We start from the raw sequence: 57,671 nt of genomic DNA, 5'->3' as shown, positions 1-57,671 counted from the left end.
CGAATGTGTGTCGGCAATTTCAAGAACAGAATATTGGAAATTACTAGCGTAATCAATACTTTTTTCTTGAATCAATTCTCTGAGTTCGCTGTTGCCACCATGTCCTGTTTTGGCGTAACTTTCCCATCTTTGCCAAAGTCCATCATTACCAGTTGCACTTCCAATATACAATTTCCCCGAAAGGATGTCAGAGATTAAGTATATTCCTTTGACACTAGATAAAGCAGATTTCCAAGATGGCTCTTGTTGCCCGACAATTACTTTTAATTGTCGATGCGAAAGAATAACTTTGTTGTATCCAGGAAAATCCCCGATTGAGATTGGTGTTGGTTTGATTTCAACAAGCTCTAAATGCTTTCCGTATTTATGCCCCCAAACATATGAAGCTCTTCCCTCGCGTTTATAGTGAATAATTGCTCTGCCAATTAAATCATCTTGATTGGGCAGAAGTTGTGTGTTGTAGCGAAAAGAAGCTCTTGTTCCTTTTCCAACGCTAAGTATTTTGTAAATGCCAGCAAATAACCATGTGTCCCTTTCAATATTAATTAAACTGAGAACGTAATCACATTCAAAGTTCTTGTTAGACTGCTCTTCCTGCCATTCTTTGAATTTTCCCTCTAGAAATGCGTCAATCGGAGGGTATTCTTTTCCTGTAGCGAGGTGAATTTTGTAATTATCAAGTGGAAGATTCTTTGTCTTAAGTATTTCAATCAAACTAAGCATAATTCATCCAGTAATTTTATATTTATTTCACATACCAAAACTTTGACGTCAAGCCTGCGGGGTTGACCTCATCCCTGCCCCTCTCGCTTCGACACGCTCAGCGCGGCGCCTAAAGGAGAGGGGGAAGGCGTTTGAACAAATCAATCTTCTTCATCCTGTGCTTCCATCCAATTGGCGATTTTTTTCAACACGATTTTCAAATCGCGTTTGACATTGCCAGTCAATGGCGATTCGTAGACTTTACCATTTTCATCATGGAAGTGGTGGGGAGCAGTGGTGAGATGTTCGTAATGAGGTGAATTGTCCCAACGTAGGAGAGGGACAGTAGTAAACAATTGATAGGCGTAATCCAGCGATTCGGGTTCGATATGAATCCAGATTTGCAGAGTGTGGTCTTTGGATAGTTGACTGCGGAGCTTGGCTTCCAATCTGCCCGAAGGAGTCTCATCGTAGTTGACGACGCGCGTACTTTGAATCAGATCGTTTCCTTGCAATATCTCCAAAACATCGTCAACGATTTTGCTCATGGCGCAATTCCTGATAGGTCTTTTGCCAGTCCGTCAACATGGAGCGGGCGGACTTCCACGCCAACCAGTCATCTTCCTGCTGAGGTGTGGCTTTCCCTTTCAGGCGCGCGCTGAATTTGCCGAAGTCTACCCCATATTTGTTTTCCATTTTTCGGATTCGGCGGCGATAGTAACTCATCTTGCTTTGCACAGTGACAATTGCCATATCCCAAAGCGCATCTTCCACGGTGGAAAAGCGTTTTGAAGCAACCAGCGAATTCGCAACTTTGTTTAATACCGAATATGGAGATTGATGTAATGTCATTCTTGCTCCTTTTGACGAATTATACTCTTTTAGAAATTGCACGTACCAAAACTTTGACGTCAAACTGAAAGACCTGACAGGCCTACTCTAAAGAGTACTTCGTCCGCGAGAGGGTGGTGGGTTGCGACCTGAGTCCGCGTGAGGGTTGTGGTTGGTATTGGCGCGGATGAGACACTTCGACAAGCTCAGTGCGCCGCCTATCAGGTCTGGAACGAGATATACCAAAACTCCGAAGTCAAACCTGCCTGCCTGAAAACATCCGCAACCTGCTGAATGCTTCGCCCATGATACTCCAGCAACAGGCGGTTGTGATACCAAAGTTTGGACAGTTTCCACACTTGGTTGATCGTGAGAACTTCTCCGCGAGCGAGATTGGTTCGTATGCACCACTTGTCAATCCATTCTTCCGACTGGAAGAGAAGCATCGTTGTTCAGGTGAAGACGAGGTCGTCGTACCAGTGAGAAAAAGAAAGTGGAAAGTGGACGAGTAGCATGTCACTCTGAGGGAGCGTTCGCCGCGACCGAAGAGTCTCGGTTTGTTGTGGTAGAGACCCTTCGCTATCGCTCAGGGTGACATAACCATTTTTGACTTCCATTTTCACCTCCTTACCACTCTCCGTGCAAACGGCTTCGATGACCGCGTCCGTGTGTAGCGCGGCGGGGATGCCGAGCATGTCCCAGGCGCAGTTGGCGTAATACGTCTTGCCGTTGGCGTGGACTTTGAAATCCGTGGGAATGCCTGAAAACGGATTCGCCATGCGGACGCTCATGGAGTCCAAGTCAAGGAAGAAAGAGTGGCGGTTGTGGAGTTCCTTGTAGTAGTCGGTCGCTTCTTTGGGGGAGATGTTGAAGTGACGCGCGGCTTCGTCCACGCTTGGCGGCTTGGTCGTATCCGCGAAATGTTGGTAGACGAAGTGGCGGATTTGCCAGAGAGCAGAGTCGTTCATATCAGATTCCTGCAAATGCCAGCAATGCTCCAAACGCGTAAATGAAGACGACATAACCCGCGAGAAAAATAAATCCCTTCATCCTCGTTGATGAGTTGAGTGAGACGATCTGCCAGCCCGCAATCCCTGCGGGGATGGAAGAGACGACAATGCTGACAAGATTGATCGCGCTCGCTGGCAGATTGATTCTCGACGCCGTTCCCAGCATGAGAATGGTCAACCTGCCGAACAACTCGAGGTTCAACGCCAACTTGTAAAGGAGAGTCGAGTTGTAATCCAAAAACTTGAGCGGTAAAAGGATAACCAGAAAAAGAAAAATGCCGATCAGCGCGCCCACAAAAGGACGCTGGATGCGCCAGAACGCGCTTTCATCTTCCTTCCCTTCGCCATACTCAGGGCGGCGCTTTCCTCTTTCTACCATTTACTTTCCACTTTCCATCGTCTTCAATATCTCTTTCGCGCGCTCAATTCTCACAATTCTTTCCTCCGCCATTTGACTCGCAACTCGCTCGATCAATTCTCCGTTCGCGCCCGCCGCGATGGCAACCTGCCTCGCGTGAAGCGACATGTGTCCGCGCTGGATGCCTTCGGTGGCGAGGGCGCGCAATGCCGCCATATTTTGAGCGAGACCGACAGAAACGATGATCTCAGCCAGTTCGCCAGCGGATTTCACGTTCATCAACTTGATTGCGGCTTGCGCGGCAGGGTGGACCTTGGTCGCCCCGCCGACGATTCCCACCGCCAGCGGCATTTCGAGTTCGCCAACTAAATTTCCATCTTTATCTTTCGACCAAGTAGATAATGAAGTGTACTTGCCTGAACGAGCCGCGTAAGCGTGCGCGCCCGCTTCGATGGCGCGCCAGTCGTTGCCCGTTGCGATCACGACGGGGTCAACCCCGTTCATGATTCCTTTGTTGTGAGTCGCGGCGCGGTACGAGTCTGCGGCGGCGAAGGCGTACGCGGCGATGATGCCATCTCGAACTTCTTCACCGCTGAAGCGCAAGATATCATCTTGCGCTACGATCTCTAACTCATTGACGGGAATCACACACGTCGCTTTTGCCATGCGTTTATCGGTGAGGTTCGAGAGAATCTTCAAATGCGCGCGCCCGCCTGTGATCTCTTCGATTTTTGGCGCGAGTCGCTCGCACGCCGTATTGACCGCGTTCGCGCCCATCGCATCGCGCACGTCGTAGATTAAATGGATGACGAGAAATTTCCCGATGGGGGATTCTTCGATGATGCGGACTTCCAAATCCCTCGCGCCTCCGCCTCTGGACTTTAGGCTTGACTCGGCGGCGTCAACGTACGTCAACAGTTCGGCTTTTTTCGCCAATACCCGCTCAGCGGCTTGGCTCAACTCTTCGACATCCAACACCTGCAACTGACCGATCATGAGAGGTTCGGTTGCTTCGGCGGTGAATCCGCCGTTTGCGCGGGCGAGTTTCGCCATGAACGACGCGCCCGCAATCACCGATGGCTCTTCTATTACCATAGGCACAAGCACATCGCGTCCATTGACCATGAAGTTGAGCGCGATGCCGAGGGGCAGGGAGAAGGTCCCAAGCGCGTTTTCGACCATGTGCGAGGCAATGTCGGGGGCGAGGGGGCTGGTAAGCCGAATCAGTTCGCCCGGCGAAAGAGGCGAAGCATCCGCTAGTTTGGCGCGGCGCTCTTCGAGAGTCAAGTTGTAAAAGCCGGGGATGCGTGAAGTCGTCATGGGCGAGTTTGCATATTGTAGTCTGGTTGGCTCGCAAAATCTATCATGTTTTATGAGATAATCCGAACATGTTACTTACCCGCGAACAATTACAGGAAAGGCTGATCGCCCTGCATCAAGCCAGCCTTGAGTTGGTGAAGGATAATTCTCTTGAGCATTTGTTGGAACGGATCGCGGCAGTTGCTTGCGAGCAGGCAGGCGCGCGTTATGCCGCGTTGGGCGTGCTGAATGACGATGGCGAACTTGTCCAGTTTGTTTCTGTGGGGATGACCGAAGAGCAGGTTGCGCTGATTCCGCATCAGCCGCGTGGGAAGGGGTTGGTGGGTGAATTGATGAATCGGGAAGAGCCGTTGCGCGTTCCGGTCATTCAAGAGCATCCGCGCTCGGTGGGTTTCCCTGTGAATCATCCGCACATGGTCTCGTTTTTGGGCGTTCCGATACGCGCCGGCGACGTTCAGTTGGGTCAACTTTATCTGACAGAGAAGGTGAATGCTTCGGAGTTCACCTCAGATGATGAGAAAATCATCCAAATGCTGGCTACCTATGCGGCGGCGGCGATCCAAAACGTCCGCATAATGGAGCAGATGCGGGAGCGCGACCTGGCGTTGACCCGCCGCAATGTGGATATGTCTCTGCTGAACGGTATCGCCTCAACCCTGACCTCGAGTTTGGAACTGGATGAGATTTTGAATCAGACCCTCGCGCTTGTGATGAACTATATGAAGGTGGAAGCGGGCGAGATTTTTCTTTTGACGGAGGATCAGGTTACTCTGCGCATGGTTTTGCATCGTGGGCAAGCCGCGGAGGCGTTTTGGATGCGGAATCAATTCCGAATGGGGGAGGGGTATATCGGCATGGTTGCCCAAACCCGTAAGCCAATGATTAGCGCGCGCCTTGAAGATGATGTTCTTTTTGTGCGTGAAGCCGTCGTGCGGGCAGGATTCCATCAGATGATCTGTATTCCCCTGCTTGCCGGTGAGAATTTGATGGGCGTGATGAGCGTTGCCACTCAAGCCAAAGACGCTATCGACAATCGGATCGTTGAGATGATGGCGGCGGTTGGTGCGTGGGCTGGCTTGGCGATTGAAAATGCGCGCCTGCATACCGATGCGCGGCGCCTGGCGGTGCTGGAAGAGCGCGATCGCATCGGCATGGACCTGCATGATGGGGTCATTCAATCCATTTATGGGCTGGGATTATCGCTAGAAAACGTGCTACTCTCATTAAATGAAGACTCAACAGACGCAAAAGCGCGCGTTCAAGGCGCGATAGACGGCTTGAATCAAGTGATCCGCGATTTGAGAGCGTATATTTTGGATCTTAAACCGAGGCAAATGGGCGACGATGGGTTGATAGGCGGTATTCAACGGCTGATTGCCGAGTTCAAAGCTCATACATTCACCGAGGTTCAACTTACTTATACTGAAAAAGGTTTGAAAAACCTGTCCGAATCGCATTCTCTTGCCTTATTTCACCTCTGTCAGGAGGCTTTAGCGAATGCGGCGAAGCATGCAAAAGCGAAAAACGTTCATATCTCGCTCTGGAGAACGAAAGACCGCGTGCTGATGGAGTTGCGCGACGATGGAATTGGCTTCGATATGGAGCATGTCAACATCAGTATCGGTCATGGGCTTGCCAACATGCAGACGCGCGTGCAATCGGTGGGCGGTGATGTTGAAATATCATCGCATTTGAATGATGGAACAACGATATTAGCATGGGTGCCGCGCCATCCGCGCGGTTGAATCGGGCAAATCGCTGAATCTTTAACGTTGAATCTCAAAATCTTGCGTCTCGTTCGGCGCATGTGAAAATGTATTCAACATGCGTTCTTTAACAACCACCAGCATATCAGCAACATCATGGGTAAAACAGCCAACCCGACCCCATATATGGGGGTGTGGATAACTCTGTAGTGCGCGCATGGCTGAAACGTTCGTTCTATAAAAGATCGACCCTTTGTTGATTTACGCTGGAACTCTTTAACATTGAGCGACCTTAAAAAAACGAATGTTTTAAATAAACCGTAGGCTTTTCGTGTTGTACTTTTGAATAGTTATGCTAGAATGTGACCACGCTGAGATTTTGATGTGACGAACGAAGCGCATCTTGTAATCCCTTTCGATCTCTGAAACACAACAAAATATCTTCAATAATAGCCGCTGATGAAGCGGATAGATTTCACATTGGCAATCACCGCGCTGAGGAGCAATCAATGAACGCAGAACAAGCATGGCAGTCCGTGCTCGGACAACTACAGATGGAAATGCCCCGCGCATCGTTCGACACATGGGTGCGCGATACCAAGCCTGTTTCCTACCATAACGGAAGGCTTACCATCGGTGTCCGAAATGCATACGCCCGCGATTGGCTCGAGAATCGTCTCGCCAGCACGGTGAATCGCCTGCTTGTCAGTATCTTGAATGGCAGTGTGTCGGTTAGTTTTATCGTAAATGGCAATGACAAAGAGACCGAAGCGGAGGAATCGCGCGTTTCCCAGCCGGAGGCGCTCCCTGTCATCGAACAAAATCTCCGCAACACAACGCTCAATCCTCGCTATGTCTTCGAAAATTTCGTGGTTGGCTCCGGCAACCGCCTCGCCCATGCGGCTTGCCTGGCAGTGGCAGAGAAACCAGCCCGCGCCTACAACCCCTTGTTCCTTTACGGCGGCGTGGGGCTTGGCAAGACACACCTGCTTCACGCCATTGGCAACGCTTGTCACTCGCGCGGGTTGAGCGTGCTGTATGTTTCTTCTGAAGAGTTCACGAACGACATGATTACCGCCATCCGCACGCACACCACGCAGGCGTTCCGGGAGAAATATCGCTCAATTGATGTGCTGTTGATCGACGATATTCAGTTTATTGCCGGTAAAGAATCGACACAGGAAGAATTTTTCCACACGTTCAACACCCTGCATGGGCAGGATAAGCAGATCATCGTTTCGTCGGATCGCCCGCCGAAGTCGCTCGTTACGCTGGAGGAACGCCTCCGTTCCCGATTTGAGTGGGGACTCACGGCGGATATCCAGCCTCCCGATCTGGAGACCCGTCTCGCGATCCTGCGTTCGAAGGCAGAGCGGACTGGGCGACAGGTGTCTGATGATATTCTGGAAAGTATTGCGCGGCGGGTGCAATCGAACATCCGCGAGTTGGAAGGCGCGTTGAACCGGATTATTGCGTATGCCGATCTGAGCGGCGCCGCATTGACTCCAAGCCTTGTCGAAATGGCATTGGCTGATTTGATGCCTCAAAAGAAAAACATCCCTCCGAGCAAAATTCTTGAGGTCGTGGCTGAGATGGAAGGCGTGAACGTGGACGATTTGCTTGGGCAGAAACGTTCGGCAAAAATAGCGATCCCGCGTCAATTGGCAATGTATATTTTGCGGCAGTACATCGAAATCTCTTTGCCTCAAGTCGGTGAAATTCTCGGCGGGCGGGATCATACTACGGTTATGTATGCGACCAAGAAAGTGGACGAGAACGAAAAACTTAGAAATCGCGCTAGAAAAATATGGGATGCCTTAAATCAAGACCTGGTTAATTGACGGCATAATCGAACATTGTGGAAATGCGCATTCGGAGGCTGGGGAACTCCGAATGCGCATTTAAAAGGGTGGGGTGGCAGAGGGTGAGAAGCAGAATCCCCGTCGGAAACGAAGCGATGGGCTGTCCGAATCCTGTGTTATAATCCCGCCGCTCCCGAAAGATTTGGGAGCACCATCTTGCCTGGGACGGGCATTAAGCGTCCCTGAGCGGGTCATCATTCCCGCTAAACTCATCCACGGCACGCTGGCGAAAGGCGCCGCGCGTTGGGCTGTGGAATGTAAGGAGAAAAATGGCAGTTATCCCTATGAAGTCTCTGCTTGAGAGCGGCGTCCACTTTGGGCATCGCACGAACAAGTGGGACCCGCGCATGAAACCGTATATTTTTACGGAGCGCAACGGCATTCATATTATCGACCTGCAACAGACTTCCAAGTTGTTGAGCCAGGCGTTCAATGTGATCCGTGATACGGTCGCCAATGGCGGCACGGTGTTGTTTGTCGGCACGAAGCGGCAGGCGCAGGAAACCGTGGCGGTTGAAGCCGCGCGGTGCGGTATGCCCTATGTGACCGAACGCTGGATGGGCGGCGTTCTGACGAACTGGTCGACGATGCACGACCGCATTCAGGAATTTGAACGGCTCGAAAAAATGCGCGATAGCGGAGAAATTAACCGCCTGACTAAAAAAGAAGGATTGCTGATCGAACGCGAGATCGTCCGTTTGACCACCCGCTTCTCTGGTATTCGCAACATGAAGCGCCGCCCCGATCTGCTCTTTATCGTCGATGTGGGGCGCGAGGATTCGGCGGTGCGCGAAGCGAATTTGCTGGGGATTCCCATCGTTGCGATGGTGGATACGAACTGCAACCCGCAGAACGTGGATTATGTGATCCCCTCGAACGATGACGCGATCCGCGCCATTAAATTGCTTGTGGCAAAAGTGGCTGATGCGGTGTTGGAAGGCAAAGGTATGCGCAAGGACGATTCGGCGGAGGATATGCCGGCCGAGGACACCAAGGCGAAATCGGATAAGCCTGCCCGCCGCGCGCCCAAGGTTGTGGAGACCGATGTGGAGTTGGAAGATAACGCCCTCCTCGGAGAGGCAACTCTCGCCAAGATGAGCGCTTCGCGCAAGCCTGCCACAGAAGAAGTCCCTGCGGCTGAAATAACGGCGGAAGCAAAAGCCGAAGAAAAAGCAGAAAGCGCTGAATAAGCGGACCCTGCCATACAAGGAATTAACGGATGGAAATTACAATTGAAATGATCAAAGAATTGCGCGCCGCTACCAGCGCCGGCATGATGGATTGCCGCAAGGCGCTTGAAGAAGCGGGCGGAGACTTTCAAAAAGCGGTGGACTGGCTGCGTGAAAAAGGCATGGCAACCGCCGCCAAACGCGCCGATCGCGAGGCTTCGCAAGGTGTGGTCGAGTTATACTCGCACGGCGGCGGGCGCGTGGGCGTGATGGTGGAAGTGAACTGCGAATCCGATTTTGTGGCGCGTTCGGATAAATTCCGCGAACTGGCGCATGAACTCGCGTTGCAGATCGCCGCATCTGCGCCGCGTTACCTGAAAGTGGAAGATATTCCTGCTGAAGTGTTCGATCACGAGGCGGAGATCGCCCGCGCGCGCGCGAAGGAAGAGGGCAAGCCGGAGAACATCCATGAAAAGATCGTGCAGGGACGGCTCGAGAAATTCAAGGATGAGGTTGTCCTTTCACGACAGGCGTACATCCGCGATGAATCGATCACTGTGGAAAAGTTGATCCTTCAAACGGTTGCCGCCATCGGCGAAAATGTGGTTGTGCGACGCTTTCAGCGCTGGGAGTTGGGCGAGAGTTTGAACAATTAAAGTAAAATGACCAACCAGACGGTTGGTCATTTTTTTGAGCCTCTACCTCGCCCCCAAGTTTGAGGGCGAAGAGGCTTCAATATTTACCGCCAAGAGCGCGAAAACCGCGAAGAAAGAATTAAATTGTAGCGTTCTTAGAGAGTGCTTCTTAAGTCTGAACTTATTCTTTTTGAACACGGACTACGCGGAAAAAAAGACGGTTTTCTAAAGATTTTTTCCGTGGAAATCAGTGAAATCCGTGGCGTCCGTGTCAAAAAGAAGTTAAGAAACACTATCTTAGCAGTTCCACAAGGAGAAACATGAGCGATATCAAATATAAACGGGTCCTGCTCAAATTGAGCGGGGAGGCGCTTGGCGGCAAGTCTGGCTTTGGGATCGATGTGGATGAGGCGGAAGCCATTGCCGTGCGTATCAAGGAAGTGCATGAGATGGGCGTGGAAGTGGCGATCGTCATCGGCGCAGGCAACCTGTGGCGCGGCAAGCAGGGGCTGGAACGAGGCATGGATCGCGCCACCGCCGATTACATGGGCATGCTCGCCACAGTGATGAACGCCATGGCGTTGATGGACGCCCTGGAGCGCGGAGGCGTGTATACGCGCGTCATGTCCGCGATTGAGATGCGCGCAATCGCCGAACCCTATATCCGCCGCCGAGCCATCCGCCACTTGGAGAAGAGGCGGGTGGTCATCTTCGGCGCGGGAACGGGGAATCCGTTCTTTTCCACAGACACTGCCGCGGCGTTGCGCGCCAACGAGATCGATGCGAATGTCGTGATCAAGGCTACCAAGGTGGACGGCGTCTACGATTCGGACCCGAAGAAAAATCCCGATGCGAAGAAATTCGATAAACTTGGTTATATCGAGGTCATCAACCGTAGGCTGGAGGTGATGGACAGCACCGCCATCACCTTGTGTATGGAAAATAAGTTACCGATCCTGGTTGTCAATTTGTGGGACAACCATGCCCTGATCGGCGCGCTCAAAGGCGAGTCGGTGGGCACGGTCGTTGGCGACTGAGGATTTGGTTTGACGGCGTTCCTCGCAGTTTCGATTTCACTCTCGCGTTGTTTCAAAATAGCTCAAGGATCACGCTTCATATAGCGGTTTTTATTGTTTTGGTGTATCCTTGTCATTGAATAAATTTCACAATTCAGGAGACTGAAGTGATCAAAGATATCCTAGCCGATGCCGAACATCGAATGAAGAGCGCTCTTCAGGTCCTGCACGATGACCTGGCTGGAGTGCGCACGGGGCGCGCCAGCCCAGCCTTGGTGGAAAAACTCCCCATCGATTATTACGGCAACCCAACCCCGCTTATGCAACTGGCTTCGATCAGCGTTCCCGAAGCGCGGACGATCACCATCAAACCGTTCGACGCGTCTACGTTGAAAGCCATCGAAAAAGCGATTCAAACTTCGGACTTGGCGCTAAACCCCAACAATGACGGCAAGGTCATCCATCTCAACCTTCCGCCGCTCAACGAGGAACGCCGCCGCGATCTCGTTAAACATGTGCATCACCGTCTGGAAGAGTCGCGGATTGCCGTCCGCAACATTCGCCGCGACGCGCACAACGATATGCGCGATTTTGAAAAGGAAAAGTTGATCTCGGAAGACGATCTGGAACGCGGCGAAGAAGACCTGCAAAAACTCACCGACAAATATGTGGAAGAGATCGGCGTTCAAGGCAAGAATAAAGAAGCCGAGATCATGGAAGTCTAGCCGGTTCCATGGCAGACACCCCCTTTACCATCCCTCCCGATAGAATTCCCCGGCACGTCGCCATGATCATGGACGGCAACGGACGCTGGGCGCTTTCACGCGGGTTGCCCCGCCTCGCGGGCCATAAAGCCGGCACCGAGAACCTGCGGCGCGTTATCCGTTCTTCGGTGGAATTTGGCGTGAAGTATCTGACCATTTATGCCTTCTCCACCGAGAATTGGGGACGTCCGCCGGAAGAAGTCAAAGGTTTGATGTTCATTCTTGAGGATGTGATCGACCGTGAACTCGCCGAACTCAGCAAAGAGGGGGTGCAGTTGCGTCATATCGGGCGGCTCGAACGCCTTTCCCCGAACCTCCAGGAAAAAGTGTTAGAGGCGATCGACGCGACAAAAAATAACGACCGCCTGGTTCTGAGCGTGGCATTCAATTACGGCGGACGCGATGAAATCATCAACGCGATCCAACACATCATGAAAGACGGAGTGCCTCCCGAAGAGGTGACCGACGAATTGGTGAGTCGGTATTTGTACACAGCCGGCACACCCGACCCCGACCTCATCATCCGCACCTCCGGTGAATTGCGCGTGAGCAACTTCCTTATCTGGCAGGGCGCCTATTCCGAATGGTTCGTTACGCCGAAATATTGGCCCGACTTCGACCGCGAGGAATACCTGCGCGCGCTTGAAACTTTTGCCTCGCGCGACCGCCGCTACGGAAAGGTTTCCTCCAGCGAATACGAGGCGTCCAATGCCTAGTCGGATTTTGACAGCGATCCTATTGGCGGTCGTTGGCTTGCCAGCCATCATCTATGGGGGCGTTTTTTATTTTGTCGTCATGGCAATCGTTCTCGGCGGTTGCGCATGGGAATTCGTCCGCATGTATCGGGCTGTCGAGTTCGAACCCAATGAAAAGGTCACGGTCGGAGGCGTGCTGTTGATAGCCACAGTGCGCTTCTTTTTTGCGGATTATTCGATCCCCATCCTCGTTCTCACGATCATGTTTGCGATGATCGCGCATTTGATCTCGTTCGAGCGCGGGCGCGATAAAGCCGCGCTGGATTTCACTGTGACGGTTGCCGGCATTGTCTACATCGGGTGGCTGGGTTCATACCTGTTGGATATCCGTCTCTTACCGGGGGGAGGTTGGTGGCTCATGGTTGTGTTACCCATCATCTGGGCGGGGGATACGGGAGCGTATTCCATCGGCGCGGCATACGGCAAACATAAGATGACCCCGCGCCTCAGCCCCAAGAAAAGTTGGGAGGGCTACGCCGCGGGAGTTTTCACCGCCGTGCTCGAGGGCGCATTCTTTGCGTACGCGTTTTCGTCGTTGGGACCACAACCCCTCGGCGGTTCGATCACCCCTCTGCAAGGCGCGTGGATGGGATTGGTGATCGGCGCGCTCACCCCGCTTGGCGATCTCGGCGAAAGCATGTTCAAGCGTCAAAGCGGCATGAAAGATTCGAGTCACATCCTGCCGGGGCATGGCGGCTTCCTCGACCGCATCGATTCATGGATCTGGGGCGCGCCGCTCGGCTACTTTCTCATCCTATATTTCATTTTCTAACGGAGGACGAATGGCAAACATAAACGAACCCACCAGAAATCTTGCGCTCGAACTTGCGCGCGTCACCGAAGCCGCCGCCATGGCGGCGGGACGCTTCATGGGACGCGGAGATAAAGAAGCGGCAGACCAAGCCGCCGTCAACGCGATGCGGACCGTCCTCCAAACAGTGGATATGAACGGGATCATCGTCATCGGAGAAGGGGAGAAGGATAACGCGCCGATGTTGTTCAACGGCGAGACGGTGGGAAGCGGTTCTCCTCCCGACGTGGATGTTGCTGTCGACCCCATCGACGGGACTCGCCCTTTGGCATTTGGCAGATCGAATTCGCTGGCGACGGTTGCCATCGCCCCGCGCGGCACGATGTTTGACCCCGGTCCGTTTGTGTACATGAACAAGATCGCGGTGGGACCCGAAGCGAAGGGCAAGATCAATATCGAAAAGTCCATCACCGAAAATTTGAAAGCGATCGCGAAGGCGAAGAATAAAGAAGTGGAGGATTTGACCACGATCATCTTGGACCGCGACCGCCACAAGGAAATGATCGCCGAGATTCGCAAAGCGGGCGCGCGCATCCGCCAAATCCCCGATGGCGACGTGGGCGCGGCGTTGATGACGGCGTGGCCCAACTCCGGCGTGGACGTGTTGTTCGGCGTGGGCGGCACACCCGAAGGCGTGCTTGCCGCGTGCGCATTGCGCGCCATGGGCGGCGAGATCCAAGGCAAACTCTACGCGCGCGATGAAGACGAACTCCGCCGCGGACGCGAAGCGGGCTACGACTTTGAAAAAATTCTGACGATGGACGACCTCGTCTCCTCGGAGGATGTGTTCTTCGCCGCCACAGGCATCACCGACGGCGAATTCCTCAAGGGCGTGCGTTACTTCGGCGATAAAGCCAGCACCGATTCGCTCGTGGTGCGCGGGTTGACCGGCACCGTTCGCCAGATCACCGCCACGCATCGCATTGATAAACTCGATCAACTGGGCGCGGTGAAGTATTGATGTTTCTCACCGCGAAGGACGCGAAAGCCGCTAAGCTTGCACTGAGCAAAGCCGAAGTGGAAAAGAATTAACCTTTGCGTTTTTAGCGAACTTAGCGGTTGAATGTTTTCGTGTGTCTACAAAGGCATTGGCTTGACACTCCCTATCCTTGCACGTATAATCCCGCACGCCTTCCTCGATAGCTCAATCGGCAGAGCGAGCGGCTGTTAACCGCTAGGTTCCAGGTTCGAGACCTGGTCGAGGAGCTAACGACCAAATGATTTTGCCTCCAGCCATTGGGCTGGAGGCAAATTTTGTTGAAGAGTGATAACAACCAATAAGACAGGACTTACGCAGAAAGAGTATTTTGCCCGCTACTCTACGCCAATCCCCGCGAATTTTCAAAGGATTAGCGAAAATTCTCGAAGAGTAGTGGATCAATCTTGGGTTTTGCGTAAGTCCTATAAGATAAATTGTAGTTGACGCGAAAGGCGAAACAGCAGTATAGTAGTTATAGAAATTTCCAGAAGGAATTCGGATGGGAGTACTCCATGAATGCAACTACTCGAATCTTTGGCATGATAGTGTGGTTAGGCGGGCTGATCGTCACGGGGGCGCTCATCCTTTCGCTCACTGCCGCCCGCGTCGGGGAACACAAATCCAGCACGTACGGCAACGCTTACGTGCAGTTCCAAAATTCATGGGGCGGCGAGATCGGCATCATCCCGCCGTTATTCACCCTTCGCCGCTCGTATACAGAATCGGCATTCAACAAGGATGCGAAACAATACGAAGAGGTTGTCCGTACCGCGACCTATCCTCTTGTGCCAAAATCCATCGATATCGATTCGTCGGTGGAGTACGGCGAACAAGAACTCGACCTGCTGGTCTTCAACGCCTTCGAAACGCACAACACCGAAACCTATCTCATCGTCAACAAGACGCAATATACCGGCGACCTGCTCATCAAGGTGAGCAAGCCCGAAAATGCCAACCTGATGTACGACTACACCATCCGCATCCCTTCGCAGGGAAACCTGATCCTCCAACCCAGCATGGACGCGCCCCAGGCGCTGATTCCCGGCTTTGCCCCCGGTTCCGAGGCGGAGGTAATCGTCACCTATGCCACCAAAGGCATGGACGTGTTCAAATACAACCTGTCTGCTTACCAGAATAATGTGATCGAGCGCGTCACTGCCAAAGTTGTGATCAATGTGGATGAATTCGGCATCTATCGTTTTGGTCTACCCCACAACACCGAACTAACCAAAGATGGCGCGACAGTCGAATTCGACGTGGAAAATTTCTCTACCACCCAAGACCTCGGCATCACCTTTCTTGCGAAACAGCGTTATCTCGATTCCATCCAGAACCTGATCGGTTACTCGCCGATGTCCCTGGCGTTTTTTCTGATTGTGACCTTTATCTTCTCGCAGATATTCACGGTAAAATTTAACGCATTCCATTACCTGTTCGTCGGGATGATCGATCTCTTCTACTTCCTGTTCGTTGCCTACCTCATCCGTTTCTTTGGCGTCTTCCCGACCTTTGCCATCTCCATCGTCTTGACCGCCGCCATGTTTCTGTTATATGCCCCGAATGTGTTTGGCAAATGGTTTGCCTACCGGGTCGTGGGTGTATTCTTATTTCTGCTGACTGTGGTCTTTTCGCTGATCTTTCTCATGCCGATCTTCCGTGGTTTGCTTTTTGTTGTGTTGGTGTTCCTGATCTTCATGTCCATTATGGTCTTCGTCAGCCGTTCCGATATTTCCAAGTGGAGTATCGTCAGCGGCGAATAAATTCAAAGAGGAGAATTCTCATGCGGTCATTCATTTTCAACGACGCGATCACGTTCAAACTGGCAACACAGCGGGATAACAACAGCGCGAAGACGCAGGTGTTCTTTGGCGTGTTGCTTGGCGTGCTATTGCGCTGGGTGTACACCGTCGCTGTGGAGGTTGCCCGCACCGGCAACCCGTGGAATTTCGGCGTGTGGTACGTTATCCTTGCGCGTTTTGTCGCTTCATTAATCGTGACAGTTTTCGTTTTTTCGGGATATTGGGAAAAGTCCAAAGACCAGCCCGCCGATATCCGATTCTGGAACGCGGTAGCGTACGGCATTTCGATTGACGCCCTCATCGGTCCGTGGACGGTGTGATTCAAAATCATGTCATTCTCCCGAAATAGCATCGGGACGATGTGAGCGAAGCGAAGAATCTTCTCACTTGCGAGCGAGACCCTTCGGTCGCTATCGCTCCCTCAGGGTGACATAGCAATATAGAAATAAAAAGAGAAGCCTGCGCTTCTCTTTTTCGATTCATTCGCTCTTCGACTCGGTCTTACTCTTCGATTTCTTTTCGCCTTTGACATCGGACGAAGATTTCTCGGTTGCCTTCTCTCCTGAAGCGGACTTGTCCTCTCCATGCGCGTGACCGTGATCGTCAGACTTGGATTTGCTGCCTGTTGAAGCTTTTCCGCCCGAAGGAGATTTATTGTCGGTGGCGTAAAACCCCGAACCTTTGAAAATGACCTTGGTCGGGGTGATGACTTTTCTCAACGCTTTCTTTTTGCACTTGGGGCAGGTCTTGAGCGGGGCGTCATCGAACGATTGATGTTGTTCGAATTGCGAGCCGCAAGAACTGCAACGATAGGTATACACTGGCATAAGGCTCCTTACTTTCAACAGCGGGGCATTATAGTACGGGTGAAACAGGCAAGCAAGGGCAATGCCGTATGAGTTCTGTTAGCGGGCGCCCTATAACGTGGGGCGGGATGGAATCCCGCGCGCCAAAAATATGGCGGGATGCCATCCCGCCCCACGAATCACGGACTTATGGTTCCCATGGCAGGAGATTGATAAACGCTTCCAGCGTTGTTTCCGCTGTAACGCTCTGACGATACAAATAAAATATATTTTCCTTCCCTTGCGCCGATCTATCGCCAAGTCCCATTGCGGCGATGTAGCCTGCAGACTTCACGAGTTTCAGCGAAGCGTTGTCGTACGCGCCGAAGGGATAGGCAAAACTGTTGATGGGGACTTCGAGATATGACTCGAGTCTCCGCCGCGACTTGACGATCTCCTCCTCCTGTTTGGCGGGGCGCGTCGTCACATCGTGATGACTCAAACTGTGACTCCCGATCTCCCAGCCTGCTTCATACAAAGCGCGGATCTGAATCTTGTTCATGTAGCGCGTCGCGCCGATGTAGTTGTCCACGATGTAGGCGGTGCCTGTGAAGCCATAAATCTTCATGATGGGCAACGCCTCGGTGTAGACGGTTTCACTGCCGTCGTCGAACGTGAGCAGGATGGGACGAGAGGGAAGTTGCGCGCCGAAGTTGATGGCTTGCGTCAATTGTTCGACGGAGATCGTGCGGTATCCGCGCATGAACAAGTAGTTCATTTGATTTTCAAACTCATCGGGTGAAACGTAATACTCGCTGTCGGTTAGCGAGTAGCCGACGTGATGATAGAGAAGGATCGGAACGGTGACGTTGCCAGGTCCTTGAACGATGAATTCGGGAGTCAAAGTGCTCGTCGGGGTGAAGGTTGGAAGCGGAGTGAATGTTGAAGTGGGCGTGAAGGTTGGGAAGGGGGTGAACGTTTCAGTGGGGATAAACGTTGAGGTGTTTGGAACAGGCTGAAACGGCGTCAGAGACGGGCTGAGGGTGTGAGTCGGTTCGAGGGTTGGAGTCGGAGTCGGGGTGGCGATGAGTCCGAATCCCCCGCATCCTAAAATAAAAAATATCATCAGGACGAATCGTCCCGCAGGTTTTATGGGATGGGTTGTGTCGCGCATGGAAGCCTGCGGGACGGTTTGCTGTTTAGATCGGATGATTGATGTCCCACAAAATTCGCAAGCCGTCGAGCGTGAGCCACGGGGCGATGATCTGAATGACATCGGTCTCTTGCGCGACGATCTCAGCGAGACCGCCCGTTGCGATGACCTTCATCGTGGGACCGAGTTCTTTGCGAAAACGTTCGACCATGCCCTCGACCATGCTCACATACCCGAACAATAAACCCGCCTGCATCGCGTGGACTGTGTTGCGACCGATGACCGAAGGCGGGCGTTGCAAGTCAATGCGCGGAAGTTTTGCGGCGTGCGTGAACAACGCTTCGGTGGCGAGATTGATGCCCGCGGTGATCGCGCCGCCGAGATACTCGCCGTCTTTATTGACCGCGTTGAACGTGGTGGCTGTTCCGAAATCAATGATGCACGCGGGACCTTTATAGAGATATACGACAGCGACCGCGTCCGCGATTCGATCCGCGCCGACTGCGCGCGGGTCTTCGTATTTCACTTTGACGCCTGTTTTGATTCCCACGTCAATGACGAACGGCTCTTGATCCAAATATTCGCGGCAGGCTTGAATCACCCGCCCCGTCAGTTGTGGCACAACGGAAGCGAGACAAACCCCCGTGAGTTGTTTGGCGGTCACTTTTGCGTTTTGCAACAAGCCTTGCATTTGCAAACCATATTCGTCGGGCATGCGCGCATGATCGGTGGCAAGCCGCCAATGGGCGCCGAGATCGTTTCCATTGTACAAGCCCAGTGTGAGGTTGGTGTTGCCGAGGTCAATGACGAGGAGCATGGGGATGAAGAGAGTAGAGGCTTCGAGATTGGAGGGAGGTCATACCGTTAGGGAGCAACTTCAATGCGGATTTCTTTCAAGATGGCTGAAACCTCATCCTTTGAGCTGATATGTTGTCTAAGAACCTGTTCGGTTTTTTCAAGAACGCGATCGGCGGAAAGTTTTGCAATTTCCTGCCGCATAGATTGACCAATGTATAACTTAAGCAAGGCTTCCACAGACATATCACGGCCCGCCGCGATTTTTTCAAGGGTCGCCAGCGCGTCGGCGGGGATGTGAATTGTGACAGGTCTCGCCGCGCGAGGACGCAGGCGCAACTCAAATCCTTCTTCGGTTATGAGGGTTTCGTCAGTCTGCTTCTTCATAGACTTTCCTTTCGGCGCGGGTAGCGGGTCGGGCGGAAATGATCCGCGTGCGTGTCGCTCGCGCCGTATATACAGCCAGTAAAAGCCGCTGAGAGAAAGTATACCCGATTATAAAATCGCGTTCTTCTTTGCCGTCTGCCGAAGCGTCGCCTGTCTGAAAGAACGGATCAAGAAAAACTTCCACGGCTTCTTCGAAGGTCACGCCATGTTTTTGAATGTTGGCGGCGGCTTTGCTTTCATCCCATTCAAACTCCATGCCTTGAAGTTGGTATGTGATGTCCATGAACGGGTCCTTTTAATGGATGTTGCAGAAACGTGTTGAGGAAGTATACACGGAAACACGCGCGTACCTGCGCGCTGTTTACGATTTCACTTTCTCCACGATCTCCGCGACCATATCGTACTTGTGGAATTGGGGCATGATGTACACGCCTCCCGCCCACGCTTTTGCCTGCTCCACCAATTCGACCGCGATCTCCACCCCAGCCTTCACGCCTTCGTCGCCCGCCGCTTCGATCCGTTTCCGCGTCTCATCGGGAATCGAAATGCCAGGCACTTCGTTGTGTAAAAAGTTCGCGTGTTTAACGCCGACCAACGGCAGGATGCCGACCAGAATCGGCTTGTCCAGTTTGCCGTGTTTCGCTTCGTATGCTTCGAGTAATTTTGGTCCATCGTCCGCGCGGTAGACGGGTTGCGTGAGGAAAAAGTCTGCGCCCGCTTTTACTTTGCGATGCAGGTTTTTAATTTCGTTGTCCACATCGGGCGGACACAAATTTAACGCCGCGCCGACGAAGAAATTTGTGGGCTGACCGATGCTCGTGCCTGAATGGTCAATGCCTTCGTTGAATCCCTGCTGGATGAGTTTGATGAGACCCGACGGCACGAGATCGTAATTGTCCATCGCTTCGGGGTAATCGCCGATAGCGGTTGGGTCGCCCATCACAACAAAAATATTTCGGATGCCGAGCGCGTGCGCGGCGAGTAAATCTCCCTGCACGCGCAAAAGATTCCGTCCGCGCGTGGGGAAGTGGATCGTCGTCTCGACTCCCACTTTGCGTTGCACCACGTCGCACACCGCCCACGCCGACATTCGCATCCGCGCCATCGGCGAATCGGCGACGTTGATCACATCCGCGCCCGCGTCGGCGAGGAGAGACGCGCCCGCCAGCAGTTTGTGAGTCGAGAGTCCGCGCGGCGGGTCCATTTCTACTGAAATTGCAAATTCGCCGCGTTCCAATTTTTGCGCGAATTGAGTTGGGGGCTCGGTCTCGGAGACTTCCGAAGTCTCGAAGACTTCGGAAGTCTGAATCAACACCGAAGATCGCGCCGAAGAATCCAGCGCCTTCCTCATCGCGGCGACGTGTTGCGGAGTCGTGCCGCAACATCCGCCGACGATCACCGCGCCCGTCTCGCGGAACGACAGCGCGTAATCGCCGAAGTACTCCGCATCGGCGGGATACATGATTCGTCCGCCCACTTGTTCGGGCCAGCCCGCGTTCGGCTTCACCCAAAATTTCCCGTCTGGCACGGCTTGCTTCATCTGCTTCAAGATGCGCAACAGTTGCGCGGGTCCGCCCGAACAGTTGACGCCGATCACATCCGCGCCCGCGTCGCGCAATGTCCGCGCCACTTTCATCGGTTCATCGCCGAGCAAAGTTCTATCATCGCGCGTGAACGTGACCGACGCAACGACGGGCAGATCGCATGTCTCTTTCGCGGCTTTGATGGCTTCGCGGATCTCGTACAGATCGCTGAACGTCTCGATGACGATCGCGTCAACGCCCGCGTCCGCCAGCGCGCGGATCTGCTCCGCAAACGCCTCTCGCGCCTGCTCAGGCTGGACTCGCCCAAACGGAGCGATCCGCACCCCCAGCGGACCGACATCCCCCGCGACCAACACATCCTTGAACGACGCGGCAACGACGCGCTTGGCAAGGTCAACGCTGGCTTTGTTGATCTCTGCGACATCGTCCTGCAATCCGTGCTTGGTGAGTTTGAATCGATTCGCGCCGAACGTGTTGGTGATGATCAACTGCGCGCCCGCCTCGATGTACTCGCGGTGAATCTCCGCCACAGCGGAGGGATTGGTGAGATTGAGTTCATCGAAGCATTTATCGAATCCCACCCCGCGCGTGTGGAGCATGGTTCCCATCGCACCATCGGCGAGGAGGGTCTGGGAGGCTAGGATGTCTAAGAATTTATTTGTCATTGTTATCTCCGTAGAGCAATTTGCCAATTTGCTCTACATGTCATATTTGCAATAAGTCCACTTCCAACTTTTCCAATCGTCTACTAAACCTGCTTTGACTGGATTGTTGATCACATACTTGATAATACGTTCGAGTTCGGCTTCGTCCCGAACATAGTGGTCGTAATTTTCATGTTGCCAAAATGCGCCAGAACGCCCCAAAATTTGATTTGCTTCATAAGCAGTATAACGTTTGAGCGAGTGCATGATTTTCGCAAGTGAAAAGTACGTACCTTCTGGATTCTTGAGCGGCGCGCATACAAGATGCCCATGATTTGGCATGATGGAAAAAGTCTCCAGGTCGTAAACTTTACCATCTCGATAGAGTAAACTTTCCGCAACCAGATCTGCTATCTGTGGATTGGAGAGATATTTTTCGCCATGAGCGAGCATGTCAAGCGCGTCATCCCATTTGCCGAAAAGGCGGCGATGCGCCAAATAGAGTTGTTTTTCTCGTTCCTTGTTGTCGGAAATCCGAGCAATTTTCTTTTCGGTTTCGTCCTTTTCTATTCTTAGTTTCTCAATTATCTCTTTGGGAAGCGAATTTGCTAGTCTGAAAGTAATGAATAGCGTTGCTCCCTCAGGCTGGATATGGGGAAGGTTTCGGCGGTAGTAATTCTTGTAGGAAAATTGACTCACGGGAGGCTCCTGTAGAACAAATTGGCAATTTGTTCTACCGCATTAACTGCTCAACTCTGGTTTCGCCGAGCGTGTAATATTTCGCGTCTTTGTGCGGAACGACGATGGCGGCGGTAGATTCTTCAGGGATGATCTGCCCCGAATCGGAAAGCCCCAGCCCAAGTTCGGATTCGGCGGCGGGGAGCAGTTTGAAGACTTTGAAGTGATCTTCAAGAATTGGGATGGCGGGATAGCCCCACGAGTAGCGTTTGCCTTGTTTCGCGCCGAGTCCCAGCTCGCGGCGGATGTGTTGGTGATGATCAACTGCGTACCCGCTTCGATGTGCTCGCGGTGAATCTCTGCCACCGCAGAAGGATTCGTGAGGTTGAGCTCATCGAAGCATTTATCGAATCCTACTCCGCGCGTGTGGAGCATCGTCCCCATCGCGCCGTTGGCGAGGAGGGTGGTGTTCGAAAGCCTTTCCAGAAAAGTTGGTTGAGTCATGATCTTTTTCCAATCTTGTACTGAATCTTACGAGAAATATCTAATTGCCACAAGAATCCATAATCCAATTACGGCGGCGATGGTTTCAGGCACAGATGAAATAATTGCAAGCAAAGCGCCACCCCATGAATAAAATAGGACGTACGGAGAGAGACACGGCGAAGCCGCCATGGCATATTCAAGTTTCCGTTTTCGCAGTGCGGTTACAAATAATGCAAGACCAACAGGGATAGACATGGGCCATAGACTGGCGTTCCACCACAGATCAGAATAACTAGCCGCTTTAAATGGCCAAAAGCCAAATAAGGCAAAGGAGATGAACAATACGACAGTAAACGGCGCAAAAGTTTTGAAAACTTGTTTCCAACCACCGTGCCGCCATGTTTCAATTAACCAAAACGGAGCTACTGCCAAACCGACTTGTGGTTTGATGGATATGAAAAACAGGCCAATTTGTGGCGGGAGAACAAAGCCAAGAACAGCCAGCCAATCCAGATTTCCGTTCAAGAGGACGTGAAGGACGAGCGGAGATATAAGCAGAAATACAACTGATATCGGTTTTGCTCCCAGTTGATGCGCGACAACAGCATAGGATGCAATGCCAACGAAGATCAGCATAACTCTGCCCACAGTCTCTGGAAGTAGCGCAAATGGGGTTAGCATGAGCAATCCCCATGGGGCATGAACGATTAGCGGGCTGTCATACGGCGAGCGCCCAGATAATAAATTTAGAACAGCAGGACGAAACGCCGTTGTCCAGTCAATGGCAGGTGGCACAAAGGGCGCAAGCACGAAACTTAATCCTAGCGCCACGATAAAACCAATGACAATTCGATGAAAGTTGCTGTTTTTTAAAATACGGCTCATTGTTTCATCAACTGTTCCACCCGCGTTTCTCCGAGCGTGTAATATTTCGCGTCTTTGTGCGGAACGACGATGGCGGCGGTGGATTCTTCGGGGATGATCTGTCCTGAAACGGAAAGCCCCAGCCCAAGTTCCAATTCGGCGGCGGGGAGCAGTTTGAAGACTTTGAAGTGATCTTCAAGAATCGGGATGGCGGGGTAGCCCCACGAGTAGCGTTTGCCTTGCTTTGCGCCGATCCCCAACTCGCGGCGGATGTGATTGTGGATATAGTCTGCGGTCGCTTCGGCGGCTTGGACGGCGAGTCCATGCACGAAGTAGGCTTCGGTGTAATCGTTGGCGGCTTGCAACTCTTCAAATAGAGCGGTGGCGGCTTTGCCGACGGTGACGATTTGTAACGCGACCGTATCCAACTGACCCGATTCGACCGAAGCGAAATAATCCGAAAGCGCGAGGAAATCTCCGTTCGGCTGGCGCGGACAAATCAAACGCGCCGCTTCTTTTTTACCTTGCGCGTCGGCATAGACGATCAATTCCTCGCCGTCGGCTTGACAGGCGAAGTAACCGTACACCGCCTGCGGTTTGAGCCAGCCGCGTTTGGAGCCATCTTTGCTCATCGAGATCAGGCGCGCGTCAAATTCTTTTTTCAACTTATCCCATTCGGCGCCGTGTGTGTTCTTTGCGCCCCACGACAAACGATACAACTCGTTGATGTTGAGATGTTGCATAACCATTTCGAGCGGCATATCTTTGACGATGCGCTGTCCGAGTTTTTCGGGCAAGGGAATCGGCGCGGGGACGACGTTCGAGCGTTGTCCGCTTGGCGCGGCGGTTTCGGTCTGCGCGGCATGGCTCAATTCCATCGCCGATTCTTTGAGCATTTTTTCCACTAGATCGAAACGCTTTTCTTCGTCAATCAGCGCGTCCATTGTGTCCAAGCCTTCAAACGCGTCTTTGCAATAGAAGACGCCTGACTCGTAGAAGTCTCCGCTTTCGGTTTGCAAAATTCTACGCCCGAAGCGGCGATTGATCGCCGCGCCGCCGATCAGCACGGGGATTTGATGCTTGCGCCGATGCAGTTCGTTGACGATGAGCGGCATCTGCTTGGACGTGGACACCAACAAAGCAGACAAGCCAATTGCGGTCGCGTTGTTTTCAATAGCCTTCGTAATGATCGTCTCAGCAGGGACTTGTTTGCCCAAGTCCACGACGGTGTAGCCGTTGTTCGCCAAAATGGTCTTGACCAGATTCTTGCCAATGTCATGCACGTCGCCATAGACGGTGGCAATGACGACCGTTCCCTTTGTGACGCCTTCCATCTTTTCGAGATAATTTTCGAGATGCGCGACGGTCTTCTTCATCACTTCAGCGGATTGAAGCACGAAGGGCAGAATCAATTCGCCCGCGCCGAACTTGTCGCCGACTTCTTTCATGGCGGGGAGCAGGACGTTGTTGAGGGTGTGGACGGCTACTTCGTGTTTCGATGGAACTGGCTCCCTTCCCCCTTCGGGGGAAGGGTTGGGGATGAGGGAGGTCGCGGAAGCTTCCTCCAAAGCAATCCAAATTTCGTTCAGAACAGATTCTGTATCTTTTAGAACATCATTATTCCAGAATCTCAGAACTCGAATTCCTTGTTCGTTCAAAATCTTCGTGCGTTCGTCATCATATTTTGCTTGCTTGTCTTCTAGGTGACCACTCCCATCAAGTTCAATCGCCAGCTTTGCTTCATGGCAATAGAAGTCGAGAATATAACTTGCAATTGGATGTTGCCTGCGAAATTTGGCATCATGAATCGCACGATTGCGAAGAAGCTGCCACATTAATTTCTCGGCATCAGTTGCATTTTGACGAAGTTCGCGGATGCGTTCTTTGAGTTCGTCGGGGAGGCGTGGGTTGTACTTGCGCGGCTTGCCCTCACCCTCGCCCTCTCCCGAAGGGAGAGGGGATTCCCTTCCCCCTTCGGGGGAAGGGTTAGGGAGGAGGGAGCGATTGATAATCTCATCAATATCCGCTTCCACGCCGTCTTTGAAGCGGTGGACGATCTTCCAGTGAAGTTTTTGTTCGGAGGTCATGCCTTCGGTGGGGTCGGCGACTGTATTGTCTGAGATTTCTACATTTTCAAAATGTTGAATGAATCTCTGCAAAGCATCTCCACGGCGATTGAAAATTAGATCTTCGCACAGGTCGCGCTCTTCTTGATCAATTTCCGCATACGGCTTGACGTGCGCCGCGTTGACGATCGCCATATCCAAACCAACTTGCACGCAGTGATAGAGCATGACCGAGTTCAAGGCGGGGCGGGCTTGCGCGGCAAACCCAAAGGACAGGTTGCTCACGCCCAGCGAGGTCATCACGCCTGGCAGTTTTTCTTCGATGAGGCGAATGCCTTCGATAGTTTCTTTAGCGGAGTCGATAAATTCCGCGTCGCCTGTTGCGAGCGTGAAGGTCAGATCGTCGAAGACTAAGTCTTCGGCTTTGAGTCCATGCTCGTTGACGGCGATGTCGTAGATGCGTTGCGCCACTTCATATTTATGTTGCGCGGTTTTCGCCATGCCTTTTTCGTCAATCGTGAGACAGATGACGGCGGCGTTATATTTTTTGGCGAGCGCGAAAATTTTATCGGCTTTGGTGCGACCCGCTTCCAGATGCGTGGAGTTGATCAAGCAACGCCCAGGCGCGGTTTGCAAGGCGATCTCCAAAACGTCCACTTCGGTGGAATCAATGACGAGCGGAACGTCCACGCCCATTTGCAATTTCTTGATGACCTTGCGCATCTGTTCGCCTTCGTCGGCGCGTTCGGTGACAGCGACGGAAATATCCAACGCGTGCGCGCCGCCAGCCACTTGATCGCGGGCAATATCTAAAATGCCGTCGTAATCTTCTTCGAGCAGGAGTCGCTTGAACTTGCGCGAACCTTGCGCGTTACAGCGTTCGCCGAGCAGGGTGGGGGCGGGGTCTTGACGCATGGCAATCGCCGACATTGCAGAGGCAAGCTGAGGCGTAGTCTGAAGCGGTTGTCTATCGGGCAATTGGTAATCGGCAAGTTTATCCACCAAAAGTTTGAGATGCGCGGGCGTCGTGCCGCAACATCCGCCAACCACACGCACATGATGCTTCGTCACAAATTCGTACATGTCATTCGCATACGGTTCAGGTTCAAGCGGATATACAGCCTGCCCGTCCACGTTGAGCGGAAGTCCCGCGTTGGGGATGCACGAAACGGGGAGCGTGGAATTTTCGCCGAGGAATCGAATCGGCTCGCGCATGTGTTCGGGTCCTGTGGAGCAGTTGAGACCGATCACGTCAATGCCCATGCCTTCGAGGATCGTCAGCGAGGCGTTGATGTCGGTGCCGAGCAACATGCGTCCCGTCGTGTCGAGCGTGACCTGCGCCTGAATCGGCAAATAGATTTGAGTCTTTTCAAAGGCTTGATGCAGACCCGCGATCGCGGCTTTGACTTCGAGGATGTCTTGCGACGTTTCGATGAGCAGGACATCCACGCCGCCTCGAATCAGACCTTCAGCCTGCTCGGCGAACGCGGCGATCAACTCATCGTATGTGACGTTCGACAGGTCGGGGTCGTTGGTGGAGGGAAGTTTGCCGCTCGGTCCAATCGAGCCAGCGACGAATCTTGGTTGACCTGTTTTCTCGGCGTATTCATTGGCGAGTCGTTTTGCCAATTGCGCCGCCGCCATATTGATTTCAATGATTCTGTCTTGCAAGCTATATTCCACCATCGTCAAACGATTCGAGCGGAAGGTATCCGTTTCAAGAACGTCCACGCCGACTTCAAGAAACGACCGATGGACTTTTTCCACGGCTTCGGGATATGAGATGACGAGGTAATCGTTGCATCCGTTATATTGTTCGCCGCCGAAATGTTCGGCAGTCAGGTTTTGCACTTGCAGGCTCGTTCCCATCGCGCCGTCGAAGACGAGGATTTTCTTCTCGAGGGCGTCGAGGTACGAGCGGTTGGTGTATTTGCGATTAGACATTATTACTCCTAAGATGGTCTTCCCATTTTGACGATGTTAAGCTTCTCAATTCTTCACATAATCCTGTATCCAAAGATTCTGGCAATCCAACACCTAACTCTAACTTAATAATTTCATCAAGAAAATTTTCAATTTCCCTTGTTGTGTTTGGTGAAACATCTTGATACTGATTCGACTCGGAAACCCGCCATAAATATTTGCAAAGCGAACTTCCCATTCTTGCGAGTAAAACGTTTTTAAAAGTTAGCTCATTATGGGCAAAAACAATTTCATCAAAGGCGGTTAATAACCCTCCGAGCAATTCTCGAAAATTGTAACCATGTAAATCCTGTCCCTTAAACCCATGTTGAACTTCTAGTTTGTCGAAGTATTTACCGCAAAGTTTATACGCGACCATAATTTTCCCCATCCTGTAATCGGTGATTTCAAAGCTTGGTTCTTCGCTCATTCCTCCTAGAACTCGAAGAATATTGTCAATCCCATTACATAGATCAAAGTCCAAATTATGATCTGATCTAATTTCCATAATATAAAAGTTACATAGCTGTGAGAAATATCTATGTGCATATTGTTTAGGTATTGATTGATACGTCCAATAAAGTACAGGTTCAATGTTTTGTGTAAACCATAGCGTTGATGTTATTGTCTTTTTGCTCTCTACTTGAATTTGATTTGGGATATCGGATACTGGATGCCATTCAGAATCAAGCCTTCTTTTTGCAAGCCATACATCCCCATTCGTAAATACCACGAACTCGGCTTGGAGAAAATTGGCATAACTTATTCCTTGTTTGAAGGCTTCTTCTTTATTCGTTTCATCCTGTTTTTTGCATTCAAGTACGGCGACAGGGGAATTGTTGTAGTAAAGCACAATGTCGGCAGGAAAATAGTTTCTACCGATTTTACATTGCACTTCGATTTGTATATTATTAATGTTGTATCCATAGGTTGACAATAATTCAAATAAAGCCCATTGACGAACTTTTTCCTCGGGCGTTGTATTTCTCTCAAATAAATACTTTTTAGGATCTATTTCATAAAATGATTTTGGCGGCATACTATTTTCCTTCTATGTTCAAGCTTCCAATCCTTGCGCATCTTCCAGCGCGGGGTGGTTGCGATGGGGTGATTCGGTGGGCTAAAGCCCTGCCTCAGTACGTGGAAGTCCGCTACAGCGGACTAGCCGCAGTTTGCAGATTCCCATTTTCTGCGCATATTAGATTGCCAATACATTGGATGTTGTCGCCGTCTACAATAATTCCGTCGCCATCATTACATCCGAATATTTTGCGCTTTTGGGTAACAGAATATTCGATCAGCTTGGCTTCTGGCGACTCGATTTGGTTTATGTGAGGCAGGAAGGCGAAGTCAACGAAATTTAGCGCGGAAAGGTCGTTTAGATTATGCGATGGTTGCTCTCCGCAAAGGCAAGTCGTTGATATTTCTGGTGTCATCAGGATCGCGCCAGCGCTTACGCCAATCAACACGCCGCCGTTTGCCACATAGTCTCTTAGAAGGGGGATAAATCGTCGTGCGCGAAGCCAGTATAGAAAATTATAAGTGGAGCCTCCCGACAAATGAATTGCATCACAGGCAAGAAGGTCTTCGATCTTTTCAGGATCGTACTCGGTTTCCAATTCAAAATAGACGGACAAGTTGGCGTTCAATGATTTGTAATAAGCCTGTTGCTGTTCGAACCAGGCTCTTTTAGGATCGGCTGAGGAAGGAATATATCCAATCACTGGATGTTGCTTGCCAATTAAATTGAGCAACCGTTCATCCATGGCTGATGACCGTTCAATTTGTTGATCGCTGTAAAAAGCTAATTTACGACTCATTATTTGATCCCTTGCGCATCTTCCAGCGCGGGTGGTTAGACCTCCGAGTTCTTAGAGAACTCGGAGGTCTTGATTATTTCGCGCCTTTCTGCGCCGACGAACTCCCGTCATTCCAAAAAATCTTTTGCGTAATGCCGCTGATCTTCCAAGCGCCAGTCTCTAGCCGCTTCAATTGAAACGTATAAAAACAGTGACTGGCGGATACTTCAACGTCATTGTTGCGCCAGACCATCATCGAAGCGCGGCAGGTCGCGGAGTTTGCATCGGCGAAGTCAATTTCGTAATTGCTCACCAGATGATGCAGTTTCAACGCGTCCAGCGATTCGCGGCGCAGGCGCACATATTCGCTGGCGGTAATCGTCTCAGGCGGCGTGCCGCGCAGGTCGGCATAATCCGTGAAGATGGATTCGGTGAAGCAGGCTTGCAGTCCGTCCCAGTCCTTCAGGTCAAAACTGTTGGCGAAGCGGGCGATCACGGCTTGAATGGCGAGGTGGTCGTCAATGCTTATTCCCATGGATTTACAATCTCCACAGTTGCACCTTCAAAGTCGCCAACGTTGCGCGTGACCAGCGTCATCTTTTTTGCCAGCGCCGACGCGGCGATGAGCGAGTCGATGGCAGGCATGGCCTTGCCAACGGATTCGAGTCGCGCGGTCAATGTGCCCCATGCGATGAGAATGTCTGTGTCGAGAGCGACAACGTTCCCTTCAAAGCGGACGAGTAAATCTTCCTTGAGCCAACTTTGCAAGTCCGTTTTGCGGCGGGATTTTGGTAACTTCTCGATACCTTTGACGATCTCGCCGATGGTGATGACGCTCAAGAACACGTCTTCGGGGTCGAGCAGGTCCACATACCCGACTACTTTTGGATTGGGCTTCTTTGAGACCAGCTCGGAAATTACGCAGGTGTCGAGCAGGGCTTTCATGCTTTGAATCCCTTGCGCGGCAGGCTTTTGTCGCGTTTCAGGTCGAGACCAGCCAGCGGGGAGGCTTGGAAGAACTCGGAAAGTTTGCCCTGCGACTTGCGGAGTTTCTCGTACTCATTGTAAGAGACCACAACGACGGTTTTCTCGCCGTGCCGCGTAATGAGTTGGGGTCCTTGCTTGAGGGCGCGCGCAATCACCTCGCTCAATTTATTTTTCGCATCCTGGATCTGCCAAGCGTCGTTCATCAGAATCTCCTTTCGTGTCTAGTCGGTCTAGATTTTATCACAGACCGATCGCCGCGAAACAAAAACGCCTCTCACAGTGAGAGGCGACACGCGCAGCGCATATCATCTCTCATCTCTCGCATGAACTGTCATGCGCCGAAGTTGGCACCTTCTTCACTGATTACTGATCACTGATCACTAATCACTGCCTGGTTGCCGAAGCGTCAACGGGTCGGTCCCTCAGCTTCTCTGGATGAGCAAGTCCGTAAATTGTTTGCGTTTTATAACACGACGAAGCGGGAATGTCAATTCAATATTCGGTATAATCTTCCCGCCATGCGTTTCGATCAAAAACGTTTCTCGTATCTTCCGCTCGCGATCTTCCTCATCGGCTTGGGCGTCTTTGCTTACCTCGGCATCTACTTCCGCTACTGGGCAGACGACTGGTGTTACAACGCCGACTTCCGCAATTTGGGATTTCTCGAAACCCTGCGCGGATACGTCTACAACGTGACGTACACACCGAGCCGATACTCCGTGACGATCCTCGCGGGACTCTTCTATCCGCTCGGCGTTTTTGGATTGCAGATTCTCCTCCCTCTCTCGCTTCTTCTCTGGACGTGGGGCTTGGTTCGCCTCTTCCTCAACCTCTCCTCCCTTTCGACTTTTCCACTTTCCACTTTCCAAGCGACTTTACTTTCCCTCATCATCGTCTATTTTTCCATCTACCTCGCTCCGCATTTATATCAATCCGTATACTGGAACACTGGATTCTTCACGTACACTTTCCCTCTCGTGTTGTTCCCCTGGGTGTTGACTCTCGTCACGGACCAAAATCCATCCAAAGCAAAATTAATTCTGATCGCCCTACTCTCCCTCCTCGCGGGCGGATTCTCCGAGGCGAGCAATACTGTCATCGTTTCGGCGTTGACGTTGTACACGGTCATTGCCCTCATCGGTTCGCGCTACAAAAAAGTTTGGGGGCAAAAGACTTTTACCCCCGCACTCGTCGCTTTGATATTTGCTTTGATCGCCATGGCGCTCCTCGTCTTCGCCCCAACGACTCAACTCCGCGCCGAGCGATACGGCGAGTCAGCGAGTCTGCTCGAACTGATAACTTTAGTATTCAATTTCACGCGCGAGTTTGTGACTTTATCCCTCAAAGATTATCAACAACTTCTCATCCTCATCCTTGCAGGTTTACTCGGCTTCGTGTTGAACTCCAAAGAAAGAGACATCAACACCCCCAACACACTCGCCCTCGGACTTGGAATCTTCGCCCTCGCAATTCTCCTCGTCGCCGCATCGTTGACCCCCAGCGCCTACATCGAGCGCGGACTCCCCATCCTCCGCACGCAGATCATCCCGCGTCACATCATGGTCTTCGCCTTCGTCGCGCTCGGCTGGATGGGCGGATATTCCCTCCGCCAACTCTACTCGCAGTCTTGGTTGCAGACTACAGCGGCGGTTGCTTTGCTGATCGCGCTTATCTTTCCGATATTTGCTATTTATAATTCCTCAAAATACATTCCCGTGTATAGTCAACGCGCCCAACTGTGGGATGAACGCGAAGCGACCATCCTTTCCGCGCTTGAGAATGGTCAAGACCGCGTCGAAGTCCTCGCCATAGACGGCGCCCCCGTCGGCGGCATCCGCGACTTCGATCCGCCCGACAAAAAAGGATATTGGATCACCCTCTGCGCCGCGGATTATCATCATATTAAATTACAGGTCATCCTCCCATGAATATTGTCGCGCTCGTCCCCATGCGTCATCACAGTCAACGCGTGCCAGGCAAAAATTATCGCCCGCTGGCTGGCAGGCCGCTGTTCCATCACATCATCGAGACTTTGCTCGCCGTGCCGCAGGTCAACCAAATCGTCGTGGATACGGACTCCGCTGAAGTGATAGACGGTTTGAAGGGACATTTCCCCTCCGTGAACATCATCAACCGCCCCGAATCCCTCCGCGCCGACGATGTGCCGATGAACGAGATTTTGATTCACGACACCAGTTTATTCCCCGCCGATTTTTATTTGCAAACCCACAGCACGAATCCCTTGCTGAAACCCGAATCAATTTCAAAAGCCATCCAATTACTACTTACCAATTACCCCAATTACGATTCGTTATTCTCCGTCACCCGCCTCCAAACCCGTCTCTACGATAAAGACGGCAACGCGCTGAATCACAACCCGAAGGAATTGATCCAGACTCAAGACCTGCCTCCCGTCTACGAAGAAAACTCCTGCATCTACATGTTCACCCGCGAGAATCTACTGGCAAAACGTCACCGCATCAGCGATAAGCCGCTCATGTTCGCCATAGACGCCGACGAAGCGTGGGACATTGACGAAGAACTCGATTTCGCCATCTGCGATTTCCTGATGAAGAGAAAATCATCTTCGTGATAAACACCCGATTTATGGGACGCTCAATCTAATCCCGAAGGGATGACATAACCTCATTGACCTTTGACACCCCTTCGGGGTTTGAAATCAATTACGCCGATCATTCTAGAATCATTTGACCCCTTCGGGGTCTAGGATTCTAGAAGACTGGCTGCCAAATAAATCCAATCCCGAAGGGATGATAGGATTGTAGAATTGAATATCAATCCCCTAATCCCGAAGGGATGACATAACTCATTGACCTTTGACACCCCTTCGGGGTTTGAAATCAATTACGCCGATCATTCTATAATCGTTTGACCCCTTCGGGGTCTAGGATTCTAGAAGACTGGCTGCCAAATAAATCCAATCCCGAAGGGATGATAGTATTGTAGAGAATGGAATATCAATCCCCCAATCCCGAAGGGATGACATAGCCTCATTGATCTTTGACACCCCTTCGGGGTCTGAGAATGCCATCTTGGTGAATGAATGAATTTTTTTAAACAAATACAGAAAATTTTGGGCAAATGGTTCTCCCTCCCGTGGTATCCCATCCTCTTCGGCGCGTACCCTGTGTTGGCGTTGATGGCGGCAAACGTGGGACAGATCAAACTCGAAGCGGCGTGGCGTCCTCTCATTGTTAGCATCCTCTTCGCGGGGCTTCTTTTCCTCCTGTTGCGCCTCGCCCTCCGTGATTGGAATCGCGCCGCGTTCCTGTCCACGTTGTGGATGGCGTTGTTCTTCTCGTACGGGCATGCCTTCCTCACATTGACGGAAAAAGTAAAAAGCTTCGATTTTGAAAAATGGTTGCTCGTTGTATGGCTCGTACTTGCCTTCCTCTTTGTCGTTTGGGCGGTTAGAAAATCTCCGTCATCACCTCTCGCATTGAACGTGATCGCGCTGGGGCTGGTAGTCACCTCCTTATGGCAGACCAGTTCGGGGGTCCAGAAAGGAGGCGCGCATCGAGTGGGCGCGGAGAATGCTCCCGTGGATGAAAATCTCACGCGTCCCGAAAATCCGCCTGATGTGTATTACTTCATCCTCGATTCGTATGCGCGCGAAGACTTGTTGAAAAGAGCGTATGGCTACGATAACAGCGCGTTTCTCGATGGTCTGCGCGAGCGCGGATTTTATGTGGCGCAGTGCAGTCAGACAAATTACATTCGCACTGAACTTTCGGTGGGCTCGTCGTTGAATATGTCCTATTTGCAGGATTTGGATTCGGCATTTGCGCCCGATAGTATCAAGCGTCGCGCGTTGTGGGATTCGTATCAATACAGCGCAGTGCGCTACAACTTTGAGACGCTGGGTTATAAAACTGTCGCCTTCGCAACGGGCTTCGCATGGAACGAACTCGACGATGCCGATGTGTTTTACACGCCGCCGCCTTTTTCTGCAGGCATGACTGAATTTGAAACCTTGCTCATGCAAACAACTCTCGCGCGGTATGCGCAAGACTTCGGTTGGGTGGATGCCGACGCGATCATGGGGCAAAATTTCCGCGACCGCACATTATTGGTTTTTGATTCAATAGATGACATTGCCCGCATGACCGAACCGACTTTTACGTACATCCATTTGATCTCGCCGCATCCGCCTTTTGTGTTTGGTCCCGAGGGTGAATACACTCACCCCGCCGAATTTTGGAACGAGAAAAAACAATATCCAGCCGATCTGTACGCGCAGGGATATCAAAATCAATTGACCTTCGTAAATAAAAAAATTCTGGATGCGGTAGATACGTTGCTCGCCGAATCTGAAACGCCGCCGATCATTATTTTGCAAGGCGATCATGGTCCGTGGCTTCAGCCACGCGATCGTCGCATGTGGATCCTAAACGCATATTATCTGCCACAACATCAAGAGAAATTATTTTCAACGATCACCCCCGTGAACACCTTCCGCATCGTCTTCAACTCCTACTTCGGCGGGAACTATGATATGCTTCCAAACGTTAGTTATTTTTCACCCGTGCCGAACCTCTATGAATTTTCAGAAGTAAAAAACAATTGCAAATGAAATACACCGTCCTATTCACCGCGCCATACATGATCCCATTTGTGGATCGTTTCAAACCCGTCTTCGCAAAATACGACATCGAACTCATCGTACCAGATGTGCGCGAGCGCATGGAGGAGGAAGACCTGCTGAAATATGCGGGTCAATTCGACGGCGCGATCTGCGGGGATGACCGCTACACCGCGCGCGTGATCGAAGCCTGCGCGCCGCGACTCAAAGTGATCTCAAAGTGGGGGACGGGGATCGATTCACTCGACGCCTCAGCCTGCCTCAGTCATTCGGTGACCATTGGTCGCACCCCCAACGCTTTCACCACTCCAGTAGCGGATACCGTCCTCGGCTACATGCTCGCCTTCGCCCGCCGCCAACCATGGATGGACGCGGAAATGAAACGCGGCAAATGGGAAAAGATTCCAGGCAAGTCGTTGAGCGAATGTACGCTTGGAGTCATCGGTGTCGGCAACATCGGCAAAGCGGTGACTCGCCGCGCGCGAGCCTTCGGCATGAAAGCGTATGGCAACGACATCGTAAATGTTGACCACGTTTTTGTTTCCGAAACTGGAATCGAAATGACGAGTCTCCACTTTCTACTTTCGAACTCTGATTTCGTCTCCATCAATTGCGATCTCAACCCAACCTCCCGTCACTTACTGAACGCCGACACATTTGCATTGATGAAACCAACCGCAGTGTTAATCAATGCCGCGCGCGGACCCATCGTCGAGGAGAAAACGCTGATCGAAGCGTTGCAGTCAAAACGTCTGGCAGGAGCCGCATTGGATGTCTTCGAAGTCGAGCCGCTTCCGCTGGATAGTCCGCTGATGAAAATGGACAACGTCATGCTCGCCCCGCACAACTCCAATTCCAGCCCCGCCGCATGGGAGCGCGTGCATTGGAATACGATCAAGAATTTGGTGGAAGGATTGGGGATGCCTTTTTCGTACACGGATTTCACGGACGACACGGAAAGAACTTAAACTTTGATGTTACGCACCGTTCCGCAGGCTTGTCTTGAGCCTGTCGAAGGGATGAAAGATGAGAGAGGAAAGATGAAAGAGGAAAGAACGGTTTTAATTACTGGCGCGGCGGGCGGGATTGGTCGCGCTACTGTTTCGCTTTTCTCTGAAAAAGGCTGGCGCGTTATCGGCGTGGACAGGTCGGAGTTTGGTGATGATTTTCCAAAGAACGGCTTGTTCATTCGATCTGACATTTCACATCCCGAAGATATGCAAGCCATCTTCGAGCAGGCGCATCGGTTCACAGAATCTCTCGACGCATTGGTGAATAATGCGGCTGTTCAAGTTGCAAAGCCGATCATTGAAACAACTGTTGAAGAATGGGACGCGGTGATGGCTTCCAATTTACGGTCAGTGTTTTTAGGAGTCAAACTGGCGCATCCGTTGATGAAGACAGGCGGCGGCGCGGTGGTGAATGTTTCATCCGTCCACGCGATTCAAACGTCGGCGAATATTGCCGCGTATGCCGCGTCGAAGGGCGGACTGCTCGCCCTCACACGCGCGATGGCGATCGAGTTCGCGCCCGATAACATCCGCGTCAACGCCATCCTCCCAGGTGCGGTGGATACCCCCATGCTCCGCGCGGGGCTGGGACGCGGTCACGTTGGTCATGGTGATGTGCAGGAGAGGCTCGATAACCTCGCCCGCAAAACGGTCAGCGGAAAAGTTGGCAAGCCCGAAGAGATCGCTCACGCGATTTATTTTCTCGCAGATAACGAACAATCCTCTTTTATGACAGGTCAAGCGTTGGTGGTGGATGGGGGAGCGACGGCGAGATTGAGTACGGAATAACTTTGAAAAGGATGAAGGCTGAATGATGAAGGATGAATGAGAACCCAACATCTTTCCTCTTTCTTCTTTCTTATGAAACAAGCCCTCAAGCAGATCATCCCTCTACCTCTCTGGCAATTCACTCGTAACACGTATGACGGGCTACGGCGTATTCCTGAGCTTCCCGCCGCATATTTCCACCCCTGGCGGCGGGAGAGCATCCGTCGGCTTGCCGCATTGAAGGATATACACAAGGGCAAGCGCGCATTCATCATCGGGAACGGACCTAGCCTCAAGCAGACTGACACAAGTAAATTGAAGAACGAGATCACGTTCGGCATGAATCGAATTTATCTGGCATTTCCTGATTGGGGATTTGCAACTACATACCTTTGCGTGACGAACTATCTGGTCGTCGAGCAATTTGTGGACGATATCAACTCACTTGCCATCCCTAAATTCATTTCGTGGCGTTCGCATCGTCATTTCAGTCCCCAATTACCAATTACAAAATTGCCCACTTTCGTTTACACGACTTACACGGGACCGAAATTCGCTTACGATGTTCGTGGGCGGGTGTGGGAGGGAGCGACTGTGACCAATCTCGCGCTTCAGCTTGCGTTTCACATGGGTGTCGAGAAAGTCATCCTCATCGGCGTTGATCACAACTTTGCCTCGAAGGGAGATGTGAACAAAACCGTCGTGTCACAGGGCGACGACCCGAATCACTTTATGCCGAATTATTTTGGCAAGGGTGTCAAATGGCAGTTACCCGATCTGGATACCTCCGAGGTTGGGTACGCGCTGGCGCGTGATGCGTTTCGCAAAGCAGGGCGCGAAGTGGTAGATGCAACGGTCGGCGGTAAATTAACGATCTTCCCGAAAGTGGAATATGGTGCGTTGTTTCAATGAACCTTGTCTCCATCATTACCCCTTCGTTCAATCAAGCGCGCTACCTCGAACAGACGATTCAATCTGTGCTTGAGCAGGATTACCCGAGCATCGAATACATCGTAGTGGATGGCGCGTCCACGGATGGATCGGTTGATGTTATCGAAAAGTACGCGAATAAGCTGGCTTGGTGGGTGAGCGAAAAGGATTCGGGTCAAGCAGACGCCATCAACAAAGGATTTTTGCGTGCGACAGGTGAAATCGTTGCATGGTTGAACTCAGACGATTATTACCTGCCCGGCGCGATTTCTGCGGCGGTGAAAGCATTTGAAGAAAATCCAGATGTTTTGTTGGTTTACGGAAATATGCTTGCCGTGGATGAACGCGGTAATTCGTTCAATGCATTGCATTACAAACAATTGACCTTGCAAGATTTGCTGTGCTTTCAGATCATCGGTCAGCCTGCTGTGTTTTTTCGGCGTGAGGTGTTGTCAAAAGCGGGGATGCTCGATCCTACTTTCCACTTTCTACTCGACCATCACTTGTGGATTCGAATCGCGCAACATGGAAGAATCCTCCACGTGGATCAAACGTGGGCGGCGGCGCGGTATCATGCCGAGGCGAAGAACCGCGCCAAAGCGGCGGAGTTTGGACGCGAAGCCTTCCGCGTTTTGGCTTGGGCGGAGGGACAGGCTGGGCTGGGCGAGGCAATTCGACCCGTGGAAAGACGCGCGCGCGCGTCGGCGCATCGAGTCGACGCGCGGTATCTGCTCGACGGCGGCAAATCCGCCTCCGCGTTGAGGGCATGGATGCGCGCGTTCTTCATCCACCCGCCGACGGCATTGGCGAGGTTGAATATTTTTGTGTCCGCTTTGTTGAATAGTTTGGGACTCGATTTTGTTCGCTCAGAATTTTTATCACGGCGTTCTCGGAAATTGAAAAGTACAAAAACGCGCTAGAGAGCGCGTTTCTACTTTCTACGGGGGATGATGTGTCCGCTCGTTGTGTTTTATAATGCGGGGACTTTTATGATGAAAACATTGATGCGAATTTGGGGCATGTTTCCGCTGTGGGTTCACACATTCGCGGCGATAATCTTGCGTCCGCGGTTTCGGGTGGGGGTTGCGGCGTTAGTGTTCGATGAGCAGGGCAGGGTTCTGTTATTCAAACACACCTATCGCAAGTTTGCGTGGGGGATTCCTGTCGGCGGGTTGGAGTATGGCGAGCAACCCGAAGAGGGAGTGATCCGCGAGTTTTATGAGGAGTCTGGGTTAACGATCAAGGTTGAGCGATTATTATTTGCCGACAGTTCCAAGTTGTTTCGGCATGTGACATTGATGTACCTGTGCAAGATCGTCGGCGGCGAGTTTCGGGAAAGTTATGAAGTTTCTGAGATGAAGTATTTCGACGTGGACGACCTGCCGCGCATGATCTTCGATGAGAAAGATTTGATACGATCCGTTCATAACAGCCTTTGGAGCGCGTCATGAACAATGTTCTACTTGTCGGTATCGGCGGGTTTATCGGTTCTGCCATACGCTACCTGCTCAGTGGGTATGTGCAACAATCCTCCAAAAGTATTTTTCCGTTCGGCACATTGACCGTCAATGTGATCGGATGTTTTGTGATTGGATTCCTATCTCAACTGGCGGAAAACCGCGGCGTCTTTTCAAGCGAAGCGCGCGCGTTTGTTTTTATCGGAATTTTAGGCGGATTCACCACGTTTTCCGCCTTCGGCAATGAAACGCTTAACCTTGCCCACGACGGCGAAAATCTGAGCGCGTTTGCAAACATTGGGTTAAACGTTTTTCTTGGTTTGCTGGCTGTCTGGCTTGGGCGAACCGTCTCTACTTTGATCTGGAGGTAATCATGCAGTTACCGGAAGAAGGCTATCTGCTCCGCATCTTCATCGGCGAATCGGATAAACATGAGGGCAAGCCGTTGTACGAATGGCTGGTGTTGAAGGCGCGCGAACAGGGACTCGCCGGCGCGACGGTTCTGCGCGGCGTGATGGGTTTCGGAGCCAACACGCGCGTCATCCACACGTTCAAGATCGAACAACTTTCAGTGGATATGCCGATGGTTGTTGAGGTGGTGGACATAAAAGAAAAACTGGAATTGTTTCTCGAAACGATTGACCAACATATCGGCGCGGGCTTGGTCACGCTCGAAAAAGCGCAAATACGTTTTTACAAGGCGGACAAAACATGAACTGGCTTGAAGTTTCCATGACAGTGGACGGCGAACTCGCCGAATCGGTGGCGGATGTGTTCGCGCGCTTTGCCCCCAACGGCGTGATGACCGAGCAGGGCGTGAAGTACAACGATGACGAAGACGCCGGCACGCCGACGGGACCGATCACCGTCCGCGCGTATTTGGAGGTGAACGACTCTCTCGAAGAGACGCGGCAAAAACTCGAAGAGTCGCTTTTTTATTTGGGGATGATCCAGCCTTTGCCGACCCCGGTCTACAAACAAATTGCCGATCAAAACTGGATGGAGGCTTGGAAGCAACATTACAAACCGATTCGCATTGGTGAGCGACTCCTCATCCTGCCAGCATGGATGGAATCGCCCGAACCGAATCGCGTAGCCATTAAGATCGATCCCGGCATGGCGTTTGGGACGGGGACACACCCAACGACGCAGTTGTGCCTTGAGCTATTAGAGTTAACCTTTAGGGAAAGAAGAAAGACGAAAGAAAGCGGCGAGTCTTTCCTCTTGCCTCTTTCTTGTATTGATGTAGGCTGCGGCTCGGGCATCCTCTCCATTGCCGCGATCAAGCTTGGCGCGGAAAAAGTTCTCGGCGTGGATATCGATTCCGAATCCATCGTCAACTCGCGCGAGAATGCGAACCTCAACGAGGTGGGGGAGGAGTTGATCCTCAGTGCGGGGTCGGTGACGGAGATCCTCGACGGCAAATTCCCATTCAAGTCCGCGCCGTTGGTGGTGGCGAATATCCTCGCGCCGGTGATCGTGCGTCTCTTCGATGCGGGGCTGGCGGATCTGATCGAGGCTGGCGGTTCGATCATCCTCAGCGGAATCCTGCAAGAGCAGAAGAAAAGCGTCCTGGAGGCGGCGCAGGCAAAACATCTGGGAATGACCGAATGGCGGCAGAGGGGCGATTGGGTCGCGCTGACGATGAGTCGCGGTTGAGTCCCCACGAAGTACCATCGTCCTGAAAGGGCGAAATGATAAAATAGCGCACAATCTAATTTCCAAAGGAGAATGAGAAATGAAACCAAATATACGAATGCTTTTTGCGATTGCCGCGCTCGCCATTGCCGCGCTGGCTTGTCAGGGATTATCAGTTGGAGGCGGACCGAAGGTTATCTTGAGCGATGATTTTTCCTCCGAACAATGGGGCACCGGTTCCGATTCCGACAGCGCGGTTGAATACGTTGGCGGCTCGTTGAATTTCTTTATCATCCGCGACCTGTATTTTGTGTGGAGCACCCCGAACGCCGAGAATTATCAAAACGCCCATATCGAAGTGACCGCCAACAATAACTCCACCGATTCGACCGGCGCGTTTGGCATCATCTGCAACATGCAGGTCACCGATGTTTCGTATTACTTCGCCATCACCGGCGCGGGTCAATATGCCATCGGCAAATCGGCTGTGGCGCAAGATGACGTCTTCCTCACCAACAATGACACCTGGCAGACCTCCGACGCGATCACATCGGGCGCATCGTCCTATCGTATCGGCGCGGACTGCGGCAGTAACGGAACATTGACATTGTATGTGGACGGCAAGCAAATCGACTCGGTCGTCGACACCACCTACACCACAGGCAATGTGGCATTGTTCGCATGGAGCGGCGAGCAAGCCTCCGGCACGAACGTTTCATTCGACGATTTCAAGATGACCGAACTACCCTAGCATCGGCTGGCAAGATGAATCCTGCGCCTTCAACGGCGCAGGATTTTTTATTTCACTTGCCGGGTTTCTGTGCTATGATTCAAACACAATGGATCGCCGCCGACTTGTCCAATACCTGCTTTTGAATGTGTTCATCTCTGCCTGTGTGACCGGCGCGATTCTGTTCTGGTACGACCGCAATTACCGACAAGCGGCTCTTTCCCCGGTTCAACCTGCCCCAGTTTCCTCAGGCGACTCTACTCCCCAGCCGACCCTCAGCCCCAACGTGGATATCCCCGTCGAGATCGTCAGCATCGTCGGCGCAGGGACGTTGACTGCCGAATCGGTTGTCGTCCGCAATGCGGGAAGTGAGTCGCTGAGTTTAGCGGGCTGGCAATTGCAAGACTCCGATAAAAACATTTTCATCTTCCCGAACCTCACATTAAATAGCAGTGGCGCGGTGCAAGTCCACACGATTGCTGGAACGAACACGGTCATTGATTTATACTGGGGCGAGACCGAACCTGTCTGGCAATCGGGCGAAGAAGCGGCACTTCTCGACCCAAGTGGAAATGTTAGAGCGGTGTATCAAGTGCCGTAGTTACCTCGGTGGTTGAGTAGGGTCGAGCGCTAGCGAGACCCGTATCGAAACCACCGTGTAAGTAGAAAAATTTTGTGAGAGCCTTGTATCAAGAACAGTAAGAGGTGAACTATGAGACAAGTTATCGTTTACTCAGGTGAAGATGGTTATTTCGTGGCGGAATGCCCGAGCCTGCCTGGATGTATCAGTCAGGGCGAGACTCGTGAAGAAGCGATTGCCAACATCAAAGAGGCAATTGCAGGTTACATTGCCGCGCTCGAAGAAGACAATCCAAGCTAACATCGCAAGCGACGGTGTTCGTACCGCAAAGTTCACTTTGCGCTTGCGTATTGCTAAATAGTTGAATCGCAAGATAAATCTTGCGGCACTGATCACTGCTCACTATTCACTGATAACTGACTTACTAAAATGACCCAAGCCCTCTACCGAAAATACCGACCCCAAGAATGGGGCGCCGTGTTGGGACAAGACCACGTCGTCACCACGCTGAAGAATGCCATCGCGGCAGACCGCGTCGCGCACGCGTATCTCTTCGCGGGTTCGCGCGGAACGGGGAAGACCACGCTCGCGCGTCTGTTGGCGAAGGCGGTCAATTGCACGAATCCCGACCCGACAAAACGTCCCGACAACGAATGTGAAAATTGCAAAGCCGTCAACGAGAATCGCTTCCTCGACCTCATCGAAATTGACGCGGCGTCCAACACATCCGTTGACGATATCCGCGACTTGCGCGACAAGATCAACTTCTCGCCGTCGCAGGGCAAGTACAAGATTTATATTATTGATGAGATACATATGTTGTCAACGGCGGCGTTCAATGCGTTGCTCAAAACGCTCGAAGAGCCGCCTCCACATGCTATTTTTGTTTTAGCCACCACCGAGATTCACAAAATCCCCGCGACCGTTCTTTCGAGATGTCAACGTCATGAGTTTCGCCGCGTGCCAGTGGATGAGATCGTTGCGAACCTCAAACACATCATCCAAGCCGAGAACATCCAAGCCGACGATGACGCGCTCATTCAGATCGCTCGCCAGTCTGCGGGCGGGATGCGTGACGCGCAGTCACTGCTCGATCAACTCTCGTCAACGGGAGAAAGGATCACGCTCGCGCTCGCACAACAAGTGCTCGGCACTGCCACGAGTCAATCGGTGCTGGATGTGCTGAACGCGGTCAACGATCACGATCCCGCGCATGGGCTTGAGTCTATTCACAAGGCGCTCGATGCGGGAGCCGATCCGCGCTCGCTGGCGCGTCAGGTCGTCGAGTATCTGCGCGGGCTGATGCTCATCCAAATGGGCAACGCGAATCAAGTCGAAGCCACGGCGGACGTGAAGAAGCAGATGCAGGCGCACGCGAAATCTTTTTCGACAAGCGATGTCTTGCGGATGATGAAAGCGTTCAACAACGCGGCTGTGGATTTGCGCGGCGGCTGGCAACCGTCTTTGAGTCTGGAACTCGCCTTGGCGGAAGTTCTCGACGATACCCCCCCTCAATCCCCCCCAAATCGGGATTTGGGGGGGACGCAAGGGGGGGTGCCGCGTCAGACCAAGCCGAAGCTTGAATCGGCTCCCCAAACGGCGACCCAGCCTCAAGTCGAGGAAGAAGCGGCTTCTCATCCAGCAGAAAAATCCGCAATCAATGTCGGCGATGTCATCAAGGCGTGGAAGCACATGTCCGCGTCGCTTCCCAAAGCGCAGGCGAATTTGTCCGCGCTGATGAACTCGGTGCGGATGATTGACGTGCACGGCTCGACGTTGATCTTGGGTTTGGCGAGCGACGTGCTGGTGTCAAAAATTGACAAGCCTGACCAGATCGAGGCGATCCAAAAGTTGATCAAGGACGAGTTCGGCGCAGACGTGAGCGTGCGCTGTGTGGTGACGAATGCCAAAGGCAAGATCCCCGCGAACGTGGCGCAAGACGGCATGGTCGCAACCGCCATCCAACACGGCGGCGAGATCGTGGATACGCAGGATTAGTTGTCTAGTCTGCTAGTCCTCTAGTCAGTTAGTCGAACGACTCAATCGTTTATTGACTTGCTGACTGTTTGACTAGCAGACTAAGAGACCAGAAGACTAGGAGACTAAATAATGGCAAAAGGATTCAACAAAGGACCACAAATGGGCGGGCAGGCGGGGATGATGCAACAACTGCAACGCCTGCAACAACAAATGGAAGTAGCGCAGGCGAAACTCGCCGAGGAAACCGTCACTGCCACGGCGGGCGGCGGCGCGATCAAGGTTGTGATGACGGGCGACCAGAAATGCAGATCGGTTGAGATCTCTCCCGATTTCATGAAAGACGCCGACGCCGAAATGTTGCAAGACATGGTTTTGTCCGCGGTGAACATGGCTCTCGACCAATCGCGCGAACTTCAACAAAAGTTGATGGGTCCGCTGGCGGGTGGGCTTCCTTTCTAAGAGAGAATTAGAGAATTGGAGAATTCTCTAATTCTCCAATTCTCTTGAGCCGATTATGCTTCTACCAGAGTCAATCCAATCCCTCATCAACGCCCTCGAACGCCTCCCAGGCATCGGACCTAAATCCGCTTCGCGGCTGGCGTTCTACTTCCTCCGCGCCACCGACGATGTCTCTGACGATCTCGCGCTGGCGTTGGCGCATCTCAAAAAGAACACTGCGTTTTGTCAGGAGTGTTTCAACATCACCGAAGCGGGACGTGAACGCTGTGAAATTTGCGAGTCGCTCAAACGCGATTCATCCGTCATTTGTGTTGTGGAAGAAGCGCTGGATGTCTTAGCCCTCGAACGCACGGCGGGTTTCAACGGGAAATATCACGTCTTGCAGGGAGTCTTATCTCCCATCGAAGGCATCGGTCCCGACGATTTGAAGATCAAGCAATTGCTGGCGCGTGTGGCGAATGGGGGAGTGAAGGAGATCATCCTTGCGACGAATCCCAGCATGGAGGGTGACGCGACCGCGTTGTACCTGCAAAATCAATTGAGACAATTCGGCGTGCATGTCACACGGCTGGCAAGAGGTCTCCCCATGGGCGGCGACTTGGAATATGCCGATCAAAATACGTTGCTGAGGGCGTTATCAGGAAGACAAGAGATGTAATAGATCGAGATGGGGATGCAGATAAATGCTGATTCGCGCTGACGAAAAGAGAGAAAAAATCTGTGTTTTTCAGCTCCTACTAGATTTTGTCTGATTACCGATGAAGTCTATTACATGGCTTTTCCATAGTCTGAGGATACTAACGCGAAGTACGCGAATGAGCGAATCGCGCGAACCGGTTCAAGAAAATTCGTGAAATTTGCCGATTCGCGCCATTTGCGTTCCACATTGATCCATTGATCAAGTGACTTTGGGAAAACCATAATCGTCATTAGATCACGAAAATAGGTTCTTGGCGTAGTTGCGCCGCGTCCAGGCAGGCGACACGCTTGGCTGGCGCATCGAACTGCTACCTGAACTTTTGTGAAGCGCCGATCGTGAGAACACTTTTCTAGTCGCTCTCTCAGCGTTCGCTGATGCGATGATAATTTTAGGCTCTTGTTTCGTTGCGCCCATGTACCAAACAATCTTGTAACGAAGGGATCAGGCACAGCCTGCCCCGATTTTTGCAATTCTGTGGAATAATTACTCTTGCTATGCTCAAGATCATTTTCACTGAAAAAACCCCCATCACGCCGTTTAACGAACCGGCGCGCGACCTGCGCATCCAAAACCAGCCGCTGTGGCTTCACCAGCGGAACGTGCTGGCGCCGTACACAACGCGCGAATTGGAGTTGTCGGCAGGTCAGCGGATGCCGCTCGAGCGTGAAGAGACGATCGTGTATCGCGATAATTTGTTTTTCGATGAGGCATATATCAAGGCGTTTCTTTCGACCGCCCGCAAAAAGAGACGACCCGTGCGCGCCGCGTTTTCTGCCGAAGACCCAGCCTTTCGCGAACACGCCCTGCCGCTGTCCAATTCCTATTCCCCGGCGGGAAGTGTGTTCCTCGCCGATCTGTGGTATTACCCGCGCGGTCCCGTGGCGGATGTGGAGCCGCTCATCGTCGATTTGGAGGCGCGCGAGGTCGGTTATTATCACGTGCCGACGTATATGGCAGACCAGAGCGGCGACCTCACCTTTCAAGTTCCGCTTCGGGCTTGTATTGCGATCGATTCATGGGTGCATGTGTTCATCGCTGATGTGGTGTACGGATTGTTTTCACGCGGCGCGCGCTTCGAAAAACGACTTGCGGAAGAGGTCGCTTTCAAACTAAAAATTCTCGGCAAGGCGTTGTATGAGGGCAGGCAGATCCTTCAATCGTCTGCGCTTGTCACTGTTGGTAAAAATTGTGTTATCGACCCCGATGCCATCATCCACGGACCGACGACCATCGGCGATAACGTCACCATCAATGCCGGGGCAGTCATCGAAAATTGCATTATTGGCAACAACGTTAATATTTCGCAGGATGTGCAGCTGATGCTCTCGGTTGTGGGGGATGGGGCGTTCCTGCCGTTCCGCGCCGCGTTGTTCATGACCACCGTTATGGATAACAGCATGGTCGCGCAAAACACTTGTTTGCAAATGTGCGTTGTTGGGCGCAACACATTCATCGGCGCGGGTTCCACATTTACCGATTACAACCTGATCCCCGCTCCGCTCCGCGCGTTGGACGGCAAGGGAAAACTCAACTACTCGAACCGCCCGGTGATCGGTAGCGCGGTTGGGCATAATTGCAGGCTTGGTTCGGGAATGGTCGTGTACCCGGCGCGCACGATCGAATCGGACGTGGTGTTGTTCGCTTCGAAGGAACGCCGCGTGATCGACAAGGATGTGCGCTACGAAGATTCGGATCATCACAAATTGAAATTTGCCAACCTGCATAAGCGAATGTACCCCCGCCCCGGCGAGGCAACTTCAGAATCCTGGTAATCTTGGTTGCCAAGCCTGGTCGAAACATGGACACGTTTGCTTTCATCATCCATCCGATTGACCCAAAACGGGATGTCAGTCGTAAATATCCATTGCTCGGAAGAATGCTGAGTGAAAAACAGATCGACTTTTTTTCCACGTTCTTTCCACCGGTGTTTGTTTCGGAGATCGGCGGCATCGTCTCGCAGGCGACGGGCAAGGAGATCAAAGGTTGGTTCATTGCCTGCCCATACACGCCGCGGCGCATGATGGAACTGCCGGAGAAAATGGTTTACAACAAGATCATTCAAACCGGGCGGTTCGCGGAGAAACTCGGCGCGCAGATGCTCGGTTTGGGCGCGTTCACGTCTGTGGTGGGGGATGGCGGCATGACCATCGCACAGGCGCTGGATGTGCCGGTGACCACCGGGGACTCGTACACGGTGATGGTGGCGGTGGATGCGATCCGTGAAGCCGCGCGCGTGATGGAGATTCCGTTTTCGGGCGCCACGGCGGCGGTGGTGGGGGCGACGGGCGCGATCGGCAGTGTGTGCGCGGAACTGCTGGCAGACGAGGTGGAGCGGTTGGTGTTGGTCGGCAGAAGCCGCGAAAAACTCGAAGGGTTGCGAGACAGACTGCAATCGAAGTGTCGAAGCGAGATCGTGGTCAGCCTGACGATGGATATCCTTGCAGAATCGCAATTAATCCTTACAGTGACAAGCGCGATCCACGATGTGATCCGCCCCGAGCACCTGCAGCCCGGCAGTGTGGTCTGCGATGTGGCGCGCCCTCGTGATGTTTCTGCAATGGTCGCGTCAGCGAGAGATGATATATTAGTCATAGACGGAGGAATGGTAGACGTGCCAGGACCCGTTGATTTCCATTTTAATTTTGGGTTTCCCCCGGGCAAGGCGTACGCCTGCATGGCAGAGACGATTGCCCTGGCATTGGAAGGTCGCTTCGAGGATTACACGCTTGGCAAACACCTCACGAGGGAACGCGTGGAAGAGATCGATGCGATCTGCAAAAAACATGGCTTCCGTGTGAGCGGGTTCCGCTCGTTCGAAAAGGAAGTCACTGAAGAACATATCGACACCGTGCGCCGCAATGCGAAACGCGTTCGCAAATTGCTCGCGGCGCGCCAGTAACTTTGGAGGCTGCTTATGGGAAAAGCCCGCCTGTTGATCGTGGAAGACGATATCGACATTGGGAACATGCTGAAGATCTTTTTTGCCGGCATGGATTTCGAAGTCGATGTTGCCGTGCGCGGCTCAGATGCGCTTGAGAAGACCAAAAACGTCCTGCCGCATTTGATCGTGCTGGATATTATGCTGCCGGATATCGACGGTTACGAGGTGTGTCGCAACCTGCGCACGAACATGCGCACCAGTCACATCCCCGTCATTTTTCTTACCCAGAAAGATGAGCGCAGTGACAAACTGCAGGGGCTGGAACTCGGCGCGGACGACTACATCACCAAGCCGTTCGACATCGAAGAGCTCAAACTGCGCGTGCAGGGCGCCATTCGCCGGGCAGAGCGTGAAAGCCTCACCGACCCGCGCTCGGGTCTCCCGGCGGGGCGGTTGATCGAGGAGCAATTACGGCGCATCATCCGCGAAAAAGGATGGGCGTTGCTCGATGCGCGCGTCAATGAGTTTGAGCCGTTCAAAGATGTGTACGGCTTTGTGGCAGGCGATGACGTGCTCCGGTTTAGCGCCATGCTGATCGGCGAAGTGGTGGATGAAATCGGCACAACCACCGATTTCATCGGTCATGCGGGCGGCGATAACTTCATTATCATCACCCGCGAGGAAAAAGCGCCGCTCATCAAAGCCCGCCTCAAAGAACGCTTTAATAAAGAAGTGCAGACGCACTATAACTTCATCGACCGCCAGCAGGGATTTATGCACGCCCCCGTCGCAGACGGCTCAACGATGCAGGTGCCGTTCATGACCATATCGGTGGGTGTCGTTTCGCCGAGCGGGCAATCGTTTGCGGACATCCGCGAAATTACCGAACTTGCGGCAGAAGCGCGCCGTCAGGATTCTGCGTAAGACACCGGGCGGAATATGCTTGTCGGGCTCGATGTAAGTTTTTGGTTGATCTCTATTGCCGCAGTACTGCTGTTGTTGGTACTGGTGGCGCTCTGGTTTCGCCGTCTGCCGGAGAATGTGCAGGTGGGGGGAGCGCTTAACCCAGCGGTAGAAATTCCATCCTCCACAAATTTAACTGAAGCGATTGTAACGGTCCAGCCGGGCGGACGGGTGGATTATCTCAACGACCTTGCGCGCGATTGGTTTGGCTTGCGAGCCGACGAACCCCCCGAACTCGAAAAACTGATTCGCAAAGCAAGACCCGCGGAAGATTTTCTCAATCTTTGCGCGACGCACGGGCAAAAACGATTGTCTGTCGGCGGAAGGCTGGTGGAGGCGACCTCGTATCAGGTGCCGGGTCCATACCCGTTGATGTTTATCGCCATGCGGGGCGTCAGCCTGGCGTCGAGCGTCGATGCGGCGCTGCCCGATTCGTCTATGCTGAAAATCATCTCGGATTTTGGCAGGGGCGTGACCGAAAGCCTCGATCTGGATTACACGATCTATTCCATTTTATTGCATGTGTCGCATCTCGTCCCGGCCGATGTTATGGAGATCAAGATCTGGGACGCGCTTCGGAAAACATTCGACACCTATGCCCTCGATCCCTCCGGGGCGTCGAAAACGATTCGCGCTTATACATCGCAATTTGGCGCGCTGACCGAAACGCTGGTTGCGCGTCGCGCTCCAATTCTTATCCCCGACATCCGCTCTGCAAACCCAGAGATGGCGCAACTGGGCGAAAAGTCGCCCGTCTTGTCGTACATCGGCTTGCCGTTATTCGCAAATAATGAACTGATCGGCGCGCTCGAATTCGGCCATCTCACAGCGGGCACACTGGGGCAACACGATCTCGATCTGTTGCAACTCGTCTCTTCGCAGGCAGGGTTCGGGATACACAACGCGCGGAAATATGCGAATGAAGTGAGGCGGTCAAAAGAATTAAGCGGCTTGGTAAACCTGACCCAATCTGTGGGCGTGACGCAGGATTACTTGAGCCTGATCAATCGTCTGATCGACAGCATTTCCCCCTTGTTCGCCGTGGATATCCTCGGTTTTCTTCTTTACGATGCCAACAAACGAACGCTTGAAGGCCAGGTTCCATTTCAAGGGTTGCCGCGTCATATTGTCGAAATTTATCGAACAACGATCCTGCCTGAAAGCCCGGCGGAAAAAATGATTCAAGAGGGCAGGCTGATCTCCACGCGTAATGCCGCCGATGACCGAACCTGGGGCGAACTTGGTCTTCAAACGATCGCGCAAGCCGCCAGTTTGCGCGAGTCGGTTCTGGCGCCGATGATCGCGGGCGATCACTTTGTCGGTTTCGTTCAAATCTCCAATCACAAACAGGCGTCCGTTGAATTCTCGGAATCGGAATTGCGCCTGATCGAGACGGTTGCCAGCCAGGCGGCGGGAATTATTCATAACTCCTTTTTAGTGGAACGCACCCGTCAGCGGGCGATCCGTTCCGATGGATTGCGCAGAATCGCCAACCTCTCCACCTCCACCGCAGGGTTGGATGAGATTGTTCAATTATCTGTGGATGAATTGGCGCGCCTGCTTCGGTGCGATCTGGTGGCGCTATTCCTTGAAGATCAAAAGACCGGTGGTTTGCAACTACATGAAAGCTCTGTTGTCGGAGTTTCCACGGAAGCAACAAGCCCGTTATTGAGGCTCCATGCTGAAGGCGTTCCCTATCGCGCCACTGTGGCAGGCACTCGGAAGTCGATCTCGACCGGGCGGTTAAGCCTCGAGCGAAATATTGCTCCGGGGTATCTGCCCCTGTTTTCTCGATTACAAATGGAATCGGTTCTTATCGTCCCCGTGACAGTGCGCGAGAAAAGCCTGGGCGAATTGATTCTCGGGAGCCGAAAAACTGATTTCTTCGGCAATTATGATCTCGAGATTGCCCTTGCCGCCGCGGGCCAACTGGCGGACGCAATTGAAGATCATTCGCGCTTCATGCAAACCGACGAGGTTTTGCGCCGCCGGGTGGAACAACTTTCTTCGCTGGCTCGCGTCAGCCGCGAACTGAATACGACGCAGGATCTCAAATCCTTGCTCGAGGTGATCCGAGACGAGGCTCTGCGGGTCACGCGCGCCGAGTGCGGCACGATCCTGTTGTTCGACTCGAACGTTCCCTCCTTCCCACCATCCGTTTTGCTGACTATCGGCTGCCCCCTCCCTTCGACATTCCCGCACATCGAGCAAACGGTGATCGAGACAGGCGCGCCTCAACTGGTTGAAGACTACACCGAAAACGGGAAGATCCCCATTCACGATGGCGTTGTCTCCGCGCTGATCGTTCCAATGCTTAATCAGGAAAAGACCGTTGGGTTAATGCACTTGCATGCCGGACAACCCTCTTTCTTCGACGCGTCCTCCCTCGAAATCGCCCAGACCCTTGCCTCGCAAGCCGCTGTGGCGATCGGCAATGTGGAACGGTTTCAAAAACAACGCGAAAGCGTGGAAGTTCTGCGCCGCCGCGCTGAAACCCTTTCCCGTCTGACAGACGTGGCGGGAGGGTTGAATTTCGAAAACCCGCTTGATCAAACTCTTCGCGCAATCCTGGTGAGCATGTGCGAAGCCACCCCGTTTGAAACAGCGCTGATCAGCGTTCTCGAGCCGGGCGGGTTATTGAGGCGGATCACCGGCGTCGGCTTCACGCCTGAAATGCTAAACGACCTGATGGCGCGCAGGCAACCGCTTATCAGTTTACAGCAAATGCTACAACCCCAGTTTCTGGTCAGCCGGTCTTATTTTATTCCTGTCGATCAAGCGCCGATCATCCCCAGCGATGTTCTCTTGGTAACCGTAAACCCCGCCTCAGGCGCGGAGCGATCCCCAAGCGCCTGGGACCCTGATGACCTTTTGATCGTGCCTCTCGAAGATGAAACAGGAAACACGTTGGGCATCATCAGCGTTGACTCGCCGCGCAACGGTCTGCGGCCCGATCGCGCCGCGATCGAAGCCCTGGAGGTCTTTGCGGCTCAGGCATCCATTGCCATTCTCAACTATGGACGATTTACCGAACTACGCAACAAAGTAGACTCGCTCAAGTCTGGGCTCGATCGTCAGGAACGCTTCATCAACCTGACGCAAAAAGACCTTCCCATCCTCCTGCGCAAAGACCTCGATCAAACCATCGCCATCCACAACCTGGACCATCGCGGACAGCGCGTGCGCGCCGGGTTGGCGATTACCGAGTCTGTTAGCCGGCAACTTGACGCTTCCTCTGCCCTTCAGGCATTGGGGCGCGAGACCCTCACGCAGTTGAGCATGTCTGTCGCCATGATCGCCGAGTCGGCGAACGAAGGTCCGCGGCTGATGGCGGTGCTTGGGAATGTGACACGCTCCACAAATCCAGAAGCGTTGTTCGGACAACGAAACCCGCTTCGCGCCTGCCTGCAAACCGGCGAAACGATTTTAATTCCCAATGTCGATGAAAACATCGAGTGGCGCGAAACGCCTTTGCTCACCGCGTTGCAGGCGAAATCCGCAATTTGCCTCCCGATCAAGATCGACAAGCGAACGGTTGCCGCCATGTTGGCGATTAGCCGCGAACCGATGCCAGCCTTCACAGGCGAGGACCGGCAAGTATATAACCAGATCGCGCGGCAAACCTCGGTCATTCTTCAAAACATTTCCCTGCTCAACGAAACGCGCAAACGCCTGCAAGAGGTGAACCTGCTCCTCGATTTCAGCCGCCAATTGCGCGGTTTAGATTCGGATCGCATCGTCCGCGCGCTGTTGGATAGCGCGCGCCGAGCCCTGCCGGCGGCGCATGCCGGTGTGGTACTCGTTTGGGATGAGCAAACGAATCAACTATACCCGCATGCCGTTTCTGGCTATGCCGATAACGACTCGATGAAGCGCATTCTCTATCACCCAGGCGAATCTCTTCCGGGGCAGGTGTTTGAGTCGCGCAAGGCGCTGCGAGTGGATGAAATCCAATTCACGCGGGACTATTTATTCTCCACGGAGAGCCAGTTGCTTTATCGACAGGCGACCGGTGGGCGTTTGCCGGTATCCAGCCTGTTTATCCCGGTCCAATCCGGCGATCAGCCTGTGGGAGTTCTTGTGTTGGATAATTTCAACACGCCTGCGGCTTTCACCCCGGAAGATGAAGCCCTGCTTCTCTCGCTCTCTCAACAAGTGGGGCTGTCTCTCCAAAACGTTCGGCTGGTGCGCACCACCCAGGAACGCGCCGCGCAACTCGGAGCGCTGACCGACGCCGCCACCTCTCTTGCCTCAAGTTTGCAACGCAACGAGCTGGTTGCCTCGCTTCTCAATCAACTCGAACCGGTTATTCCTTATGATACCGCCGCGCTGTGGCTAAGAGAAAGGGACAAACTCACTGTTGCGGCGGCGAAAGGATTCCCGGACACCGAACGCCGCCTCGGGTTGACCGTGGCTGTCGAAGATAGCGCGTTATTCAACGAGATGATTCGCACCGGGCAGGGCATTCTGGTCGGCGATGTCCGGCAAGACGCGCGCTTCCCAGCGCTTGAAGCCCCACGCCTCTCGTGGATGGGAATGCCCTTGATCTCGAAGAACGAAGTCATCGGTGTGCTTGCGCTTGAAAAATGGCAGGCGTATTACTACACCCGCGATCACATGCAGGTTGGTAAAACATTCTCCTCACAAGCCGCTGTCGCGCTGGAAAATGCCCGTCTGTTCGAAGAAAGCATCAGCCGCGCCACAGAGTTGGACGAGCGCTCCGAACGCCTCGGTTTACTCAACCGTTTCTCCTCCGCCTTAAGCGGGCTTCTCGATGAAGGCAGAATCTTTCAATTGACCGCGGAAGAATTGCTGGCGGCTATGTTGACGCCTCGCGTTTCAGTTGTGACATTCGAACGCGGGAGCGCCGTGTTGAAGTATGACCTGCCTCGCTCGAAATCGAAACTGCCAGCCAAACTTCCCGACGCGCCGATCTTCCATCGTTTGAAAGAATCGCTGGGCGTCTTCACAACCGATGCCGTTGAGAACGAAGCCGACCTGGCTCCGTTGAGCGGTTTTCTCGGCTCCCGGACAAAGGCGCTGTTGATCCTCCCCTTGGTGAGCGGGGCAAGCCTGCGCGCCCTGGTCTTTGTGCATCAGGGAGAGTCGATCCGCTTCAGCGTAACAGAGATGGAATTGGCTCGCACCTTGACCACTCAGGCATCCATCGCGCTCGAGAATGCCCGCTTGTTCCAAGCCACGGTGTTTACCGCGGAACGCTTCTCGATTCTGAACAAAGCCAGTTATGAAGTTGGGGCAAGCCTCGACCCGGAACAAATCTACACCGCAGTGCATAAAGCCGCGCAACAGTTAATGCCGGTGGAATCTTTTGTGATCAGCCTGTTGGACGCGGAGACAGACGAGATCGAGGGCGTATATCTGGTGGATGGAAATGCCCGGTCGCCCTCCGTCCGCCTGCCCCGCTCGGAGGGGTTGAGCGGTCGCGTGATCTCCACCGGTTTGCCTTTATTGTTACACGGCAGGGAGAACGTGGAAGCAATGGGCGCTGTGATCTATGGAAAGCCCGATGTGCCTGTCTCGATTCTTGCCGTGCCGATGACCCTCGGTGGAAAGACCGTAGGGATGCTTTCCGCGCAAAGTTACCAAACGAATGTGTATACCCAGGAGGATTTACAAATCCTTAGCACCCTGGCGAATCAGGCTGTGGTTGCCATTCAGAACGGACGATTGTTCAAAGAAACACAACGCCTGGCTGAGGAACTTGAACTCCGCGTGGTCGATCGTACGGCGCAGTTGCAACGCGAGCAACAAAGCACCGAAACGCTATTGCGAATCCTTACCGAGGTTTCATCCAGCCTCGATCTGGACCGGGCGTTGAATCGAACCCTTGCCCTGCTCAACGATGCCGTGGGCGCGGAACAAGGCACCATCATGCTGGTCAGCGCTGAAGATAACCTGTTGCATTACCGCGCCGGGTATGGGTACCTCTCTGACCGGGTCACGGCTGAGGGACGCGGTTTTACTTTGAAGGTCGGCGAAGGTTTGGCAGGCTGGATCGTCAGACACCGCGAGCCTGCCCTCGTCAATGACCTGTTCTTGGATGATCGTTGGGTAAAAACCGCCACAACCGCCCGCGAGCACCGCAGCGCCATTGCCATGCCGCTCCTCGTTGCCGAGGATGTGATCGGTGTGCTCATGGTCTATCACCGCAAACCCCATTTTTTCAACGCCGAAATGCTGAGCCTGGTCAAAGCCATTGCGGGCCAGGTGGCGGTCGCCATCAACAATGCCCGCTTGTATGAATTGATCCGCGACCAGGCGGAGCGTCTTGGGAGTATGTTGCGGCGCGAGCAGGAAGATGCCAGCCGTTCGCAAGCCATCCTCGAAGCGGTGGCGGACGGCGTGCTGGTGACCGACCCGAACAATCGTATTTCATTCCTCAATCAATCGGCCGAGGATATTTTGAGTTTGGAATCTGGCAAAGTGATCGGACAGACGTTGGATGTCTTCGGCGGGTTGTTCGGGAAATCCGCCGCTTCGTGGATGCAAACCATCAACAACTGGTCCGAATCGCCATCCTCGTACCATGCGGGCGAAACCTTCGCAGAGCAATTGGTGCTTGAAAACGGCTTGATCGTTTTGGTGCATCTTGCGCCGGTGATCCTGCAAAACGATTTTCTGGGAACGGTATCCATCTTCCGCGATATTACGCATGAAGTGGAAGTAGACCGCTTGAAATCCGAGTTTGTCGCCACCGTCAGCCATGAATTGCGCACGCCCATGACCTCTATCCGCGGTTACGTAGACGTCCTGCTGATGGGGGCGGCGGGCGCCCTGAACGAGAACCAGACCCACTTCCTAAAGATCGTGAAAGGCAATACCGAACGCCTCAATATCCTCGTCAACGACCTACTCGATATTTCCCGCCTCGAATCGGGACGCGTCACCCTTTCACCCCAGGCGCTCGACCTGCGCGAGGTGGCGGAAGATGTTATCGGCGATGTGTTGCGGCGCTCGCAGGAGGAGAACAAGCCCATCGCGCTTTCACTGGATGCGCCGAAAAAACTGCCATACGTATTCGGCGATGCGGAACGCGTGCGCCAGGTCCTTGCCAACCTGGTGGATAACGCCTATCACTACACCCCGGAGAATGGGACGATCCTCGTTCAACTCCACCCATCTGATGCGGGAGGCGAAGTGCAGGTCAATATCAAAGATAACGGCGTGGGGATCGCGCTGGGCGACCAGCCGAGGGTCTTTGAACGCTTTTATCGTGGCGAACATCCGTTAGTGCTGGCAACTCCGGGAACCGGCTTGGGTCTATCCATCGTCAAAGAACTTGTGGAAATGCACAAGGGACGAATTTGGGTGCAAAGCGCGGGTCTGGATGGCGAAGGGAGCACGTTCTCCTTCACGCTTCCGGTATTCAAGAATTAATGAGGCTTGTATGGCGAAGATACTAATTGCTGAAGATGAACGCGATATTCGGGATTTGGTTGCCTTTACACTGCGGTTTGCGGGTCATGAGGTGATTGCCGCCACCAACGGGGAGGAAGCGGTGGAGCTTGCGCCAAAGATCAACCCGGACTTAATTCTCATGGATGTGCGTATGCCGCGCATGACCGGTTACGAAGCCTGCAAAATCATGAAGACCATGCCGGGCATCAAAGAAGTTCCCGTGGTGTTCCTCACCGCGCGGGGGCAGGAATCGGAAATCCAGCAGGGGCTGGGAGCGGGAGCCGAAGAGTACCTGCTCAAGCCGTTTGCGCCCGATCAACTCACTGAGCGCGTGAAAGCAATCTTGGCAAAATTCGGAAAATAATTTGAGCGCGATTCTTCTCGACGGTTCGATTGTGCATTACGAGGTGCTCGGGCGGGGACGCCCGGTCATCTTTCTGCACGGTTGGGTGGGCTCATGGAAGTATTGGATTTCCTCCATGCAAGTCGCATCCACATCGTATCGCGCCTATGCCCTGGATCTGTGGGGGTTTGGCGATACCGCCCATGTCGAGACAAACTTCACACTGACCCAACAGGCTTCATTGATCGACCGTTTCCTCATCGAAATGGGTATCGGCAAGGTTGCCCTGGTGGGTCATGGTTTGGGTGGGTTGGTGGCGTTGTGCTATGCCATCAACTTTCCCGGCAGTGTGGACCGGGTCATGACGATCAGTTGCCCGCCCACCATCGAAGGCGTAAACCAGCGTTTGCAGACCTCCGCGCCCGGCGACTTGGTCGACTGGCTGTCGAATCGCACAGCGGAATCGACAGCCGCCCTTGCAGACGCTCCAAAAGCCAACGTTCAAGCTGTTACCGCCTCCTTGAAGGGACTCCAAGCCGACAATCTGTACCCGAACTTCCGCATTCTCAACATCCCCGCATTGTTTGTGTACGGCGAAACCGACCCGGCGATCAGCGTTCCGGAGGAGAGCGCGGTAACCTCCACGTTGATTCACCAGATCGTCCTTGAAACGTCCGGGCATTTCCCCATGCTCGATGAATCGGTCAAATTCAACCGCCTGCTGACCGATTTCCTCGCCCTCGAATCGGGAGCCAGCCCCAGCGAACTCCAATTGAAAGAGGAATGGAAACGCAGGGTTAGATGATTTGGAGTCGCTCAGCTTGCTGGGCGAAACTTCACTGATCTTCCATAGTTCAACTGCGGAATACCAAAACGTAGTAACAACTTCAGTCGTTTGTTGTGTTGTTCGTTCAACAGTTTAATTGTTGAATAGCATAGCGTAGTAACGACTTCAGTCGTTATTTTCATATTAATCCTGTTCGTTCCGCAGTTCAACTGTCGAACAGCATAGCGTAGTAACGACTTCAGTCGTTATTTTCATATTGACAAAATAACTCACAAGTTTTATAACCATCTCAACAACTGAACGGGGCGTCCCACGATGCGGGACTGAGAGGAGCGAGCCGCGCTCAACCCGAATTACCTGATCCAGATCATGCTGGCGGAGGGACTTCTCTATTGAACCAAACATCCTCCGCTGAGAGGATGTTTTTTGTTTCCCTCGAATCCCCCTCTCCCTGTGGGAGAGGGCAGGGGTGAGGGAGAAATCTAACTATGCACCGCATCCTAATTTTCGCCAACGGCGAACTACCCGACCTCGAAAAAGCCCGCGCTCTCCTGCG

Annotated in this window: 56 protein-coding genes, 1 tRNA gene, 1 pseudogene and 2 riboswitches (2 of these 60 cut by a window edge); of the genes and pseudogenes, 36 read left to right on the top strand and 22 right to left on the bottom strand. The window is 52.9% G+C overall.

The window, feature by feature from the left end:
* From IPM31_00835 to IPM31_00805, 7 genes are all read right to left on the bottom strand, one after another.
* Positions 1–723, bottom strand: partial view of a GIY-YIG nuclease family protein gene (locus IPM31_00835; GenBank protein ID MBK9005517.1) — the 5' portion only. It extends 81 nt beyond the left edge of the window; the window shows 723 of its 804 coding nt (coding positions 1–723); its start codon is at positions 721–723; its stop codon lies off the left edge, out of view.
* 140 nt (positions 724–863) lie between these two features.
* On the bottom strand, positions 864–1,250 hold the full coding sequence (locus IPM31_00830) for a hypothetical protein (GenBank protein MBK9005516.1): 387 nt from the start codon (positions 1,248–1,250) through the stop codon (positions 864–866).
* On the bottom strand, positions 1,234–1,554 hold the full coding sequence (locus IPM31_00825) for a hypothetical protein (GenBank protein MBK9005515.1): 321 nt from the start codon (positions 1,552–1,554) through the stop codon (positions 1,234–1,236). The genes IPM31_00830 and IPM31_00825 overlap by 17 nt, the downstream gene beginning before the upstream one ends.
* Positions 1,555–1,754: 200 nt before the next feature.
* Positions 1,755–1,979 (bottom strand): hypothetical protein, encoded by a 225-nt coding sequence (locus tag IPM31_00820; protein MBK9005514.1) that lies wholly within the window; start codon positions 1,977–1,979, stop codon positions 1,755–1,757.
* 6 nt (positions 1,980–1,985) lie between these two features.
* A complete protein-coding gene (locus IPM31_00815; GenBank protein MBK9005513.1) occupies positions 1,986–2,501 on the bottom strand; it encodes a hypothetical protein in 516 nt (171 codons plus the stop codon).
* Between the two features lies 1 nt (position 2,502).
* The gene (locus IPM31_00810; GenBank protein ID MBK9005512.1) at positions 2,503–2,922 is read right to left on the bottom strand and encodes a hypothetical protein; all 420 of its coding nucleotides are present in this window, start codon (positions 2,920–2,922) and stop codon (positions 2,503–2,505) included.
* Positions 2,923–4,221: a hydroxymethylglutaryl-CoA reductase, degradative gene (locus tag IPM31_00805; protein MBK9005511.1), complete on the bottom strand. Its 1,299-nt coding sequence runs from the start codon at positions 4,219–4,221 to the stop codon at positions 2,923–2,925.
* Between the two features lie 68 nt (positions 4,222–4,289).
* On the opposite strand from IPM31_00805, the gene IPM31_00800 reads away from it, so the two are divergent.
* The 12 genes from IPM31_00800 to IPM31_00745 all read left to right on the top strand — a co-directional run bounded on the left by IPM31_00800 (position 4,290) and on the right by IPM31_00745 (position 16,037).
* Positions 4,290–5,966, top strand: a complete 1,677-nt coding sequence (locus IPM31_00800; protein ID MBK9005510.1) for a GAF domain-containing protein — start codon at positions 4,290–4,292, stop codon at positions 5,964–5,966.
* Positions 5,967–6,436: 470 nt separating this feature from the next.
* Positions 6,437–7,768, top strand: coding sequence for a chromosomal replication initiator protein DnaA (gene dnaA, locus IPM31_00795; protein ID MBK9005509.1), 1,332 nt, complete (start codon positions 6,437–6,439; stop codon positions 7,766–7,768).
* A 290-nt stretch (positions 7,769–8,058) separates the two neighbouring features.
* Positions 8,059–8,979, top strand: coding sequence for a 30S ribosomal protein S2 (gene rpsB / locus IPM31_00790; protein MBK9005508.1), 921 nt, complete (start codon positions 8,059–8,061; stop codon positions 8,977–8,979).
* Between the two features lie 29 nt (positions 8,980–9,008).
* On the top strand, positions 9,009–9,614 hold the full coding sequence (tsf, locus tag IPM31_00785; protein ID MBK9005507.1) for a translation elongation factor Ts: 606 nt from the start codon (positions 9,009–9,011) through the stop codon (positions 9,612–9,614).
* A gap of 299 nt (positions 9,615–9,913) precedes the next feature.
* The gene (locus IPM31_00780; GenBank protein MBK9005506.1) at positions 9,914–10,630 is read left to right on the top strand and encodes a UMP kinase; all 717 of its coding nucleotides are present in this window, start codon (positions 9,914–9,916) and stop codon (positions 10,628–10,630) included.
* 146 nt (positions 10,631–10,776) lie between these two features.
* Positions 10,777–11,334, top strand: a complete 558-nt coding sequence (gene frr, locus IPM31_00775; GenBank protein MBK9005505.1) for a ribosome recycling factor — start codon at positions 10,777–10,779, stop codon at positions 11,332–11,334.
* Positions 11,335–11,342: 8 nt separating this feature from the next.
* On the top strand, positions 11,343–12,089 hold the full coding sequence (gene uppS, locus IPM31_00770) for a di-trans,poly-cis-decaprenylcistransferase (protein ID MBK9005504.1): 747 nt from the start codon (positions 11,343–11,345) through the stop codon (positions 12,087–12,089).
* Positions 12,082–12,900: a phosphatidate cytidylyltransferase gene (locus tag IPM31_00765; protein ID MBK9005503.1), complete on the top strand. Its 819-nt coding sequence runs from the start codon at positions 12,082–12,084 to the stop codon at positions 12,898–12,900. Before uppS ends, IPM31_00765 begins: the two co-directional genes overlap by 8 nt.
* A gap of 10 nt (positions 12,901–12,910) precedes the next feature.
* Positions 12,911–13,900 carry a class II fructose-bisphosphatase gene (glpX, locus tag IPM31_00760; GenBank protein ID MBK9005502.1) on the top strand — a complete coding sequence of 330 codons (990 nt, stop codon included), beginning with the start codon at positions 12,911–12,913 and terminating at the stop codon, positions 13,898–13,900.
* 172 nt (positions 13,901–14,072) lie between these two features.
* A tRNA-Asn gene (locus IPM31_00755) sits at positions 14,073–14,145 on the top strand.
* A 285-nt stretch (positions 14,146–14,430) separates the two neighbouring features.
* A complete protein-coding gene (locus IPM31_00750; protein ID MBK9005501.1) occupies positions 14,431–15,678 on the top strand; it encodes a hypothetical protein in 1,248 nt (415 codons plus the stop codon).
* Between the two features lie 20 nt (positions 15,679–15,698).
* Positions 15,699–16,037, top strand: coding sequence for a hypothetical protein (locus tag IPM31_00745; protein ID MBK9005500.1), 339 nt, complete (start codon positions 15,699–15,701; stop codon positions 16,035–16,037).
* A gap of 159 nt (positions 16,038–16,196) precedes the next feature.
* On the opposite strand, the gene IPM31_00740 is transcribed toward IPM31_00745, so the two are convergent.
* The 15 genes and pseudogenes from IPM31_00740 to IPM31_00670 form a co-directional block, all read right to left on the bottom strand.
* On the bottom strand, positions 16,197–16,544 hold the full coding sequence (locus IPM31_00740; GenBank protein ID MBK9005499.1) for a zinc ribbon domain-containing protein: 348 nt from the start codon (positions 16,542–16,544) through the stop codon (positions 16,197–16,199).
* Between the two features lie 166 nt (positions 16,545–16,710).
* Positions 16,711–17,676, bottom strand: a complete 966-nt coding sequence (locus IPM31_00735) for a polysaccharide deacetylase family protein (protein ID MBK9005498.1) — start codon at positions 17,674–17,676, stop codon at positions 16,711–16,713.
* A gap of 25 nt (positions 17,677–17,701) precedes the next feature.
* Entirely contained in the window at positions 17,702–18,472 is a 771-nt protein-coding gene (locus tag IPM31_00730) for a type III pantothenate kinase (protein MBK9005497.1), read from the bottom strand.
* Between the two features lie 47 nt (positions 18,473–18,519).
* Positions 18,520–18,837 (bottom strand): ribbon-helix-helix protein, CopG family, encoded by a 318-nt coding sequence (locus IPM31_00725; protein MBK9005496.1) that lies wholly within the window; start codon positions 18,835–18,837, stop codon positions 18,520–18,522.
* Complete coding sequence (locus IPM31_00720; protein ID MBK9005495.1) at positions 18,821–19,120, bottom strand: BrnT family toxin; 300 nt, start codon at positions 19,118–19,120, stop codon at positions 18,821–18,823. The genes IPM31_00725 and IPM31_00720 overlap by 17 nt, the downstream gene beginning before the upstream one ends.
* 78 nt (positions 19,121–19,198) lie before the next feature.
* A complete protein-coding gene (locus IPM31_00715) occupies positions 19,199–21,046 on the bottom strand; it encodes a bifunctional homocysteine S-methyltransferase/methylenetetrahydrofolate reductase (GenBank protein ID MBK9005494.1) in 1,848 nt (615 codons plus the stop codon).
* Positions 21,047–21,079: 33 nt separating this feature from the next.
* The gene (locus IPM31_00710) at positions 21,080–21,724 is read right to left on the bottom strand and encodes a transposase (protein ID MBK9005493.1); all 645 of its coding nucleotides are present in this window, start codon (positions 21,722–21,724) and stop codon (positions 21,080–21,082) included.
* Between the two features lie 34 nt (positions 21,725–21,758).
* Positions 21,759–22,207: pseudogene (locus tag IPM31_00705) on the bottom strand (hypothetical protein).
* A gap of 27 nt (positions 22,208–22,234) precedes the next feature.
* Positions 22,235–23,074 carry a hypothetical protein gene (locus IPM31_00700; protein ID MBK9005492.1) on the bottom strand — a complete coding sequence of 280 codons (840 nt, stop codon included), beginning with the start codon at positions 23,072–23,074 and terminating at the stop codon, positions 22,235–22,237.
* On the bottom strand, positions 23,071–27,063 hold the full coding sequence (locus tag IPM31_00695) for a homocysteine S-methyltransferase family protein (protein MBK9005491.1): 3,993 nt from the start codon (positions 27,061–27,063) through the stop codon (positions 23,071–23,073). The genes IPM31_00700 and IPM31_00695 overlap by 4 nt, the downstream gene beginning before the upstream one ends.
* Positions 27,056–28,120, bottom strand: coding sequence for a type I restriction enzyme HsdR N-terminal domain-containing protein (locus IPM31_00690; protein MBK9005490.1), 1,065 nt, complete (start codon positions 28,118–28,120; stop codon positions 27,056–27,058). The genes IPM31_00695 and IPM31_00690 overlap by 8 nt, the downstream gene beginning before the upstream one ends.
* A 112-nt stretch (positions 28,121–28,232) precedes the next feature.
* The gene (locus IPM31_00685; protein ID MBK9005489.1) at positions 28,233–28,901 is read right to left on the bottom strand and encodes a Type 1 glutamine amidotransferase-like domain-containing protein; all 669 of its coding nucleotides are present in this window, start codon (positions 28,899–28,901) and stop codon (positions 28,233–28,235) included.
* A 73-nt stretch (positions 28,902–28,974) separates the two neighbouring features.
* Positions 28,975–29,415 carry a nuclear transport factor 2 family protein gene (locus IPM31_00680; GenBank protein MBK9005488.1) on the bottom strand — a complete coding sequence of 147 codons (441 nt, stop codon included), beginning with the start codon at positions 29,413–29,415 and terminating at the stop codon, positions 28,975–28,977.
* The gene (locus IPM31_00675) at positions 29,406–29,825 is read right to left on the bottom strand and encodes a type II toxin-antitoxin system VapC family toxin (protein ID MBK9005487.1); all 420 of its coding nucleotides are present in this window, start codon (positions 29,823–29,825) and stop codon (positions 29,406–29,408) included. Before IPM31_00675 ends, IPM31_00680 begins: the two co-directional genes overlap by 10 nt.
* Positions 29,822–30,070, bottom strand: a complete 249-nt coding sequence (locus tag IPM31_00670) for a type II toxin-antitoxin system Phd/YefM family antitoxin (protein ID MBK9005486.1) — start codon at positions 30,068–30,070, stop codon at positions 29,822–29,824. The genes IPM31_00675 and IPM31_00670 overlap by 4 nt, the downstream gene beginning before the upstream one ends.
* 106 nt (positions 30,071–30,176) lie before the next feature.
* Positions 30,177–30,309: riboswitch (SAM riboswitch) on the bottom strand.
* A gap of 76 nt (positions 30,310–30,385) precedes the next feature.
* Between IPM31_00670 and IPM31_00665 the strand changes: the two genes are divergently transcribed.
* The 24 genes from IPM31_00665 to IPM31_00550 all read left to right on the top strand — a co-directional run.
* Entirely contained in the window at positions 30,386–31,795 is a 1,410-nt protein-coding gene (locus IPM31_00665; protein ID MBK9005485.1) for a hypothetical protein, read from the top strand.
* A complete protein-coding gene (locus IPM31_00660; protein MBK9005484.1) occupies positions 31,792–32,460 on the top strand; it encodes an acylneuraminate cytidylyltransferase family protein in 669 nt (222 codons plus the stop codon). Before IPM31_00665 ends, IPM31_00660 begins: the two co-directional genes overlap by 4 nt.
* Positions 32,461–32,931: 471 nt before the next feature.
* Positions 32,932–34,461 (top strand): hypothetical protein, encoded by a 1,530-nt coding sequence (locus IPM31_00655; protein MBK9005483.1) that lies wholly within the window; start codon positions 32,932–32,934, stop codon positions 34,459–34,461.
* Positions 34,458–35,438: a phosphoglycerate dehydrogenase gene (locus IPM31_00650; GenBank protein ID MBK9005482.1), complete on the top strand. Its 981-nt coding sequence runs from the start codon at positions 34,458–34,460 to the stop codon at positions 35,436–35,438. Before IPM31_00655 ends, IPM31_00650 begins: the two co-directional genes overlap by 4 nt.
* 72 nt (positions 35,439–35,510) lie before the next feature.
* Positions 35,511–36,269, top strand: coding sequence for an SDR family oxidoreductase (locus IPM31_00645; GenBank protein MBK9005481.1), 759 nt, complete (start codon positions 35,511–35,513; stop codon positions 36,267–36,269).
* A gap of 72 nt (positions 36,270–36,341) precedes the next feature.
* Positions 36,342–37,160, top strand: coding sequence for a DUF115 domain-containing protein (locus tag IPM31_00640; GenBank protein ID MBK9005480.1), 819 nt, complete (start codon positions 36,342–36,344; stop codon positions 37,158–37,160).
* The gene (locus IPM31_00635) at positions 37,157–38,098 is read left to right on the top strand and encodes a glycosyltransferase (protein ID MBK9005479.1); all 942 of its coding nucleotides are present in this window, start codon (positions 37,157–37,159) and stop codon (positions 38,096–38,098) included. Before IPM31_00640 ends, IPM31_00635 begins: the two co-directional genes overlap by 4 nt.
* 69 nt (positions 38,099–38,167) lie before the next feature.
* A complete protein-coding gene (locus tag IPM31_00630; GenBank protein MBK9005478.1) occupies positions 38,168–38,629 on the top strand; it encodes an NUDIX domain-containing protein in 462 nt (153 codons plus the stop codon).
* Positions 38,626–39,006: a fluoride efflux transporter CrcB gene (gene crcB / locus IPM31_00625; protein MBK9005477.1), complete on the top strand. Its 381-nt coding sequence runs from the start codon at positions 38,626–38,628 to the stop codon at positions 39,004–39,006. Before IPM31_00630 ends, crcB begins: the two co-directional genes overlap by 4 nt.
* 2 nt (positions 39,007–39,008) lie before the next feature.
* Complete coding sequence (locus IPM31_00620) at positions 39,009–39,350, top strand: DUF190 domain-containing protein (protein MBK9005476.1); 342 nt, start codon at positions 39,009–39,011, stop codon at positions 39,348–39,350.
* Complete coding sequence (prmA, locus tag IPM31_00615; protein MBK9005475.1) at positions 39,347–40,294, top strand: 50S ribosomal protein L11 methyltransferase; 948 nt, start codon at positions 39,347–39,349, stop codon at positions 40,292–40,294. The genes IPM31_00620 and prmA overlap by 4 nt, the downstream gene beginning before the upstream one ends.
* A gap of 79 nt (positions 40,295–40,373) precedes the next feature.
* Positions 40,374–41,024 (top strand): hypothetical protein, encoded by a 651-nt coding sequence (locus tag IPM31_00610; protein ID MBK9005474.1) that lies wholly within the window; start codon positions 40,374–40,376, stop codon positions 41,022–41,024.
* Between the two features lie 88 nt (positions 41,025–41,112).
* Positions 41,113–41,604 (top strand): lamin tail domain-containing protein, encoded by a 492-nt coding sequence (locus tag IPM31_00605; GenBank protein MBK9005473.1) that lies wholly within the window; start codon positions 41,113–41,115, stop codon positions 41,602–41,604.
* 111 nt (positions 41,605–41,715) lie between these two features.
* Complete coding sequence (locus IPM31_00600; GenBank protein ID MBK9005472.1) at positions 41,716–41,883, top strand: type II toxin-antitoxin system HicB family antitoxin; 168 nt, start codon at positions 41,716–41,718, stop codon at positions 41,881–41,883.
* Positions 41,884–42,012: 129 nt separating this feature from the next.
* A complete protein-coding gene (gene dnaX, locus IPM31_00595) occupies positions 42,013–43,581 on the top strand; it encodes a DNA polymerase III subunit gamma/tau (protein MBK9005471.1) in 1,569 nt (522 codons plus the stop codon).
* Between the two features lie 111 nt (positions 43,582–43,692).
* A complete protein-coding gene (locus tag IPM31_00590; GenBank protein MBK9005470.1) occupies positions 43,693–44,022 on the top strand; it encodes a YbaB/EbfC family nucleoid-associated protein in 330 nt (109 codons plus the stop codon).
* 55 nt (positions 44,023–44,077) lie between these two features.
* A complete protein-coding gene (recR, locus tag IPM31_00585) occupies positions 44,078–44,680 on the top strand; it encodes a recombination protein RecR (protein MBK9005469.1) in 603 nt (200 codons plus the stop codon).
* A gap of 536 nt (positions 44,681–45,216) precedes the next feature.
* Positions 45,217–46,494 carry a multidrug transporter gene (locus IPM31_00580; GenBank protein ID MBK9005468.1) on the top strand — a complete coding sequence of 426 codons (1,278 nt, stop codon included), beginning with the start codon at positions 45,217–45,219 and terminating at the stop codon, positions 46,492–46,494.
* 26 nt (positions 46,495–46,520) lie between these two features.
* Positions 46,521–47,621, top strand: a complete 1,101-nt coding sequence (locus IPM31_00575; protein ID MBK9005467.1) for a shikimate dehydrogenase — start codon at positions 46,521–46,523, stop codon at positions 47,619–47,621.
* Between the two features lie 15 nt (positions 47,622–47,636).
* Positions 47,637–48,527, top strand: coding sequence for a response regulator (locus tag IPM31_00570; protein MBK9005466.1), 891 nt, complete (start codon positions 47,637–47,639; stop codon positions 48,525–48,527).
* A gap of 15 nt (positions 48,528–48,542) precedes the next feature.
* Complete coding sequence (locus IPM31_00565; protein ID MBK9005465.1) at positions 48,543–55,964, top strand: GAF domain-containing protein; 7,422 nt, start codon at positions 48,543–48,545, stop codon at positions 55,962–55,964.
* A 10-nt stretch (positions 55,965–55,974) separates the two neighbouring features.
* Positions 55,975–56,349, top strand: coding sequence for a response regulator (locus IPM31_00560; protein MBK9005464.1), 375 nt, complete (start codon positions 55,975–55,977; stop codon positions 56,347–56,349).
* 1 nt (position 56,350) lies between these two features.
* Positions 56,351–57,133: an alpha/beta hydrolase gene (locus IPM31_00555; protein ID MBK9005463.1), complete on the top strand. Its 783-nt coding sequence runs from the start codon at positions 56,351–56,353 to the stop codon at positions 57,131–57,133.
* A 273-nt stretch (positions 57,134–57,406) separates the two neighbouring features.
* A riboswitch (TPP riboswitch) is annotated at positions 57,407–57,517 on the top strand.
* Between the two features lie 86 nt (positions 57,518–57,603).
* Positions 57,604–57,671, top strand: the 5' end (the start) of a protein-coding gene (locus IPM31_00550) for a thiamine diphosphokinase (GenBank protein MBK9005462.1). The gene runs 604 nt beyond the window's last position; the window shows 68 of its 672 coding nt (coding positions 1–68); its start codon is at positions 57,604–57,606; the stop codon falls past the right edge of the window.

Origin of the sequence: Candidatus Defluviilinea gracilis, assembly GCA_016716235.1 — a bacterium.
Lineage (GTDB): Bacteria > Chloroflexota > Anaerolineae > Anaerolineales > Villigracilaceae > Defluviilinea > Defluviilinea gracilis.
This window is presented reverse-complemented; position numbering and strand designations above follow the sequence as displayed.

What these genes read in the sequence shown, in the direction of transcription:
- IPM31_00675 (MBK9005487.1), bottom strand. Translation starts at nt 29,825, where the DNA reads ATGAAAGCCCTGCTCGACACCTGCGTAATTTCCGAGCTGGTCTCAAAG.
- IPM31_00680 (MBK9005488.1), bottom strand. Translation starts at nt 29,415, where the DNA reads ATGGGAATAAGCATTGACGACCACCTCGCCATTCAAGCCGTGATCGCC.
- IPM31_00670 (MBK9005486.1), bottom strand. Translation starts at nt 30,070, where the DNA reads ATGAACGACGCTTGGCAGATCCAGGATGCGAAAAATAAATTGAGCGAG.
- IPM31_00830 (MBK9005516.1), bottom strand. Translation starts at nt 1,250, where the DNA reads ATGAGCAAAATCGTTGACGATGTTTTGGAGATATTGCAAGGAAACGAT.
- IPM31_00665 (MBK9005485.1), top strand. Translation starts at nt 30,386, where the DNA reads ATGCGTTTCGATCAAAAACGTTTCTCGTATCTTCCGCTCGCGATCTTC.
- IPM31_00620 (MBK9005476.1), top strand. Translation starts at nt 39,009, where the DNA reads ATGCAGTTACCGGAAGAAGGCTATCTGCTCCGCATCTTCATCGGCGAA.
- IPM31_00700 (MBK9005492.1), bottom strand. Translation starts at nt 23,074, where the DNA reads ATGAGCCGTATTTTAAAAAACAGCAACTTTCATCGAATTGTCATTGGT.
- IPM31_00735 (MBK9005498.1), bottom strand. Translation starts at nt 17,676, where the DNA reads ATGCGCGACACAACCCATCCCATAAAACCTGCGGGACGATTCGTCCTG.
- crcB (MBK9005477.1), top strand. Translation starts at nt 38,626, where the DNA reads ATGAACAATGTTCTACTTGTCGGTATCGGCGGGTTTATCGGTTCTGCC.
- IPM31_00750 (MBK9005501.1), top strand. Translation starts at nt 14,431, where the DNA reads ATGAATGCAACTACTCGAATCTTTGGCATGATAGTGTGGTTAGGCGGG.
- IPM31_00825 (MBK9005515.1), bottom strand. Translation starts at nt 1,554, where the DNA reads ATGACATTACATCAATCTCCATATTCGGTATTAAACAAAGTTGCGAAT.
- IPM31_00600 (MBK9005472.1), top strand. Translation starts at nt 41,716, where the DNA reads ATGAGACAAGTTATCGTTTACTCAGGTGAAGATGGTTATTTCGTGGCG.
- glpX (MBK9005502.1), top strand. Translation starts at nt 12,911, where the DNA reads ATGGCAAACATAAACGAACCCACCAGAAATCTTGCGCTCGAACTTGCG.
- IPM31_00610 (MBK9005474.1), top strand. Translation starts at nt 40,374, where the DNA reads ATGAAACCAAATATACGAATGCTTTTTGCGATTGCCGCGCTCGCCATT.
- IPM31_00660 (MBK9005484.1), top strand. Translation starts at nt 31,792, where the DNA reads ATGAATATTGTCGCGCTCGTCCCCATGCGTCATCACAGTCAACGCGTG.
- IPM31_00810 (MBK9005512.1), bottom strand. Translation starts at nt 2,922, where the DNA reads ATGGTAGAAAGAGGAAAGCGCCGCCCTGAGTATGGCGAAGGGAAGGAA.
- IPM31_00560 (MBK9005464.1), top strand. Translation starts at nt 55,975, where the DNA reads ATGGCGAAGATACTAATTGCTGAAGATGAACGCGATATTCGGGATTTG.
- IPM31_00650 (MBK9005482.1), top strand. Translation starts at nt 34,458, where the DNA reads ATGAAATACACCGTCCTATTCACCGCGCCATACATGATCCCATTTGTG.
- IPM31_00720 (MBK9005495.1), bottom strand. Translation starts at nt 19,120, where the DNA reads ATGGACATCACATACCAACTTCAAGGCATGGAGTTTGAATGGGATGAA.
- IPM31_00740 (MBK9005499.1), bottom strand. Translation starts at nt 16,544, where the DNA reads ATGCCAGTGTATACCTATCGTTGCAGTTCTTGCGGCTCGCAATTCGAA.
- IPM31_00745 (MBK9005500.1), top strand. Translation starts at nt 15,699, where the DNA reads ATGCGGTCATTCATTTTCAACGACGCGATCACGTTCAAACTGGCAACA.
- dnaX (MBK9005471.1), top strand. Translation starts at nt 42,013, where the DNA reads ATGACCCAAGCCCTCTACCGAAAATACCGACCCCAAGAATGGGGCGCC.
- IPM31_00640 (MBK9005480.1), top strand. Translation starts at nt 36,342, where the DNA reads ATGAAACAAGCCCTCAAGCAGATCATCCCTCTACCTCTCTGGCAATTC.
- IPM31_00635 (MBK9005479.1), top strand. Translation starts at nt 37,157, where the DNA reads ATGAACCTTGTCTCCATCATTACCCCTTCGTTCAATCAAGCGCGCTAC.
- IPM31_00605 (MBK9005473.1), top strand. Translation starts at nt 41,113, where the DNA reads ATGGATCGCCGCCGACTTGTCCAATACCTGCTTTTGAATGTGTTCATC.
- IPM31_00715 (MBK9005494.1), bottom strand. Translation starts at nt 21,046, where the DNA reads ATGACAAATAAATTCTTAGACATCCTAGCCTCCCAGACCCTCCTCGCC.
- IPM31_00630 (MBK9005478.1), top strand. Translation starts at nt 38,168, where the DNA reads ATGATGAAAACATTGATGCGAATTTGGGGCATGTTTCCGCTGTGGGTT.
- IPM31_00780 (MBK9005506.1), top strand. Translation starts at nt 9,914, where the DNA reads ATGAGCGATATCAAATATAAACGGGTCCTGCTCAAATTGAGCGGGGAG.
- rpsB (MBK9005508.1), top strand. Translation starts at nt 8,059, where the DNA reads ATGGCAGTTATCCCTATGAAGTCTCTGCTTGAGAGCGGCGTCCACTTT.
- IPM31_00695 (MBK9005491.1), bottom strand. Translation starts at nt 27,063, where the DNA reads ATGTCTAATCGCAAATACACCAACCGCTCGTACCTCGACGCCCTCGAG.
- IPM31_00805 (MBK9005511.1), bottom strand. Translation starts at nt 4,221, where the DNA reads ATGACGACTTCACGCATCCCCGGCTTTTACAACTTGACTCTCGAAGAG.
- IPM31_00685 (MBK9005489.1), bottom strand. Translation starts at nt 28,901, where the DNA reads ATGAGTCGTAAATTAGCTTTTTACAGCGATCAACAAATTGAACGGTCA.
- IPM31_00645 (MBK9005481.1), top strand. Translation starts at nt 35,511, where the DNA reads ATGAAAGAGGAAAGAACGGTTTTAATTACTGGCGCGGCGGGCGGGATT.
- IPM31_00655 (MBK9005483.1), top strand. Translation starts at nt 32,932, where the DNA reads ATGAATTTTTTTAAACAAATACAGAAAATTTTGGGCAAATGGTTCTCC.
- recR (MBK9005469.1), top strand. Translation starts at nt 44,078, where the DNA reads ATGCTTCTACCAGAGTCAATCCAATCCCTCATCAACGCCCTCGAACGC.
- tsf (MBK9005507.1), top strand. Translation starts at nt 9,009, where the DNA reads ATGGAAATTACAATTGAAATGATCAAAGAATTGCGCGCCGCTACCAGC.
- dnaA (MBK9005509.1), top strand. Translation starts at nt 6,437, where the DNA reads ATGAACGCAGAACAAGCATGGCAGTCCGTGCTCGGACAACTACAGATG.
- IPM31_00570 (MBK9005466.1), top strand. Translation starts at nt 47,637, where the DNA reads ATGGGAAAAGCCCGCCTGTTGATCGTGGAAGACGATATCGACATTGGG.
- IPM31_00765 (MBK9005503.1), top strand. Translation starts at nt 12,082, where the DNA reads ATGCCTAGTCGGATTTTGACAGCGATCCTATTGGCGGTCGTTGGCTTG.
- IPM31_00730 (MBK9005497.1), bottom strand. Translation starts at nt 18,472, where the DNA reads ATGCTCCTCGTCATTGACCTCGGCAACACCAACCTCACACTGGGCTTG.
- IPM31_00690 (MBK9005490.1), bottom strand. Translation starts at nt 28,120, where the DNA reads ATGCCGCCAAAATCATTTTATGAAATAGATCCTAAAAAGTATTTATTT.
- prmA (MBK9005475.1), top strand. Translation starts at nt 39,347, where the DNA reads ATGAACTGGCTTGAAGTTTCCATGACAGTGGACGGCGAACTCGCCGAA.
- IPM31_00725 (MBK9005496.1), bottom strand. Translation starts at nt 18,837, where the DNA reads ATGAAGAAGCAGACTGACGAAACCCTCATAACCGAAGAAGGATTTGAG.
- IPM31_00590 (MBK9005470.1), top strand. Translation starts at nt 43,693, where the DNA reads ATGGCAAAAGGATTCAACAAAGGACCACAAATGGGCGGGCAGGCGGGG.
- uppS (MBK9005504.1), top strand. Translation starts at nt 11,343, where the DNA reads ATGGCAGACACCCCCTTTACCATCCCTCCCGATAGAATTCCCCGGCAC.
- IPM31_00815 (MBK9005513.1), bottom strand. Translation starts at nt 2,501, where the DNA reads ATGAACGACTCTGCTCTCTGGCAAATCCGCCACTTCGTCTACCAACAT.
- IPM31_00580 (MBK9005468.1), top strand. Translation starts at nt 45,217, where the DNA reads ATGCTCAAGATCATTTTCACTGAAAAAACCCCCATCACGCCGTTTAAC.
- IPM31_00820 (MBK9005514.1), bottom strand. Translation starts at nt 1,979, where the DNA reads ATGCTTCTCTTCCAGTCGGAAGAATGGATTGACAAGTGGTGCATACGA.
- IPM31_00575 (MBK9005467.1), top strand. Translation starts at nt 46,521, where the DNA reads ATGGACACGTTTGCTTTCATCATCCATCCGATTGACCCAAAACGGGAT.
- IPM31_00800 (MBK9005510.1), top strand. Translation starts at nt 4,290, where the DNA reads ATGTTACTTACCCGCGAACAATTACAGGAAAGGCTGATCGCCCTGCAT.
- IPM31_00565 (MBK9005465.1), top strand. Translation starts at nt 48,543, where the DNA reads ATGCTTGTCGGGCTCGATGTAAGTTTTTGGTTGATCTCTATTGCCGCA.